This window comes from Flavobacterium enshiense DK69 (assembly GCF_000498495.1).
GTDB lineage: Bacteria > Bacteroidota > Bacteroidia > Flavobacteriales > Flavobacteriaceae > Flavobacterium > Flavobacterium enshiense.
The window spans coordinates 287,055-344,725 of the sequence record NZ_AVCS01000015.1 but is presented as its reverse complement, the minus strand read 5'-3'; the positions used below and the strand labels follow the sequence as shown (position 1 = coordinate 344,725).

The following is a 57,671-nucleotide window of genomic DNA, read 5'->3' as shown; positions in this document are numbered from 1 at the left end:
CCATAGTGCAATTTGAAATGCTGGTTTTCAATATGTGGATCTTCATAAATATGATCAATTCGTTGGGTATTAAACAAAGAACTTCTTCTTTTAATACCGTGAACCATGTATCCTTTTGACAGTAATAATTCTGCCAAATATGCTCCGTCTTGTCCTGTAACCCCTGTTATTAAGGCTGTCTTCATACTAATTTTATATAAAACAATTCATCTGTTGATTAACTCAAAAAGACGAATTTTATGTTGTTAAATGATATCTATTTCTTTTCGGGCTTTTAACCAGCAGCAAATTTATCTGAAAAATCTTATCTTCATTATAATCCCTCTGCTTTTCTGTTATTATTTTATTTATTGCAGATTCTTAAAATTTCAACAAATATCAATCCCTCAAAAAAATCCCGACTGTTTCTTTTATTTTTTCCAGAATTTAAAAGTTCGGATTATCTTCTTCCTTTTTTGCTTCTTAACATTGAATTCCCGGTTCAAAACTACTAAATCTGCAGCTTTTTCAGCCAAAATAATTCCCGGATGTGTAATTTCTCCAATAGGACCTACTTTCATATTTGCCGCTTCACTTGAAGTCGTCACTGTGTGCGTGGCATTAATCCCAAATCCTATGTTACTGATTAGATTTGTATTAGGCACGATAGTCAATCCATTGTTTAACATGACTGCAATTGTCCATTGATAATCCCACGTATCAATTTTATTTTCCTGCAGCTCTTTTATTTTTTTTGCCCAAGTTTCCGCAATAATCGTACTGTTAAAAATAGAATAAAAATAAGGCGCTGTATCAATGCCATTATATTGCGAAAGCTCTACATCATACATTTTCCAAGCTCTTTTCCAGGAAGCCCAACCCCAGACATTTGAAGTATTGGAAAAATAATAACTGGCATCTCCCCACTTCATGTCCTTATGGAAATTGGTTCCGCCTATATGCATTATACGGCTGTCAAATCTGTATTTCTCTAATAATACATCGCAAAAATAAAAAAAATCATTTTGAGGCAGGCAATCATCTTCGAGGACAATCCCTTCCTCTACCTGATCAAAAAACCAGCTTATTGCAGAAGAAACCGCATATTTACACCCTAAATTTTCTTCCCTAAAAAGCGTCTTCACTTCGCAATCCCAATCGACAAGCGATACTATCTGACGCGCTTTTTCACACAATAACGCCTCACCATCCTTGTTTTCCCTCGGACCATCTCCGGCGATAAATAATTTCTCGGGCCTTACTTTTCTGATCTGTTCGAAAACCTTATAAGTCTGTTCTGGTCTGTTAAATATCAGGAAAAGTATGGGTGATGTAACTTTATATTTTTCCATGTGTTAATGCTATGGCTTCATTATAAACTCGTATACAAGAAGCGCTTGCTTCATCCCAGCTAAATTTTTTTATTCGCTCCAATCCCTTCTCGGTGTGAATTTTTCGTAAATCGGGATCCGCGAGAACCATTTCTATTTTGTTTCTTAAATCTGCCTTATCATTCAATTTAAAAAAAATGCCGGCTTCTCCTGCCACTTCCGGGAAAGAACTGTTGTCTGTTAGTATTATTGGACACCCGCATGCCATTGCCTCTAAAACGGGTATTCCAAATCCTTCATACACGGAAGGAAATATAAAAGCTATTGCATTCTGATATATCTTCCCTAAATGTTTTTCCTTAAACGGCAACTGAAACACTTTATCTGTCAACCCTTTCCTTTTGAGGAATTCTTTTTCTTTTTCTTTAAAAACTCCGCCTCCGGCACATAATAAAACCAAATCATCCTGACTTTTCAAAGTTTCTTCTATGGCTTCAGTGAGAAAGGTAAAATTCTTATAATGCTCTCTGGATCCAACATAAAGAAGGTATTTCGAAGGTAAATCAATTGGTTCATCAGGATAAATTTCAATTGAATTTCCATGATAAATCACTTCAATTTTACTTGCATCCAAATGAGGATAGAGGCGCAGAATGTCTTTTTTGGTATTATTTGAAACTGCAATTATTTTGGTCGCTTTTTCCATCAGCAACAACTTATTCTTAACCGTTGTGGTATCATCCGGAAAATTGGAAGGAAACAATTCATGAATCATGTCATAAACTGTCAGAACAAAAGGTTTTTCTCCAATCAGATTTAAGAAATACGGATCAAAATAAGTTGGGATAAATAAATCGAAGTCATTTGAACCAATTATTTTCAGCGCAAAGGACCTGTTTCTTTTTTTTATTTTTTTTCGGACACTGATTCCGATTTTATTCAGAAAATTAATGTAACGTCCAAAAGAAGCCGACTTGGAATTATTTAAATCACTTTCGGCCAGGTAAACATTCTTGGAATATAGCGCCGGTACTATAACTTCGAAATCCTTGCTATTTCGCTTTACCCTGGAAAAAATCTCAACATAATATCTTGAAATCCCACCATATTCCTGATCGTTAAAAATTTGGGGATCCAAAACTATCTTTTTTTTATGCACCATAATAAAAATTCAATACCGGACTACTAATTCACTTCATTTAAAACTATTGTATCCGATTAACAAATAAGCAGATAGTTTCTTTTAGACTTTATATTTTTTGTCAAAAATCAATTTCCACAAAAATAAGAAATTTGATTAAGGAAATAAGCAAAACGATTACAACTAATTCAAATTGACAAAATGAAGAAGATATTATTTCCTTACCGCAATGAAACCTTTCTCAACAGGACTGTCTTTACGCTTTTTTTGCAAAAGCAGATCGCATTATTAATAAACTATAATAAAATGATTAATTTTACTACGAAAAATAACTGCAATGAATACTGAAATCCACAACGCTTACGAAGTCATTAAAAATGGCGGAATCATTCTTTATCCTACAGATACCGTTTGGGGCATTGGTTGCGATGCGACTAATCCGGAAGCGGTAAAAAAAATCTATGCCTTAAAACAACGTGAAGAAAGCAAAAGCATGATCGTTCTGATGAATGGGGAAAGAATGATGTACAATGTTTTTAAAGACATACCTGAAGTGGCTTGGCAGATTCTTGATTTATCTGAAAAACCAACTACCCTAATCCTGGACAACCCACGAAATGTAGCACAAAATATCATTGCAGAGGACAATACTTTAGGAGTGCGACTTGTAACAGAACCGTTTTGCTTTAAACTGATGGAACGCATGAAAAAACCATTAGTTTCTACCTCTGCCAACATATCTGGGCAGCCTACACCAAAATCCTTCAAAGAAATAAGCCCTGAAATTTTAAAGGGAGTTGATTATGTGGTAAATCTGAACCACGATAAAATTTGTGACAAACCTTCGACTATCATCAAATTAACTAATGACAATCAGGTAAAGATCATCAGAAAATAAACCTGGTTAATTTATAAATATCGAATCCAGCATTTTGTAAACCACATTTGTATCGTAGGTCTGCATAAAATGGTTTACAGCCTGCTCGGATACTTTTGCATACAAATCACTATCTGATAATAATTTATGAATATTTTCAGCAAACTCCGACGGGGAATTTGTTGCTAAACATCCGTTATTGTATTTTGATGACAAACCATCCAATCCTCTTTCGTTACAAACCACAGGAAGCCCATACGACATTGCCTCAACAACTTTTATTTTCAGCCCTGTTCCTGAAAGCATAGGACAAATTGCAATCTTTGATTTCCTGTAATAGTCGGTTAATTCGGGAACATTGCCTAATTTAATGATATTCGGTTTATCTTCAATATGCTCTGACACTTTGCCGATTACGCAAATTTTGACATCCTTATTCAATAATGGATGTACATTTTCAAAAAACCATTTTGCCGATTTGATATTGTGTATATTATCGCTGGCTACATAAATAAGGTCGTACTCACAATCCTTTTTGGAGACGGTTCCATTAAAAGCAATCGGATGAGGAGCCCAAACAACTTCTTTGTTTAAAAATTGTGAGAATATGTATTTCTCATCAACCGAAATTGTCAAAATCTTATCGAACTTATTCAGTAATTCAAGTTCTTTCTCCAGAAAAACTCCCGTTTTAAAACCTTTCTCTTCCTTGTACTGCGCAGTTAAAAAATCATGGGTATCAATAATCAGCTCCGCTCCTTTCAATAATCCTTTATTCTCTATCAGATACGACCAAAACGCATACGAAATAATAACCTTATCGTATTTCTTCCTGCTAAGAATATCCCTGAAACGAGCAACATTAATCAATCTTCCTTTTCTGAAGTATTTTCTTAAAGAATAAATTTTGTTTGGCAAGGAATGTTCAAGCAGGTATTTTATTTTATTTTTCTTCCTTGGAAGCGAATCTAAGACAAATCCATTCGCTATCAATCCTTCTGCTTTCAGAATTTCGACGCCATTTTGAATCAGAAAATCACCGGACGCACAAACAAAATCAACACTTACCCCCCTGTCTTTAAAATATTTCAACAATTCTAAAGCTCTGGCATTGTTTCCATGTTGTTTTAATAGTAAGTTTTCCGGGTAAAAATAAAGTATCTGACTCATTCTCGCTGTTTCAATTTATGGTACAAAGCTAAAATTAATTCCATTTTATTTATAGAGAACAAAATATATTATATAATTTTTTTTCAACAAATGTAGTATTACTTTTACACAAATAACAAAAGCAGAAGTGCTGTCAATAAAAAACCTTTTTAATTTTCGTTATCGACTATCAAAGTGGTAAATTTGCATCGCGATAAAATTTCGGCAAACCTTCCACTATTTTTAAATTAACATCTAATAGTCAGTGAAGATAATTCGCAAATAACATTTGTCGTACAGACGAAATCTATCGGACTTAAACGTGAGATTTCTCCTTCGTCGAAATGACAAAACGGAAACTTGAAATGAATTACAAAGAAGCATTACAGGATAAAATTTTCAGAATCATTGCTCAGGCAGCTAAAGAACTTAACGTAGAAAGTTATGTAATTGGCGGTTTTGTACGTGATTTGATTTTAAAAAGAGACCATAAAAAAGACATTGACGTTGTTGCTGTGGGCAGTGGCATCGAATTAGCTTTAAAAGTATCCGAACTGATTCCACACAAACCGAAAGTCCAGGTTTTTAAAAACTACGGGACTGCCATGTTGCGCTATGAGGACATGGATATTGAATTCGTTGGAGCCAGAAAAGAAAGCTACAACCGTGACAGCCGCAATCCAATTGTAGAAAACGGAACACTGGAAGATGATCAGAACCGACGCGATTTTACCATTAATGCATTGGCGCTTTCACTGAATGAGACAACATACGGCGACTTAGTCGATCCCTTTAACGGATTGGCCGACATGGAAAACAAAACCATCAAAACGCCTTTAGATCCGGATATCACTTATTCCGACGATCCGTTACGCATGATGCGCGCCATCCGTTTCGCCTCTCAATTAAATTTCGAAATTGAAGCGGAATCCCTGGCTTCTATCACAAAAAATAAAGACCGAATCAGCATCATTTCGGGAGAACGAATTGTTGACGAACTGAATAAAATTCTGATGTCGGACGTTCCTTCGGTTGGTTTCCTTTTACTATACCAAACCGGATTGCTTGACATCATCCTTCCTGAATTAACTGCTTTAAACCAAGTGGAAGAAATTGAAGGCCATACACACAAAAACAATTTCTACCATACGTTAGAGGTTGTGGATAATATTTGTCCGAATACCGATGACGTTTGGTTACGATGGTCAGCATTGCTGCACGATATCGGGAAAGCGCCCACAAAACGTTACAACAAAAAACAAGGGTGGACATTCCACGGTCATGAATTTTTAGGTGGCAAAATGGCTAAGAAAATCTTTGTTCGATTGCATATGCCATTGAACCAGAAACTGAAATTCGTTCAGAAAATGGTCATGATGAGTTCCCGTCCGATTGTTCTGGCTGAGGATATTGTGACGGATTCTGCAGTACGTCGTTTGGTTTTTGATGCAGGTGAAGATGTGGAAAGCCTGATGACTTTGTGCGAAGCTGACATTACGACCAAGAACCCTAAGAAATTCCAGAAATACCATAACAACTTCAAGATTGTTCGCGAAAAAATCGTGGAAGTAGAAGAACGTGATCGGGTTCGCGTGTTCCAACCTCCTATTACCGGGGAAGAAATTATGGAACTTTTCAATTTAAAGCCTTCAAGAGAAATAGGAATTTTGAAAGAAGCCGTTAAAGAAGCTATTCTGGAAGGTGAAATTCCGAATGAATATCAGGCAGCTTACGATTTTGTAATGATGAAAGCAGAAAAAATGGGGCTGAAAAAAGTAAAATAGAAAAGATTAACTTCTATCCGATTGCATTTTAATTGAATTAAAAATAATTTTGCTCCAAATACCGCTGAATCTGAAATGAGAAAAGAAGACAAATCCGTTATTATCTGGTTATTATCTGGTTGTGTATTATTGTTCGTTATGGTAATGGTGGGTGGCATCACCCGATTGACCAACTCCGGTTTATCTATGACCGACTGGCATTTAATCACCGACACCTTTCCTCCGTTAACGGAAGAAAAATGGCAACAAGCCTTTGAAGAATACAAAAAATTTCCCGAATATCAGCTAATTAACATTCATAACGATTTTGATTTAAGCGATTATAAATTCATTTATTTCTGGGAATGGTTCCATCGTTTTATCGGACGAATCATCGGAATGGTTTTCATTATTCCTTTTGTTTACTTTTTAATCAAAAAAAGACTTTCTCCGGAAACTATCAAAAAATGCATTGTTCTTTTGGGAATGGGTGCGTTTCAGGGATTCTTGGGGTGGTTCATGGTAAAAAGCGGTTTAATTGACAATCCGGATGTGAGTCATTTCCGTTTGTCATTGCACTTAACTTTTGCTTTCATCACTTTCGCTTACACACTTTGGGTAGCACTGGATTTGATTTACCCGAATAAAATTGAAGTTATAAAATCATTGCGCAGTATTGCCAGAATCGCCTTGGTTGTACTTATCATACAAATTATTTACGGTGGGTTTGTTGCTGGTTTGAATGCCGGATTGATACACAATCACTGGCCATTAATGAGTGACGGTCAATTTTTCCACGAAAGTATTGTGTTGGAAAAAGATTCGTGGTTATTAAGACTAACCGAAGGGAAAAGCGGCGTGCAATTCGTTCACCGAACCATGGCATATGTAGTGGTTGGCTTGATGCTGTATTTGTATTTCCGCAGTAAAAAATATGTTCTGAACACTACTCAGAAAAAAGGCTTGACAACTTTGATAGCGATTGTTTTCGTTCAGTTTGCGTTGGGGGTTTTCACGCTGTTATTCCATGTTCCGCTTTGGTTGGGACTGGCACATCAGTTGGTAGCTTTCGCATTGTTATCCACAATGGTATTTACCTTACATCGCCTTAGTAAATAATACTTTAAAATATTAAAAGTTCAAAAGACAATTAAAGTAATTCAATTGTCTTTTGAACATTTTTTTACCCCAGCCATTCTTTAAAATCACTCACGCGCTCTCTCGCCACAATTACCTCATCGTCATTGTATGTTTGCAGAATGACTTTTAAACGGGAATTGCTGTGCAGTTGAATTTCCTTTATTGCCTTCATCGGCACAATGAATTTGCGGCTGACACGGTAGAAATCCTTAGGATCGAGCTCGGTTTCTAATTGCTCTAGAGTTCCATCCAGCAGATAATTGCGATTGTCAAGCGTATGCAGATAGGTCCCTTTGTTTTCACTATAGAAACATTCCACCTCATCAACATTGATCAGTTTTAACTGTTGACCGATTTTAACCGTAAAACGCTTTTTGTAGTTTTTATCGATTGGATTGACCAGCATCTTTTTTATCATTTCAAAATCTAACGACAGGTTTTGGGGCTGGTTTCGGGCTTTGAATTTGTTTACCGCTACTTCCAAATCGTCTTCATCAATCGGTTTTAAAAGATAATCGATGCTGTTCAGTTTGAAAGCACGCAGTGCATATTCGTCATAAGCTGTAGTGAAAATCACAGCACTTTTGATGTCTATTTTCTCAAAAATCTCAAACGACAAACCGTCAGACAGTTGAATGTCCAGAAAAATCAAATCTGGATGCGGGTTATTCTGAAACCAATCCAATGCTTCTTCCACCGAATGCAGCATGGTATCCACATTCAACCCTAATTTTTCAACTTTGCGCTGCAGCAAACGGGCAGCCGGTTTTTCGTCTTCTATGATAATGATGTTCATATCTCTAAGGTACAAAGGTTCTGAGGTTTTGAGATGTCTAGGCACTAAGGTTTTTTTATCTAAAGTCATAAATAGTATTGACTTTCTGCTTTTTGACTTCTGTTGTCTGATTCCAAAAGCTACTCCCACTTTTTATGTTCCTGTTTATCTTTTTCCATGAATTCTTTGATTTTTCGTTCTTCCCATTCTTTTCCAAAGATTAAATGATGACCAAAAACACTAACACCATGCGCCAGTAATCCAATTCCCCAAAAGAAAGCCGTAAAAAAGTTTTCAAATTGAAAATAGCTCTCTCCCGGTTTCAGATTACTTATATTGATAAAAACGATCAAAATATTCACCAAAACATAGACTATCAGGTGCGAATAAAAACCTTTTAACCGTTTTACCCTTTTTTGAGCATCTTCATAGCGTTCGTCGAAATTGTTATTATAATTTTCCATGATGCTGATCCTTTAATTCATTCTTCTGAAGCTCTTCCTCCTGCATAAAGTCACGTATCTTTTTCTCTTCCCAATCTTTCCCGAAAAACGGCATATAATTAAAAACACGTAGTCCATGCATAGCCACTCCGATTCCCCAGCCTAACATCGGCCAAAAAAACCATAAATGTTTTGGTGATGCCAATAGGTTAACCGCCAAAAAGAATATGTTTACACCGACATAAGCAGCTAAATGCCCATAAAATCCTTTTATTTCCTGGACTCTTTTTTTTGCTTGTTCCAGTTGTTCTCTTTCATTATTATTTGTTTCCATTATTACTTCCAATTTTGTTTGTCATTCTGCTTATGAAGTATTTCCCTGATTTTTCGTTCTTCCCATCTGGATCCGTATCCGAAAACACCAAAACCATGCATCAAAAGTCCCAGACCCCAACCAATCATCGGGAACCAGAACCACTGGAATTTAGGTGAGAAGTACAGGTTGATAAACACCAACACCGGAATAACCACGCAATACGATATCAGGCTTCCGTAAAAACCGCGAAGGGCTTCCACACGTTTTTTGGCTCTGTAATAGGACGAATCATCGTTTGTTTTATCTGCTGTTGTCATAATTCCGATTTGTTTTGTTAATAGTGGTAATTCTACCGTAAACTCTTTTTCGGTTTGTTTAATACTGACTTTCCTTTCCGTCAGAATTGCGTATCGGTTAATTATATTCTGTAAACCAACCCCTTGCCTGTCTTTCAACACTTCTTTTTTCTGCAGATCGTTCTGAACCACAAGACAATTCTTCTGTTCAAAAATTCGGATATGCAAAGGCTTTTTCTCGCTTACCACATTATGTTTCACCGTATTTTCCAGCAACAACTGCAGTGACAAAGGCACTACTTTGGCTTCCGGATTGTTTACTTTTTCGGGCAGTTCATAGAAAATGCTGTTCTCGAAGCGCATCTTTAACAGGTTCATGTACGTTTTGGCAAAAGCAAGTTCTTCTTCAACACTCACCAGTTCTTTATCCCTCTGTTCGAGGACATATCGGTAAATTTTTGACAAAGAAGACGTGAATTTCTGTGCGCTTTCCGGGTTTTCTTCAATCAAAGAGCTCAATACATTCAAACTGTTGAACAAAAAGTGTGGATCAATCTGATTTTTTAAACTTTCAAACTTCGCCGAAGCCGTTCCTGCAATAATCTTTTGTTCTTTAACCCTGTTTTCCTGATACGAACGGTAAAAAAACAGGACATGAAAAATCAGCGTTACAATAAATGTCATGATTGTGGCCACTAAATAATCCGAAGCCTTCTCTTTTTCTATAAAGCTTTCAAAAGAATCCCCTTCTATAACAACTTCCTCGAAAATCCTCAGCAGGAAGATAGTTAAAACCGACACTACAAAAGAGCTGAAAAATCCAATCAGTATCCTTTTAAAAGTAAACCTGTTATTTGTAAAAACCTTATCTAAAAAAATAAATACCAAAGAGTTAACCATATACAGGCAAACCGAATACAACAAGGTATACTGAAAATTCATCAGCAGATTGTTGTCTAAGGCAATCTTTTTACCTGTAAGCAAACCTACAAAGATCAGCACTACAAATATGATCAGTCCTAAAACAATCGATTTTAAAAATTCTTTGAGATACTTATTCATTGGTTACTGAATTTATCAGATTTTGATTTGATACCGCTTATTTCCCACAGTTAGCCAAAAGCTCTTTAGCACGTTCTAATCCCCAGCTTGGATGAAAAGCAGTCTCTGGCTTAAATTTAGCAAAAAGTCCGATGGAGCGCTCCACCTCAGCACACATAGGTTTTGTATCAGTTCCCCAATATTTTGCACCACCTATTTCGAATTCTGCCTTAGAGAAAACAACTCTTGGATTTTCAGGCGCAAGGGCTTGTGCTTTGTAATACTGTTCCATTGCTTTGCTGGAATATTTCATCCCGTTGGTCATAGGATCCTGAACAATATAAGCAGTGTAAATCAAAGCCTGAACCACCATCAGTTCAGGGTTGTTCTGACTAACCGCTGTGGCATTGTCTAAAGCCTGTTGTGCTTTGTCTAATAATGCAGAAGCTTTCGACTTATCCTGTAATTTAAAAACCTCCACAGTATTGATGAACGCTACATAATAATTAGGCAGCCAATTCGTTTTCTCAACAGAAGCAATTCGCTCGAAAATAGCAGTTGCTTCAGCTGATTTACCTTCTTTCCATAATCCCATTGCTTTACCCATTCCCTGTTCGTATGGTGAACTTGTGGCTGAGGATTGTGAAAATGCCCAACTGCAGATGAATAGTACTAATGATGTGATAATTCGTGTCATAATTTTCTTTTTTAGTTGATTAATAGTTTTTTAATTGATGATTAAAACTTCTTCTGATTTATACTCCAAAGGTATTTCGGTTTTTACTCCTTTAAAATTCATTCTGACTGAACTGTCGAAATTCGAGGATGAATTGTTTCTTTAGTTATCTAGTTTCTTAGACTATGAATTTCTTAGTAATTTAGTCTACAATCCTAATGCAACTCTCCAACTCAGTCACTCAGTCACTCTTCTACAAATTATCCAACTGGTTCTTGCTCTTATCTTTACTGATTGTCCAAAAGAACCCTATAAAGAAGAAACGGTCGGCCGGCTGTGTGATGGCTTGTCGTTGATATACCCCATCACTGTCTGGTGAAAGCGCATAATCATATCCAAAAATATTATCCCTTCCCAACACATTGGATATGGAAAAATACAAAATTTTCTGAGGCGAAAGCAAATATGCCCAACTCATACTCAGGCTATTGTAATCTTTTGCCTTTGCATTCATAAATGCTGTTTCATTGGGATTATCGTAAGGGCGTCCGGTAGCAAAACTATTTGTAATACTCAATTGCGATTTCCAATCTTCAATCCAATACTTAGTCACAACAGATAGCGTATGATTGGCCACAAAACTTGGCGTTACACTGGTTTCATAATTCTTATAATCACGTTTGCTGTCTATGTAAGAATACGAAATCCAGTAATCGAGATGTTTCACCGTTTTATTATCCCTCCAAAAAACATCCAGTCCTTTGGCATAACCGTAACCGTTGTTATTGTAGTTGCTGTTAAAAAGCGGTGTATAGGTATCGTATTTTACCAAATCGGAGTAATCTTTATAGAAGGCTTCGGCCCGCAGAGTTCTTCCGTTTACAGCATACATGTAATTCAGGATATAATGGGATGTTTTTTCGTAATTGAAATCCGAATTGAATTTCAGGTAATTCTGAACCGGATTCTGATGAAAATCACCATAAGCCAAAGAAACCTGCCCGTTTTTACTCGTTTTATAAGCCAATGAAATCCTTGGTTCTATACTGCTTTCATTAATATAAGAACTGTTCAGGGCACGCAGACCTACTTTGGCTGCCAGTTTTTTGGAAAAGAAAATATCCGTTTCGACATAAACCGCTGTTATATTGTTGTAGTAACCATCTTTAAATTCGCCTAAAGTGATATCGTTGTAATTTTCGTCGAAATCGGTAATAAAATAATCGCCTCCAAAAGCCAGATGAACTCTGTCTGAGAACTTTTTGGTTAGCTTCAGCTTCATGTGTGATGCATTTTCCCTGTTTTTCAGATTGCTCCTGTCGATCTCATTTTTATTTTGGCTGTAACCGAAACTGATTCCGCCATGAATGCCCCATCCCGCACCGAAATTACCTTTATAGGAAGCATTCGTATAAAAATTATTGTTTTGGGTGTCCACGTTTATGGGTTCAGAAAAATTTACATTCTTCTGATTCAGGTTGAAAGTCGTATAATCGAAGGCAGCATAAAATTTAAACAATCCGTTGTTAAACCCTTGTCGGAATACCGTTTCGCCCGACATTGACTGATAAGGCTTAACCCAATCCACATTTTGTTTAACGACTTTTTGATAAGGTTCTAAATTGATATAGCTCAAATTGACGCTTAAGGAACTTTTCTTCCACTTTTGGACGTTGCTGGCTCCCAAACCGACAGTCATGAATGAAAAATTCGATTGTTCATTATCCACTTCATTGATGGTATTCAACAACAGCACACTCGACAAAGCATCTCCAAACTCAGCCGAATAACCGCCTGTTGAAAAAGTCATTCCACTAAATAAGAAAGGGGAAAAACGTCCGCGTGTAGGTATATTGTTAGCAGTGGCATTATAGGGCTGTGCAACGCGGATTCCGTCTACATATGTCTGCGTTTCATCAGATTCGCCACCGCGTACAAACAGACGCCCGCTTTCCCCAACAATCTGCGCACCCGGTAACGTTTGCAATGCACCTATAATGTCGCCCGCAGCTCCAGCCGTCGTAACAATGTCCAAAGGCTTTAAGGCAGCTGCTTTTGAATTGTCGCCTGCTTTAAAAGTACCTGCCGAAATCACAACGGCATCAAGCGTATTTACACTTTCCTTAAGTTTAATGGTTTGCGGTTTGTAGTTTTCAATCACAATCGAAACTTTCTGCGTTTCAAAACTCAAAAAAGTAATTACCAATATCTGATTGCCTTTCTCGGATGTTGTAAAAGAAAAGTCTCCATTTACATCGGATGTCGCTCCGTCATAAGCGCCTTCTATAAAAACGTTAGCTCCTTCAACAGGTTTTCCTTTGTGGTCCGACACTTTACCCGAAATCGTGGCTTGCGAAAACAGGTTCATACTGCACAAAAAAAGTAATAAGGAAAAAAGGGGTTTCATCTGTATAATTTTAACAGAGCAAATTTGCGTAAGAAAAAACGGAAAACCCAAAAAATAATTCCGAATCGTCGTTTTTTAGGGATGAATTGTTTTTTACAGAATCTTAAATAAAACCTTATTAATTAAAAATCAATTAATTACAACTTTATTTAATAACTTTACAATCATATCCCAATGGCTTCAATAAAGTATTTGACGTTGGTCTTCTGCCCTAATAAAATGGTTTGTATACGACGGACTACACGGTTTTCAAGAACGTGCTAAACATTTAGTCAAAATCTTCTTCCCTCAACATTTTAAAAGTATGAAATTAAAATTGTCAAAAATGAAAACAATTACTTTCCAGCAAGCCCCAACAAAACATCACATACGGTTTATAATACTTCTCTCGACGCTGTTGCTGAGTATTAATGGACTAGGCCAAAACGTTTATTGGGCCCTTTGGGACGAATGGGCTAATAACGATTGGCAAAAATCGGAACGAACAATTAATACCTATGACGGTTCCAATCATTTAACTCATTCAATCGCCTACCAATGGATAACACCTCCAGGAGTGTGGCAAAATGCCCTTCAGATTGATAATGCCTATAATCCTGATGGTACCCTCCAACAATCTGTTGCTCAAGGTTGGGATACAGGAACTAATACATGGGTAAATGCTTTTCGTTCCACGTACACTTATAATGCTGCAAAAAAAGTACTTACCAATACTTCCTATTTATGGCTTGGATCCTGGGTGAACAACACTATGCTAACCAACACATATGATGGCAGCGGGTATCTTACTCAAACTTTGAATCAAAGTTGGAATTTTACCGGCCCCTGGAAAAATACCAGCAAAACTGATTTTTTCAACAACCCTTCAGGCACCGTAAATTACAGTGTCACTCAAACATGGAATCCAAGCAATGTGTGGGTAAACAGTAAAAGAAACACCTATACTTATACAGGGGCTAATAAAGTCCTTACAGATACTCAAGAAAACTGGAACGGCAGTGCTTGGGTGAATGAGATTAAGCTGATCAATGATTACAATGGTGCGGGATTTGTCACTATTGCATTATGGCAAAATTGGAATGGAACTACTTGGGTAGATAATAGGCGATCCCTTTACTCTTACAACGGAAGCAACAATGTAACACAAGAGGTCAATCAAGTGTGGGAAGCTCCCAATTGGTTAAATGTCTCGAGAGTAACTTTTGGTTATACTCTGGGAACAGAAGATTTTTCACTTGGAAAACTTTTAGTGTTGTATCCTAATCCTTCTGCTGACATAATAACCATCAAAACCAATGAATCTCTTGACAATACAAATTATTGTATTACCGATCAAACCGGCAGACTGATGCAAACCGGACAGTTGAATCCCGATATAACCAACATCGATATTAGCCAATATTCTTCAGGATTGTATTTCTTCCGTATCGATAAAAACTATAAAAGCTCCATTAAAATCTTGAAGCAATAATTATTATAATTTTGACAGCAATTGAAGAAGGGAACGACAATTTAAAGTCGTTTCCTTATCTTTGATTGTAATCGACTAAATCGCCATGAAAAATATTTTCTCCTTCGCCTTTATGTTCTTTATAACAGGCCTACTCTCTGCGCAGGAAACTGAAACCGTTTACGACGAAAAACTGGCCAAGGAGTTGGGCGGAGACGACAACGGTATGAAGACCTATATTTTCTGCATCCTTAAAACAGGTTCAAACACAACTGCGACAAAAGAAGAGAAAACAAAATATTTTGAAGGCCATATGGCTAACATCAATCGTCTTGCCGATGAAGGGAAACTGATTGTAGCCGGACCATTTATGAAAAACGACCGTAATTACCGCGGGATATTCATTTTTAACTGCACTACTGTGGAAGAAGCTCAAAAATTAGTGGAAACCGATCCTGCTGTGAAGGCAAAAATCTTTGAGGTGGAATTAACTCCGTGGTATTGCAGCGCAGCTTTGATGGCAGTTCCTCCAACACATAAAAAAATAACCAAACCAAATAAGTAATAATTAATGAATATTGAAGATTTACAAGAACTTTGCAAATCATTACCGTCAGTTACCGAAGACATCAAATGGGAAAACGATTTGTGTTTCTGCATAGGCGAAAAAATGTTTTGTGTCATCGGATTGAATCAAACACCCACTTCTGCTTCTTTTAAAGTGACTCCGGAAGAATTTGATGAACTTTCCTTTAAAAAAGGATTCAAACCTGCCCCATATGTGGCGCGCTACAAATGGGTTTTGGTGGAAGACATTACTACTTTATCACCTAAAGAATGGAAACATTACGTAACACAATCGTATACACTTGTAAAAGATAAATTGCCCGCTAAAATCAAAAAGCAATTAAGCTTTGAATAATCTGCTTTTGATTAAACTTTAACGTTTTAAAAAGATTTTTTCATTAGCCGATAATTATTTTTGCGATGCAAACCGCTTTGCAAGATTCCTCACACCCATGAACAAAACCGCACAGCTTCGTAAAAGCCATAAACTGATCAAATTCCAAAAACTGGGCATTGTTTCTGTATTAATTGGTTTTCTATGTGCTTTCATGGCGGTTTCCCTAAAGCGTTTAACCGAACATTATGAGGAAATCCTCTTCCATAAGGCTTCTTCAAACTGGATTTTTTTTCTGGTTTTCCCGGTTTTTGGTTTGTCTGTAATTTATTTTCTGCGTCAGCATCTGTTCAAAAAGAAGGAAAACAAAGGGATTAAAGAGATTTTTGAAAGTACTGGCTCCCGAACCAAAAAACTTCCGGTTTATAAAATCCCTTCCCATTTTTTCAACGGATTACTCACTGTTGCTTTCGGAGGTTCTACCGGAATTGAAGTTTCCACCGTTGTTGCTTCTGCCGCCATTGGTTCTGTCGCGCAACAAAAGGAAAATGTTTTTAAAAGACATAAAACCGAACTCATTTGTGCCGGAATTGCCGCAGGGATCACAGCCTTGTTCTGCAGTCCGATTGCAGGAGTTTTGTTTGCCTTTGAAGTAATCTCCAAGAAGGTAACTAAAACCTTTGCCTTAACTACAAGTTTGTCGGTCGCTGTTGCTTACGGTTTCATTTTGCTTTTAGATGAAAAACCGCTGTTTGAAGTGTCAGTCACCAATTGGCACCTATATGCTTTCCCCTACTTTCTCTTACTTGGAGTTTTGGCGGGAATTAATTCGGTGTACCTGACCAAATCGGTGATTTACATTAAATCGAAATTCGGGCAGATTGAAAAACATTCCACTAAAATCCTGATCGGTTCAGCCATCATCAGCCTATCATTATTAGTTTTACCACAATTATACGGAGAAGGATATCACGCCATCAAAGATTTGTTCTCAAATTCTGATTCCGTTGTTTTGACTACTTCGTTTGTGCTTACGATGTCCGGAGTCTTACTTCTGAAACCCATTATCACTTCGGTAACTTTGGCTTCCGGTGGCGATGGTGGCGTATTTGCTCCCAGCATGTTCATTGGTGCTTTTTTGGGATTACTGATGGCTTCGTTGCTGAATACTTATTTTGACGCCGATGTGATTCCGCTCAACTTCATGATTATTGGGATGGCAGCCATGTTAAGTGCCAGCATTCATGCCCCTTTCACTGCTTTATTCCTGATATGCGGATTGATTAATAATTACACCTTATTTTTACCGATCTTAGCCGTGTGCCTGGTTTCCAAAACTACTGCCCAATTGCTTTATCCATATACCGTTTACAGTTATCAGCCAAAAACCGTTTCCTGATTTATGCCGACAAAACACATCAAACGCAACTACCGAAAAGCCAAATACGTATTATACAAAGAAACGCTTGTTGATTTCAAGGAGCACTTTTGGGCTTTTATCGGAGCTTTTGTCGGAATGGGAATTATAGCCTATTTGCACTACAATATTTTCCCTAGAGAAGATTTCATATTCTTAATTGGTTCCTTTGGGGCGTCATGTGTTTTAGTTTATGGCGTGATTCAAAGTCCGCTAGCCCAACCGCGTAACCTAATTGGCGGGCATGTGATTTCTGCCATTGTGGGAGTTACCGCTGCAAAACTTTTTCCTGATATGATTTGGCTGGCTTCTGCGCTTGCCGTAGCATTATCCATCGTTTTGATGCAGATTACTAAAACCCTGCATCCACCCGGAGGCGCTACTGCACTAATTGCTGTTACCGGTTCGCCCACCATCTTAAAACTGGGTTACTTGTACGTAATATCTCCAGTACTTAGTGGTGCGATGATCCTTTTAACCGTAGCCTTGATATTCAACAATATGACTTCCAACCGCCAATATCCTACAAGCAAGAAGTTTACCAAGCTGAAAAAGAAAATTTCCGGTCATATCAGAAAGAATCAAGACAATTAAAGATGCTGAAACTGAATAAAATTCACCATATTGCCATTATCTGCTCCGATTACGAAAAATCAAAGCACTTTTATACAAAAATTTTAGGTCTGGAAATCCTGCAGGAAGTGTATCGAAAAGAACGCAAGTCCTATAAACTTGATTTGGCTTTAAACGGAAACTATGTGGTAGAATTATTTTCGTTTCCAAATCCTCCACAACGCGTTTCACGTCCGGAAGCAGCCGGATTACGCCATCTTGCCTTTGAAGTGGCTGACATCGAAAAAGCCTTGTCTTTTATCCTAAACAACAATATTGAAGCCGAAAATATCCGGACAGACGAATATACCGGAAAACGTTTCTTTTTCTTTTCAGATCCTGATGATTTGCCTATCGAATTCTATGAGAGCTGATTAAAATCTTATCAACAAAACGCAAATCTGAAATCTGAAATCTAAAATTATAATTACCTTTGACCTTTCAAAAAATAATAAGGTCATGGTTTATAAATTCCGAGTAATCCTCGACGCCGAGGAAGACATTTTTAGAGATATTGCAATCCTTGAAGACGATACTTTAGAAGATTTACACAATGCTGTCGTTAATGCTTTTGGCTTTGACGGTACGGAAACAGGTTCATTTTTCACTTGTGAAAACGATTGGACATGGAATGAAGATGATGAAATCCCGATGTTTGATACCGGAGATGTTCTTGGGGAAATGAAAACGATGGCTGATTTCAAGATCAACGATTTAGTGCACAAGGACAACACCAAAATGGTGTATATCTACGATTTTTTCAGTATGTGGACGTTCTTCTTAGAGCTTGCTGCCATTGAAGAAAAAGAAGAAGGCGAAACCTATCCTGCGCTTTTATTCTCCCACGGTGAGTTACCGGCCGAAGCAGGTTCCAGCGGATTTAGAGGTGCCGATGTTACCGAGGACGACATTTATGGCGACTTTGAAGATGAATTCGACGATGACGACATGGATATGTTCGAAGGAGATGATTCTTTCGAAGATTTTGGTTACGAAGAAAACTGGAATTAAACCTTTGAAAATAGACAATAGAACATAGAAAATAGATGTTGTCTTTTTTCTATGTTCTTTTTTCTTTAATCTTAAAATAAAAAAATGATAAATCTATTCAACACCCACATAGACAATCTTTCCATCCACCGCGTTGGAAACAAAAGCCGCAATGAAGCTATTTTCCTTTCGGAACAACCTTATAACCTGAATGACGAGATTATGCCGCTTTTGAAAGAGTTTTTCTTTAAACCCTTCAGAGACAAAGAGGAAAATTACTTTCAGTTTGCTCACGATGTGGATTTAGATTATAACGAAATGTATAATTATGCGAATGAGATTTTCGCTAATCCAGGCAGTGTACATGAAGTTTCAAAAAAAATTACACGCCATTTGTTCGAGCAATCCAACCATCCGCACATTAAAAACGGAGAAGTATATGTGACATACTTAACAAATGTTTCAATTGATAACAATGTAGTCGATGCCATCGGTGTTTTCAAAAGTGAAATCAAAGCCGATTTCCTTCAGTTTGAAGAGAAAGACACTAATTTAGATATGATCCTGCAACAGGGAATCAGCCTGAACAAATTAGACAAAGGCTGTCTGATCTTCAACTATAAAAAAGAAGAAGGTTACAAAATCTTAACCGTAGACAGTAACCGTTATGATGCACGCTACTGGCTAGAGCATTTCTTATCGGTAGATGCATTCCAGGATGAGAATTTCATCACTAAAAAATACCTTAAATTCTGTCAGGACTTTGCTAAAGAAGTAGTGCTTCCAGCTGAAGACAAAAAAGAAGAAGTGATGTTCATGAACCGTGCCGTGAACCACTTCGCTAAAAACGACAATTTTGAAGAGACGAATTTCATTAACGAAGTAATTGACAATCCGGATTTGATTTCTGAATTCAAAAACTACAAAGTTGACAAAGGGGAAAAATACAGCATTGAAGATTTGACCTCCTTCCCTATTGCTAACGCTGCAGTTTCGGATGCCCGTAAGAAAATGAAAAACGTCATAGATCTGGATACCAACATTCAGATTAAATTGGATTTCATCAATCCGGAAAGTGCCGAAAAATTTGTAGAAAAAGGCTGGGATGAGGAAAAACAAATGTATTACTATCTGGTATATTTCAACAAAGAACAAAAAAGTTAATAGTAAAGAGGCTCAGGCCTCTTTTTTTATTTTTGATTATCACAACAATAAAGAGTAAATTTATTAGTTGATTTTCCTACTTTCAATATATGTGCAAAAAGTTGCTTTTATATACAATCCTGTTCTTTTGTTTCTGGCAACCGTTAGCTGCACAGGTTGTTCCTGTTAAAAAGGATTCGACAAAAGTAAAAAAGGACTCAACAGAAGTGATGTTCCGCAATATTGAAAACTATTCCAAAAAAAGAAAATTCACTAAATTCCTTCACCGTCTCCTTTTTAAACCAACCGATAGAAAAAATAAAGTTAAAAAGGGTGGAGCTCCAATTCGCACCATAAATTTCGAGTACTACCAACATAAAATTATCCGAAAAATAAACATTACTACTTTAGATCCCTTCGGGTTTGACATTAATGGTTTTGAAAAAAATCCCAAAACATGGTTCGAAAGACAAGGAAATGCAGTCCATCTTAAAACAAAACACTGGACTGTCCGAAATCAATTATTATTCAAAAAAAACGACGTTCTGGATTCACTCTTGATAAAAGAATCCGAACGTTTAATTCAGCAGCAGCGATACATTCGAAAAGTTGCCATAAGGCCAATTCCAACTAATTCCAAAGACTCTGTCGACATTGAAATTACTGTTTTGGATTCCTGGAGTTTGATTCCTTCCGGCTCTTTATCGGAAACACACGGAAACCTGGAAATAACCGAACGTAATTTTTTGGGTTTGGGCCACGAATTTCAAAACATTTTCAAACAGCGTTTTCCAGATAGTAAAAATGCGTATGAAATGCGGTATATCGTTCCCAATTTTAAAAACACCTTTATCCGTACAACACTTCTCTATGACAAAGAATTCAACAACGATTACTCAAAAGGAATCGGGTTCAGCCGTCCCTTCTTTTCTCCTTACACCAAGTGGGCAGGTGGAATTATTTTTGAAGAACGTTTTTACAAAGATTCAATAAAGGCAATAAACCAAATCCCGCTTTATAGCAATTTTAAACTTGAATCCGAAGATTATTGGGGTGGTTATGCCATCCGTATTTTCAAAAAAACAAAAAAAGAAAAGCACATCACCAATCTGGTAACGACATTTCGCTTTAACAACCTGAAATATACAGAAAGCCCAAGCGCAGTTTATGACAGCATCCGATATTTCACCAACTCCAGATTATACCTGGCGAGTATCGGGGTCACTTCACGCCAATATATAGCCGATAAATACCTTTTCAATTACGGAATTCCCGAATACGTTCAAATCGGAAAAACTTATTCCGTCACCGGTGGCGTAGAATATAAGAACAACGTTAAACGATATTATTTCGGAGGAAGGTATTCGGTTGGAGGGTATTATACTTTTGGTTTTCTTGCCGCGACTTTTGAGGCGGGCAGTTTCTTTAAAAACGATATCAACCAGCAAGCCACCTTTAATGCCGAAATGAATTATTTCACACCATTATTCGAATTTGGGAATTGGAAATTACGTCAATTTATAAAACCTCAATTAACGATTGGGAATAATCGATTGGATACAGAAAGCGATTTAATCAGTTTAGGTGGAAATTCAGGTATTGAAGGTTTTGATGAAAGGCGAAGGGGCACAAAGAAAATGCTGGTCACTTTTCAGACACAATCCTATGTTCCTGGCCAGTTATATGGGTTCAGGTTGAGCCCCTTCTACAGTATGGAATTCGGTATGCTGAGCGGTTCAACCGAAAAATTATTCCAAAGTAAATTGTATTCGAAATTTGGAGTCGGCTTCGTAATCAGTAATGATTACATGGTTTTTAACAGCTTCATACTCTCATTTGCCTATTACCCTTCCATTCCCGGTGTTGGAGATAATGTATTTAGATCGAATGCCTACAAAAACAACTATATCAGATTACCTGATTTTCAGATTGGCCGCCCTGAAATTGTGCCTTATCAGTAATTTACAACTTGTCGGTAACAAATTAAAGGATAGTTCGTCCTATTAATAACCTAAAGAAAGCTAATTTGGAAACTATACTGACAATTGACCACCTGAATAAAAAATTCGGAAAAATTCACGCCGTAAAAGATGTTTCATTTGAAATAAAAAAAGGAAATGTCTATGGGATTTTAGGTCCGAACGGAAGCGGAAAATCAACCACATTGGGAATCATCCTTAATGTTGTCAATAAAACTTCGGGAAATTATAAATGGTTTGATGGAAAAACAGACACCCATCATGCATTAAAAAAAGTGGGGGCTATCATCGAGAGACCGAATTTCTATCCTTATATGACAGCAGAGGAAAATCTGAAATTGGTCTGCGACATTAAAGGGATCCATTACGATAAAGTAGACGAAAAACTGGAGGTTGTAGGCCTATCGGATCGAAAAGACAGTCCATTTCGAACTTTTTCTTTAGGGATGAAACAGCGTTTGGCTATTGCCTCTGCCCTGTTAAATGACCCCGAAATACTCATTCTGGATGAACCTACCAACGGCTTGGATCCACAGGGAATCCGACAGATTCGAGACATTATTAAGCACATTGCATCATTAGGAACTACCATTTTATTGGCTTCCCACCTTTTAGATGAAGTTGAAAAAGTATGCACACATGTAATCGTTTTAAGGAAAGGAGAAGTTCTGTATTCGGGTTCTGTACATGAAATTATGGCCAGCGAAGGCTTCTTTGAATTGCAATCCGAAAACAATGCCGAGTTAAAAGCATTGCTTCAGCATCACAGTGCCGTGGACAAAATTGATGAAGAGGATGGAAAATTATACGTCTTTTTAAAATCACCTCTGGAAGCTACCGATTTGAACCGATACCTGTTCCAAAACAATATCAGCCTTCAGCATTTGGTAAAACGAAAACACAGCCTGGAAGAACAATTCCTGCAGCTCACCAATCATCAATAACAATTTGAGTTACACTATTAACTAATCAAATTCAAAAAAATCCGGACCCAATAAGCCTTCGGCATTAATTCCCAAAATAAAAAATGAATCGACTTTTAAATATAGAACTGCAAAAACTTTGGAAAAACAACGCCAGCCGCGTACTGATCATCACGTATTTTGTACTGATCTGCTTTATATCATTAGTTGCATCGATCAAATTCGATTTAGGCCCTTTTAAATTTAATGCGGCCGATAGCGGCATCTTTAACTTCCCTTACATTTGGCATTTCAACACTTATTTCGTGGCATGGTTAAAACTTTTCCTGGCTGTTGTTATCGTTTCGATGATCGCAAACGAATACAGTTATGGAACACTCAAACAAAATCTTATCGACGGAATGAGCAAAAAAGAATTCATTTTATCGAAATTCATTACCGTACTTTTATTTGCAGGGATTTCAACCGTGTTTGTTTTTATCGTTACCCTCATCTTAGGTTATTCATTTTCTTCCTATAATGAAATCGGCATTGTTTTTTCGGACCTGGAATACCTGATGGCTTATTTTATCAAGCTGGTTGCTTTTTTCTCTTTCTGTCTGTTTCTTGGGATATTAATCAAACGTTCTGCATTTGCGCTTGGTTTTTTAATGCTTTGGTTTTTCATAGAAAAAATTACTTATGGAATAATGGGCAAATTCATATTTGACGATTTCGACAAAGCCAATTCAATCTTTAAGTTTTTCCCTCTGGAATCAATGTCCAATCTCATCATAGAACCCATAAGCCGATTAAATTTCATTAAGACAGTCAGCACGCAAATTGGGGTGGAAAACATCAAGGATTACAGTGTTCATTTTTCCTCGATTTTCATCGTATTAATTTGGACAGTTATTTTTGTCGTTATGTCGTTTAAAATTCTGAGAGATAGAGATTTGTAGTACCTTTAAGGTACTATGCATACATTCTATATTCCATATCAGATACCGTTACTGCTACTGCTCAGTTTGTTCAGTATATCTGCTGATGCGCAATATATTACCATTGACAATACAAAAACCCCGACGCAGATGGTTAAGGAACTTTTTTCGTCTGAAAGTTGTGTGGAACCGACAAACGTCACTATTTCAGGATGGGATTTCGGCAATGGAGAAAAAAGCTATGCCTGGTTTAACTACAATTCTGGCAGATTTTCGCTAGCACAAGGAATGATCATTTCCACAGGTAAAGCGTCATCTGCAGCCGGACCCAACACGACATTGCTTAGCGAAGGGCCAACAAACTGGCCAGGTGACCCTGACTTAGAGCAAGCCATTGGAGAAAACAACACGGTTAACGCTACCGTAGTCGAATTTGATTTTGTTTCGGGGACCAATTACGTCAGTTTTAATTACATCTTTTCATCTGAACACTATTTATCGAATCCCAGTTCCAGCCAATGCAATTCGTCTGATGGCTTTGCCTTTCTGATAAAAAAGATAGGTTCTCCAGCATATCAGAACCTTGGCGTTGTTCCAGGAACCACAATTCCTGTAAAAGTAACAACAGTTAGAGGCCCCGGAACAATCTGTCCTTCAGCAAATGCCGAATATTTTGACGCTTTCAACGGAAGCGAGCATTCCACCAATTTTAACGGGCAGACGCAAATTATGAACGCTGAAGCAGATATAGAACCCGGAGCATCCTATCATGTCAAATTAGTCATCGCCGATCAGGGAAACAGTCTTTACGATTCAGCTATTTTTATTGGAGCTAATACTTTCAGCAACGATTATGCCATGGGAGACGATCGTATATTTGCTGACGGAAACCCACTTTGCCAGGGAGAAACCCTTACTGTAGCACCGGATTATACCGTTCCGGGGACATTAAATTATACCTGGCATAAAAACGGCGTACCAATTCCCGGTTATATCAATGTCAGTTCTCCTACCTATACCATTTCTTCTGCAGGAGTATATATGCTACTTGCTGATGTAGGAACTTGCTCAGTGCGAGGTTACATGAATGTTGAATACGTACATACGGCAAATGACGCTGTTTTAGTTCAGTGTGATGATGATAATGATGGCATTAGCACATTTAATTTAAACAATGCCATTCAAACTGTTACGGGAGGAGCAAGCGAAATATCCATAATTGGCTATTACCACAGTTTAACGGATGCCCAAAACCAACAAAATGAAATCACCAATCCGGAATCTTATTCAAACAGCCAGGGAAATGCTATTGTCGTCAGGGTTGAGAATGAATTTGACTGTCCCGTTGACTACGCCACTATAACACTGCGAACAGTTGACAATGCCATAAATCCGATTGCTCCAGTAATTATCTGTGATTCGGATGAGCCACAAGATGGTTTATATCCTTTTGATTTGGACGCTATTTCTCAGCGGATCATTGCCAATAATTCATTTCCTGCAAATTATCAAATTGAATATTACATAAGTTCTGAGGATGCACTTCTCCAGAATAACCCACTAAGCACACCGTTCACAAATACAATTGCAGATCAGCAAATCATTTATGTACGAATTATTAACGGACCGGATTGTTATGGGATAATCCCAGTTACTCTAAGAGTAAGTTCTTTTCCAAACTTACACGATGAAACTATTGCGCTTTGCAACGAAGAAAGTACGCTATTGGATGCCGGCAGCGGTTATGCCAGTTATTCCTGGGATACAACACCTGTCCAAAACACGCAAACCATAACGGTTTCCGAATCTGGAGATTATACAGTAACCGTTACCAATGCAGATAATTGCGTTGCTTCTAAAACATTTACGGTTATCTCTTCGGAAATGGCAACCATCATTAGCATAGAAGTAAATAGTTTTTCAGGCATGAACAATTCTGTTATTGTGCATGTAAGCGGAACCGGAAATTATGAATTCTCATTAGATGGCGTCATTTATCAGGACAGTAATGTTTTTACAAATGTTTTGCCCGGAGAATATCAGGTTTTTGTCCGTGATAAAAACGGTTGCGGCACTACTGGGCCTCAAAACATTATTGTATTGGATTACCCGAGATTTTTTACGCCTAACGGAGACGGTTACAATGATATTTGGGCAATTAAAAATCTTGACAGTGTATATCCGAATTCCAGACTCTTCATTTTTGATCGTTACGGTAAACTTGTTAAACATGTTTTCCCTTTAATCGATGGATGGAATGGCACTTTAAACAATTCTGCATTGCCATCGGATGATTATTGGTTTAACCTTACCTTGGATAATGGCAGAAATATAAAAGGACATTTCGCTTTAAAACGATAAATCTTATCAATATTCATACTATACACGGCATCGTTTTGTGAATTTATAGTGGTAACTTTGTAGCTATCAACCTATAAATCAATAAATTATGGAAATCATAGGTACATTAATCGTCGGGGCCATCGCCGGATGGTTGGGAAGCCAAATCTACAGCGGCGGCGGTCTGGGATTGTTGGGCAATATTATTGTTGGTATCCTAGGAAGTTTTGTCGGCTACTGGCTTTTGGGCAAACTCGGAGTAAGTTTAGGAACTGGTCTTCTTGGCGCTATTTTAACCGGTGCCATTGGCGCCATTGTCATCTTAGTAATCATAAACCTCATTTTCAAAGCGAAAAATTGAAATAAAAAAAAAGCCGTTCAATGAACGGCTTTTTTTATACAAATATTATGATTAATCAATTTTAAATCGTTTTCTGTCGTTTTCATTTAGGTAGATTTTACGTAAACGCAACGATTTTGGCGTTACCTCTACATACTCGTCTTTTTGGATGTACTCCAAAGCTTCCTCCAATGAGAATTTGATAGCAGGAATAATTCTCGCTTTATCATCAGCTCCTGAAGAACGTACGTTTGTCAACTTCTTGGTTTTAGTTACGTTAACAACCATATCATCTCCTCTTGAGTTCTCACCGATAACCTGACCTTCATAGATATCTTCATTCGGATCTACGAAGAATTTACCTCTTTCCTGTAATTTATCGATTGAATAAGGAATCGCTTTTCCGTTTTCCATAGAGATTAATGAACCACTTAAACGACCTGGAATTTCACCTTTGAATGGTTGGTATTCCAAGAAACGGTGTGACATAATAGCTTCACCGGCAGTAGCAGTCAATAATTGGTTTCTTAATCCGATGATACCACGGGAAGGAATGTTGAACTGGATGATCATACGCTCACCTTTTGGCTCCATGCTTAACATTTCACCTTTACGAACAGTTACAAATTCAACCGCTCTACCAGAAACGTTCTCAGGTAAGTCGATAGTCAATTCCTCAATTGGCTCACATTTTACTCCGTCAATCTCTTTGATGATAACCTGAGGCTGACCAATCTGTAATTCATAACCTTCACGACGCATTGTCTCGATAAGTACCGATAAGTGAAGTACTCCACGTCCGAAAACCATGAATTTATCAGCAGAATCTGTTTCGTTTACTCTTAAAGCAAGGTTTTTCTCTAGCTCTTTATTTAAACGGTCTTTAATATGTCGTGAAGTAACGAATTTACCTTCTTTACCGAAGAATGGTGAATCGTTGATAGTAAACAACATACTCATTGTAGGCTCGTCGATAGCAATAGTTGCCAATGCTTCCGGATTTTCGAAATCAGCAACTGTATCCCCGATTTCGAAACCTTCTAATCCAACGATAGCACAGATATCTCCAGCTTTTACGCTTTCCACTTTTTTACGTCCAAGTCCGTCAAAAGTGTGTAATTCTTTAATTTTTGATTTGATGATCTTTCCGTCACGTTTTACCAACGAAATATTCTGACCCTCTTTTAATTCACCTCTTTGTAAACGACCGATAGCGATACGTCCTGTGAAAGAAGAGAAATCCAAAGAAGTGATCAACATCTGTGGCGTTCCTTCAGAAACTTTTGGTGCCGGAATGTGCTCCAATACCATATCTAAAAGCGGCTCGATGTTCTCCGTTTGGTTTTTCCAATCGTCAGACATCCAGTTATTTTTTGCGGAACCATATACAGTAGGAAAATCCAACTGCCATTCTTGTGCTCCTAATTCGAACATTAAGTCGAAAACTTTTTCGTGTACTTCTTCCGGAGTACAGTTTTCTTTATCCACTTTGTTTACCACCACACATGGTTTCAAACCCAAATCGATTGCTTTCTGCAATACGAAACGTGTTTGCGGCATAGGTCCTTCAAATGCATCTACCAACAATAAAACACCATCGGCCATGTTTAACACACGTTCCACTTCTCCACCGAAATCGGCGTGACCGGGAGTATCGATAATATTAATTTTAGTTCCTTTATAAACAACAGAAACGTTTTTAGAAGTAATGGTAATACCTCTTTCTCTTTCCAAGTCGTTGTTATCCAGGATTAAATCTCCTGTATTCTCGTTTTCACGGAATAACTGACAGTGATACATAATTTTGTCAACCAAAGTCGTTTTACCGTGGTCAACGTGAGCAATAATCGCGATGTTTCTAATTGAAGTCATATACAAATTTTGAAGGTGCAAAGGTACAACTATTTTTTGAATTAAAAACACTAACTATGAAGTAGTTAGCTAAATTTTAACCAATTGATAACAATAAAAAAAGCTCTCAATATTGAGAGCTTTATTATTTCAACAGACACTTACTATAAAGCAGCTACGTGTCTTGTTAATTTTGATTTCAAGTTTGAAGCTTTATTAGCGTGAATGATGTTTTTCTTCGCTAATTTGTCAATCATAGAGATTACAGAAGATAATTTCGCAGATGCTTCAGTCTTATCAGTTGCTAAACGGATTGCTTTAATAGCATTACGTGTAGTTTTATGTTGGTATCTGTTTAATACTCTTTTTTTCTCGTTGCTTCTAATTCTTTTTAAAGCTGACTTATGATTTGCCATTTTTTTAATTTTTTAATTGTAATAATTATTTTAAATTATTAGTTAAAAAAGAAAAACCTCCCACAATTGCTGAACAATCACTTTGGTTTTAACTAATAAAATAATAATTCGAGACACTGAATCATTATTTTATAAAACTTAATCACAACTAATTTTGTAGCCCGTAGGGGAATCGAACCCCTCTTACCAGGATGAAAACCTGGCGTCCTAACCGATAGACGAACGGGCCGTTAAGCTCATTTCTTGGTTGCCCAATTTTTCAATAAATAGTAGCCCGTAGGGGAATCGAACCCCTCTTACCAGGATGAAAACCTGGCGTCCTAACCGATAGACGAACGGGCCAGTAAAACAATAAAGAAAAAAGTTGTAGCCCGTAGGGGAATCGAACCCCTCTTACCAGGATGAAAACCTGGCGTCCTAACCGATAGACGAACGGGCCGTCTTTTTTCTTCATTGCGGTTGCAAAAATACAACTAATTTCTATTCTTGCAACACTTATCTCAAAAAAAATATTTTTTTTTAATACGCTTTAGCGAAAAGCACTCTGCCTGAGGATGGTTTGCCTGTAAAAACACAGCTTCCCGTCTCTTCTTTTCTATCTAAAGCAATACAGCGAATGGTTGCTTTTGTAAGTTCTTTTATCTTTTCTTCCGTCTCCGGAGTACCGTCCCAATGTGCAGCCACGAAACCAGCTTTGTTTTCCAAAACATCCTTGAATTCCTCGAACGAATTCACCTCAGTAATATGTGTATCCCTGTAGCTCAATGCTTTATTAAACAAGTCGCTTTGAATTTGCTCCAACAGACTCTGAAGATAACCCACAATTCCTTCTTTGGAAACCGTTTCTTTTGTTAAAGTATCACGACGCGCCACTTCATACGTTCCGTTTTCTAAATCGTTCGGACCGATTGCCAAACGAACCGGAACTCCTTTTAATTCCCATTCCGCAAACTTAAAACCTGGCTTTTGCGTATCTCTATCGTCAAATTTAACAGAAATACCTGCTTTACGCAATTCCTTCATTAAATCATTTACCTGAGCGGAAATCGCATCCAATTGTTCGTCTGTTCTATGGATTGGCACAATTACAACTTGAATTGGCGCTAAATTTGGAGGCAACACCAATCCGTTATCATCAGAATGCGTCATCACCAAAGCACCCATCAAACGGGTTGAAACTCCCCATGAAGTCCCCCATACGTGTTCTTGTTTCCCCTCTTTATTTGCAAATTTAACATCGAAAGCCTTGGCAAAATTCTGCCCTAAGAAATGAGATGTTCCTGCCTGAAGCGCTTTTCCGTCTTGCATCAAAGCTTCAATACAGTATGTCTCTTCTGCCCCTGCAAAACGCTCGGTTTCTGTTTTCACTCCTTTCATCACCGGAATCGCCATGAAATCCTGAACAAAATCAGCATACACATTCATCATCTGCACTGACTCTGCCAATGCTTCTTCTTTAGTAGCATGCGCCGTATGTCCTTCCTGCCATAAAAATTCAGCCGTACGTAAAAACAAACGCGTACGCATCTCCCAACGCACCACATTCGCCCATTGATTAATCAACAACGGCAAATCTCTGTAGGATTGCACCCAGCCTTTATAGGTAGACCAGATAATTGCTTCACTGGTTGGACGAACAATTAATTCCTCTTCCAGTTTCGCGTTTGGATCAACAATAAGTTTACCTTTGTTTTCTTCATCGGTTTTTAATCGATAATGAGTAACAATCGCACATTCTTTAGCAAATCCTTCTGCATTTTTCTCTTCCGCCTCAAACATACTTTTGGGCACAAACAACGGAAAATACGCATTACTGTGACCTGTTTCTTTAAACATACGGTCTAATTCTCGCTGTATCTTTTCCCAAATTGCATATCCGTACGGTTTGATAACCATACAACCTCTTACACCGGAATTTTCTGCTAAATCTGCTTTTACAACCAGTTCATTATACCACTTGGAATAATCTTCTGATCGCTTTGTTAAGTTCTTACTCATTTTTAATACTTTGGCACAAATATTGTTTAACTTACTTTAATGAAAATAGTTCGACAAAACTAACTAATTTTGTTATGACCAACAATAAAAAACACCACTGATATGAAAACTATATACGTATCCGGCCGAAATATATCCATTTATATACTATTTGGACTAGTAGGACTTTTGGTTTCTTCCTGTGGCCCCTATCAGAACTCGTCGTATTACGACAATGACGGTGTATACGGTTCTCCTGAAAAGTCACAGTATCAATACCCTGAAGCCAATGCTTCACAAAACAGCAAGTACAAAGAGTACTTTGCTGCCAATAAAGACAATTACTCACCTAATGACAGCGGCGCTGTTACCGGCACTAACAATGACACCATTGTTTACAAACAGCAGGATAATTATGCCGGTTGGGGTGAAAATTCAAAAAACGTAACCGTAAATTACTATGATAGCTACTACAATCCTTGGTATGCAGGCTACGGATGGTACTACCCTTATTATGGATGGAGTTGGGGCATCAGCTGGGGTTGGGGCTGGGGTTACCCATATTACGGATGGGGCTACTACAACCCTTACTGCTACTACCCTTATTATGGATACCATTATGGTTATTGCGGCTATTATGGCAACTACGCCTATGGAACAAGAGGCGGCTACGCCTACAGCGGAGGACGAAGCAGTTATGCATATAACAATGGAAACAGAAGAGGCTACCCTACTCAATACAATTCTTCAGGTACCAGAGCTGACGGAGGAAGAAACTATAGCGCTACATCAGGTACAAGAAGCAGCGGTCAATATTACAATCCACGCTCAAGCTTAAACAATCAAAACGGAAACTTCACTAACCCAAGAAGCAGCGGACAATATTCAACTCCTAGAAACGGTCAGGGAACACAACCACGAAATTACCAATATTCTACACCAAGAGGCAACAGCGGTTCTTCATATCCTAGAAGCTCCGGAAGTTACTCAAACCCTAGAAGTTCAGGAAGCTATTCAACACCATCTTCACCTAGAAGTTCAGGAAGCTATTCCACACCTTCTTCACCTAGAAGTTCCGGAGGTTATGGAGGCGGTGGCTACGGAGGCGGAAGCGGCGGTGGTTACGGCGGTGGCGGCGGAGGTCGTTCCGGCGGTGGCGGCGGAGGCGGCGGAGGCCGACGATAAATTTTCAAATCACCTAAGCTCATTCAATTGGGCTTAGGTTTTTATTTCTATTTAAACCAGATTTGTCATGAAAAAATACTTACTTAACACAGTACTTTTCTTGTCGGCCCTAATAGCAAACGCCCAAGAACCCACTCCTTTGACCGCATTGCGTTATGCAATGGACAACACTCAGGGTAGCGCCCGATTCCGGGGGATGAGCGGTGCTTTTGGAGCTGTTGGCGGTGATTTATCATCGATTAACGTCAACCCGGCCGGATCGGCGTTATTGAACAGCAATACATCTTCATTAACGATGAGCGTTTACAACAACAGCAACAAGTCGAATTATTATGGCGGAATGGCTAAAGACAACACCACCACCTTCAATTTCAACGAAATGGGTGCCGCTTTTGTCTTTTACAACACCAAACCAAACGCTGATTGGAAGCGATTTACTTTTGCCATCAACTATGAAACCACAAATGACTTTGACAACGACATTTATACTCAGGGGGTAAATCCGAACCGTTCTATAGATGAATACTTTACTTCTTTTGCAAACGGATTTGGAGGACTTGGAGGAATAAAATTAGGTGTCTTGGATGATGGCAGCTATGAGAACTATACGTCCTTGCCTTTTGCGGACCAACAGGCATGGTTAGGATATTGGAGTTTCATGTTCGACCCTGTTACCCCAGATCCAAACAACACCGTCTACACATCAAATGTACCCAGAAATACTTCCTATTATCAGACCAACATGGTTAACTCATCGGGATATAACGGTAAATTGAGTTTTAATTTTGCCACCGATTACAAAGACATACTTTATTTAGGGCTTAATCTGAATTCTCATTTCACCAATTATTTTCAATACTCCTCTTTATATGAGTCGAACTCGGGTCCCAATAACTTAACCGGAAACACGCTTCACAGCGTCGTCTTCAACAATCACATGCACACTTACGGAAGCGGTTTTTCTTTAAGTGTTGGCGCCATAGCTAAATTAAGCAAAGAATTCAGGGTTGGGTTTGCTTATGAATCACCTACCTGGTACAATCTTACAGACGAACTTTCACAAGATATTTCATCAAGATACAGCGACCCTAACAATTTAGCATCATCAGCGTCTAAATATCCGCCGGTAATTAATATTTATCCGAGCTATAAATTAAATACTCCCCAAAAATTCAACGTTAGTGGAACTTTTTTGTTTGGCAAAAAAGGATTAATCAGTGTGGATTATACCTATAAAGATTATTCCACTACGAAATACAAACCGGAAAACGAAATATTTTACAGTTCTGTCAACTCTTTAATGAATAGCTCATTGAGAGCGGCTTCGGAAGTTAGGGCAGGATTTGAACACCGAATGAAACAAGTTAGCCTTAGAGGAGGATACCGCTTTGAACAAAGTCCGTATGACAATGGGAAAACTATTGGTGACTTACATGGGTTCTCCACAGGAATTGGTTATGATTTTGGGTTTTCCCGACTTGATTTTGCCTACGCCTACTCGCAAAGAGACATGCAGGTATATCTGCTATCAAGCTTTACGGATGCCGCTACGGTTACAACAAAAACCAACAATTTTTTCCTAACCTACACCTTTAACTTCTAAGAAAGCAGACATAATAATACGTAGGCCACTCTTTCGGGAGTGGTTTTTTATTTCCCGACCTTTGATTTTAGCCCCGACAGCAGCGGCATCCTTTTACTTTTTTCTTTAAAAAGTGAAAGATATAGCGGATGGCGGAACCAAACCCTTAAAAAATTCCCAAACGATGGTGCTCCTAAATATAAAAAGCGTAATTTTGCGCACTTTATTTAAATAAAATAAACATCATAATTACATGAGAACCAAGTCATTAAAGAAAAACAAAATCAATGTAATCACCCTTGGGTGTTCAAAAAACGTGTATGACAGCGAAGTACTGATGGGCCAGTTAAAAGCCAGCGGTAAAGATGTTGAGCACGAGGCACCTGCAGAAAAAGAAGGTAACATCATTGTTATCAATACTTGCGGGTTTATTGATAATGCGAAAGCAGAATCGGTAAACATGATTTTGGAATATGCCGACAAGAAAGAAAGAGGTTTGGTTGACAAAGTTTTCGTAACCGGATGTTTATCTGAACGTTACAGACCCGATTTAGAAAAAGAAATCCCGAATGTGGACCAATATTTCGGTACGACAGAATTACCGCAATTATTGAAAGCTTTGGGTGCCGATTATAAACACGAATTATTAGGAGAGCGTTTAACGACGACTCCGAAAAACTACGCGTATTTAAAAATTGCCGAAGGGTGTGACCGTCCGTGCAGTTTCTGTGCGATTCCGTTGATGCGTGGCGGACACGTTTCTCAGCCGATTGAAAAATTGGTTAAAGAAGCGCAAGGCCTAGCGAAAAACGGCGTGAAAGAATTAATCCTTATTGCTCAGGATTTAACGTATTACGGTTTGGATTTGTACAAAAAACGTAACCTTGCCGAATTATTGGAAAACCTTGCAAAAGTAGAAGGTATTGAGTGGATTCGTTTGCACTACGCCTTCCCTACCGGTTTCCCGATGGATGTATTGGAATTGATGAAACGCGAACCAAAAATCTGTAATTATATTGATATTCCGCTGCAGCATATTTCAGACAATATCCTGAAATCAATGCGCCGCGGTACAACTCAGGCAAAAACCACGAAATTGTTGAAAGAATTCCGTGAAGCGGTTCCTGGGATGGCAATCCGTACAACTTTAATTGTTGGATACCCTGGGGAAACTGAAGAAGATTTCAACATTCTGAAAGACTTTGTACAGGAAATGAAGTTTGACCGTTTGGGTTGTTTTGCTTATTCTCATGAGGAAAACACGCATGCTTATTTATTGGAAGACAACGTTCCGGACGAAGTGAAACAAGCCCGGGCCAATGAAATTATGGAGCTTCAATCACAGATTTCATGGGATCTGAATCAGGAGAAAGTGGGTCAGGTTTTCCGATGCATCATTGACAGAAAAGAGGGTGGTCATTTTGTGGGAAGAACAGAATTCGACAGCCCGGACGTAGATAATGAAGTATTGATTGACGCGACCAAACACTATGTAAAAACAGGTGAATTCGTAAACATCAAAATTACGGACGCTACGGAATTCGACCTTTACGGCGAACCGGTACAACAATAAATTCCTTTTAATTTATATAGTAAATCCCCATCAACTCTGTTTGTTGGGGATTTTTTTCATCTCACCCCCACCCTCCGACTCATTTTAACATTAGCTGAGGAAAAACCGCAACATCACATTTTGGTAAGTTTTTAGTATTGCATAAAACTACTAATCACTCAAATTATGATACCGGAAACCTTAACCATAGCTGAAAGACAAATTTTAGCCAACCAGTTTAAAATTCTGTCAATAATAGGAGATCACAACAATTACGAAACCAAAATTGAGATTCTGGAAAATGGATTTACCGAACAATATTTCGAAGTTTTTGATGTCGCTGCCGAAGAAATTCCTATAGAAATCTGCGAGGAAACCACTCAAATCCTACATATGTTCCGCCGAATTGCAGACGCAACCGAAAAACTCTCTGAAGAAGAAAAGTACTCACTGGATCTTGAAAAAATAAAATTTGAAGGATTTGATGCCCAGCACGACACCCATTTTCACTATATGAGGTTCATGGTACACACAATGAATCTGTGGCCGGAATATAAAGAGACCTACTTAAACTCACATAGCCGATTCCCACTATCAAAATATCGTAAAATACTGGATTATCAGTACTATCTGCTGGACTGTGACCAATATGATTTAAACATAGACGATTTAAAATGCATGATCGAACTTTTAAGTTCGTCTAAAAAAATAATTGTTCAGAACGCGTAAAAAGCTATTTTTCATACATCACTTGGTTAATTTTACGCAAAGAAAATCCCCGTCAAGTAGGGGATTTTTATTATCATCATTTAACCAACTTAAGAATAACGTTTCGTTTTTCAGTTAAAATACTATTCCCCAATTTCCTCCGATCTGATTCGTTCCGAAAAGAAATTCTCTACAGTTACATTGAAAAGTGCTGGGGCGGAGTTAGTCATCCCGCTGGTTTGTCCGTTAAAGATACACAGATTGGATTTTCTGATATTCCGATACACTGAAAAGGAACGTTCGTCTTTTGCCGTATCCCTGTCGCATGAGAGAATTAATACCGGACATTGGATTTTCTTTAAATCATCGGGCGGTATAACCCGCTGAAATTCGACAAGGCGGTAAAGTTGCCGAATTAAAAACCAGTTGTCCGAAGTATCATTTTCTGCCAGCATTTGTTCAGCGTGTTTTCGGGCGGCGGTTATGCTTTCTACATCATACAATTCATCGGTGCCGGGAGTTATATTTATCTCAAAAGCGGCGATTTTTTTCGCTTTATCGGGATAGTTGACTGCAAGCAGAAGACCGATAATAGCTCCGTCACCTCTTCCGATGATGTAAGTCGAATCGAGCTTTAAATGGTTCAGAAGGCCGTTAAGGTCTTTTGTCATCTGGATATAGGTCAGCGAATCTTTTCCCAATTCGCTTTTACCCCTTCCCCTGCAGTCCATTACGATGACCCTGTTGTTTTTGGAGAAATAGTCAATTTGTGGGGACATGGCGCTGATATTCCCGCCGTTTCCATGAAGTACAATAATCGGCTTTCCTTTCCCGTAGTCTTCATAATACAGTTTTACGCCATTCAGTTCAATAAAATGGCCTGCTTTTTTATTGTTCCCGTATTTTGATCTTGAACCTGACTGCGCACAACTGTTACCTGCAAGGAATAAAAACAAGACCAAAAACAGCTTCGTAATTGGTACACTATGTTTCATGATATCCGATTTTAGTTAGTAATCAAATTGCTACCTAAAGTTATTAAAAAATATCGTTGGAATTAGTAATTTTAATTTTCAACTTATTGAAAATCAATAATTTAAATCAAAACATTTAGAAACTCACATCGAGAATTACCACACGAAAGGATTCGTGCGGTAGCGGGGGCAAGTGTTTTTTGGATTCTGCTTTAAAACAAAAATCTACATCGTATTGGATGTAGCTTTATTTTACTTGTGGACACGAGTATGATGCTCGCGCTAGTGGTAGAAATCTGTTCTATCTTCACTGTATGCCGCAAAGTCAGGAGACTTTGCGGGGCGGGGGAAGAAAATGCAAACACTGACCTTTACCAATAAATCCTACAACCCCACTTGCATAAAACCCTTGTTAGCTGTTCGCCTTTTCTTTAAAATGGGAATTCAGAATCTAAATCGTTTTTATATTCATCAAGTTTTTCTTGGTATAATTTTTTATCAAAAAATAATTGTTGGAATATTTTTTTGAATTTGATTTCATATTCAAAATCATCTCTTGAAGCTTTAATTTTGAAACCATAAACTGAATCGTCAAGCAAAAGTAAATCATCTTTATTGCTTGACTCTTCATTGTTGAAAAAAAAGCCTAAATCAAATATATCTTCAAAAAACAAACCTAAATCTACGTGCTTAATCAGCCATTCTTTTTGAGTTGTTAAATTGTAATTATATTTATCAAAATATTCTTCAACTGCTTTTTTACATAAATTACGATGCTCTTTAACTATTTGTAAATCAGAAACATACGACGTAAAGTTGTTTTTCTTTATCTCAATAATTGAGTTTGGCAGTATATTATCTTTCATAAATCAAGTTAGGTATTATATTTAATCCCCGGTAGCGCGGATTTGCAATCCTTTATTTTTTTGACAATATTCCAAAGATTTTATTAGATTTTGCTTTTGATTTAAACGCGTAAAGACGTCAATCCATCCTACTGCAAATACAGTTATAAAGTAAACTTCTTCTGTTGTTGTGGCTTTGTATTTTGTTGACATGGCTTATAATTTATATTACAAAACTATACTTTTTACACTAAAAATGATAGCGCAGAAATGTTTTCTGTACTATCCCTTTCAACTTAATTTTTTTAGGATGTCTTATTCTCTTTGTGGTCACGGATTACAAATCCGCGCTATCGTCGTTGCTACACGAAAGGATTTGTGCGGTATCGGGTTTAATATTCAGAAATTAAATCAATCTTGTGAATTGAATATTCTATTTTGTTAGCTTTTTTTATTTTACCTTCAAATGGAAGATAATATTCTTTATAATAACCACTATCTGGATATGGATTTTGAATTTGTTTTTCTATGAATTCTAAATCAAGATCAAAATCTGTATCACAACCTATACAAATTTCTTCTGTTGGTTCAATTTTATAATCTTTGTATGTAACTTTTCCAAGGTACGTTTTCTTAATCCTAACATTGTAGACTTTATTTTCAGAAAAGTTTTTAATACTCAATGTTTTGGTTTTAGATAAGAATTCAATATTATCTTTATTTGAAATTTTCATTTGTTCTGCCAAATCATAGTATAACTCACGTTCTTTATCAATATTTGGTGAAGCAATAATCACATCCCCATCAGTAGAATTTGTTTCTCGACCAACTAAATTATTAGAATATTCATCATAGATAAAACAAGTTGCTAATCTTCTACATTCTTTGTTATCTTTATTTGTAATGATTTTAATATCATTGTTACAAGAACATATTGAAAGTCCAATGATAGTTAAAGCTAATAATTTTATCATAAGAAATGTTTTTATTGCGATGTGAAAAATTTTCTGCTAACTCAAAAATATGTACAACAAAACCATTAAAATAATATAATAAATTTGTCGTTTTGAGATTGTTTATTTTGTCATTTGAGCAAACAAAATTAATTTTAAAAATTCTGAAAATCAAATAGATAATAATTATTTTAACTTTTCCAAAAATACTTCTGAATAAAATAATAGATATCTAAAGGATAGCATGGTAACATAACCTCACTATCGGGATGCAAATCGTCAACAAAAAGCGAATTGATTCATACAAAAACTAAGAGGGTGTTTTCAAATACTTTGAAAAGGTTCTATTTTTGCGGCTCATAACCAAAATAGATATGGCAGGAGGATTTTTTGCGATTCTGGATGATATCGCAGCTTTGATGGACGACATCGCAGTAACGAGTAAAGTAGCAACACAAAAAACAGCGGGCATCCTTGGCGATGACCTGGCGGTAAATGCCGAAAAGGCAACCGGATTTTTATCATCTCGTGAATTGCCGGTGCTTTGGGCGATTACTAAAGGCTCGTTCATCAATAAGCTTATTATAATTCCGATTGCTTTGTTATTAAATTACTTTTTTCCAATTGCGATAAAATGGGCTTTGGTTTTAGGTGGATTATATCTGGCTTATGAAGGTGTGGAGAAAATCATTGAGTATTTTTTCCATCGTCCAAAAACGGGACATGAAGTGATTGAAGAGGCTAAACAGGAAGATGCTGCTGCTGAAGAAAAAGCTAAGGTTAAATCAGCAATAACTACCGACTTTATCCTTTCTGTAGAGATTGTTATCATTGCTTTGGGCAGTGTTTTAGACAAGCCTTTGCTTACACAAATTTTAACTGTGTTTGTTGTAGGGTTTCTGGCTACCGTAGGTGTATACGGAATCGTAGCGCTTATTGTACGTATGGACGATGCAGGATTCGGCTTGATCAAACGCTCGAACGACAAAGGTTTTTTAGCCGTCGTTGGTAATTTATTGGTAAAGGCATTACCCATTGTTATAAAAGCACTTGCTGTGATCGGTACTCTGGCTCTTATTTTGGTGGCGGGAGGTATTTTTGTGCATAATATTGATCAACTGCACCATTTGTTTCCGCAGCTGCCATCTATCGTAAAAGAAGCAGCTATCGGCCTTTTAGCAGGTATTGCTGCTACCGTAGTTATGACTATCGGCAAAAAAACAATATCGCTTGTAAAACCTAATTAAGGTTCGTAAATATCTACTATGAAAAATGCTCTTAAAGGGGCATTTTTTCTTTTTAAGTAAAAAATTAAACCGTTGCCCAAGCAACGTAACGCAGGCTTGTTAAGGGCTTCGAGTACCAGAACATTTCAAAATCTTCCAGGCCGGAAGTTTCATAATCGGATTTGACTTCGCTAAAAGTCATCTTTTTGTCATTGGTGACTGAAATTTTCCCAATCATTGACTGCAGCCAGTCGCCTTTATCTTTTTCGACCGTGATTTCAAAGACTTCTCGTTTATCGTGAAACGTCATTTTCATCATTTCCCACGAATTTCCTTTTTTGCTTTTTGTAAATATGTCTACTATAGGCTTCCCTCCTATCCAGACGATTTTTGAGTTCGGCTTGATATTGAAGTTGGTTTCCTTTTCCAGACAATCAGCTATAAAATCCGGTTTTATGGTTGTTCTGGGAATCTTGAAATCGAACCAATCCTGTAGCGGATAATCGAAACAGATGCCGTGCATGTAATTGAACAGCGATTTTTTCAGTCCGAAACTAAACTTGTCGTGGTCGATTCCGGTTTTATCCTGAAACTGTATGTCGTTATTGGCAAAAGTAATGTCGTTAATGTCCGGTATTACGCCGAATTCCTCCGGGAACATTCCCACGGGACTATGCGCTGTCATCGCAAACTGGTGCCAGAACCCCGACTGCAGCACGCCTACTTCAAACAACTGACGCACCATTTCAAGGCTGTCAACCGTTTCCTGAACCGTTTGCGTTGGATAACCGTACATTAAATAAGCATGAACCATGATCCCTGCTTCGGTGAAATTTCGGGTTACCTTTGCCACCTGTTCCACTGTTACGCCTTTTTTGATAAGTGCTAAAAGTCGGTCGGATGCTACTTCCAATCCACCTGAAACGGCAATGCAACCGGAAGCTTTCAACAGTACACATAAATCGGCAGTAAAGCTTTTTTCGAAACGGATGTTTGTCCACCAGGTTACTGTAAGATTTCTGCGGAGAATCTCCAGTGCCACTTCGCGCATTAAAGCCGGCGGGGCCGCTTCATCCACGAAATGAAATCCGTTGTGTTTGGTTTGAATGATGAGTTCTTCCATTCGGTCCACCAGCGTTTTGGCGGCGATGGGTTCGTATATTTTGATGTAATCGAGTGAAATATCGCAGAACGTGCACTTACCCCAATAGCATCCGTGTGCCATGGTGAGTTTGTTCCAGCGGCCGTCGCTCCAAAGACTGTGCATTGGATTGGCAATTTCGATAACGGAAATGTATTTATCTAAAAGCAGATCGGTGTAATCGGGTGTCCCAACATCCGACTGTTTGTAGTCATGACGAAGCGTGTTGCTTTTATACACCACCTGATTGTCTTCTAACAAAAACGTTCTTTTGAACTCGGGTTGACCGGAATTACAAATCGTATTATATAAAAGTTCGACAGGGAGTTCGCCATCATCCAAAGTAATAAAATCAAAGAATTCGAAAACGCGGATATCTTTCAGTTCGCGTAATTCGGTGTTGGGAAAACCGCCGCCCATGGCCACTTTAATCTCCGGAAAATTTTCTTTTATATGTTTAGCACAACGAAATCCGCTGTACAGATTTCCGGGGAAAGGGACCGAAAAACAAACCAACTTTGGATTTACCTGCCGGATTCTTTCGGTAATAATCTTTAAAGTGATTTGGTCTATATAAGTCGGCTCGGTTTGTAAATAATCGTATAATTCATCAAATGAATTGGCACTTCTCCCTAAACGCTCGGCATAACGACTGAATCCGAAGTTTTCATCGACACATTCCACGATAAAATCGGATAAATCTTCGAGGTATAATGTTGCCAGGTGTTTCGCTTTGTCCTGCATTCCCATGGTTCCGAATGCCCAGTCCATATCTTCTAACTGAGAGAAACGGGATGCTTCGGGAAGGAAACCATCCAAACAAATTTGTCTGGCTAATGTTGGATTCTGCCCCTGCAGAAAAGCAATAACCGAATTGATGGTTTTGATGTACTCGTGCTGCAGACTGAAAATACGCTGCGAATTATCGGAGAACTCTCTTTGATTGGCTTCGGCATAACCGAAAATACCCGTCAATCCTTCTTTTGAAAACAATTCAAGAATCACTTCTATACCCAAATCCATCTGAAACGACGGGATATTTTTGGTATTGAGAAAGCCTTTCAAATAAGCCGTTGCCGGATATGGCGTATTCAGCTGGGTAAAAGGGGGCGTGATTAAGAGAATGTTGTTCATTTGCTCGTATTAACCCGGCAAAATTACTCCATATTTTTAATGATGTCATGGATTTGCTGAATTTTCTCGAGGGGAAGCGCATTTATTTTGGACGTAATCTCGTTTGAAATTTCTTTTTTGGTTAATGTGTGCAAGACGTGATCGTTGGGAATCGTATCGTTTTGATAGGGACGGAAATCGAGGATATCATTGGGCGTGCAGTTAAAATCGCGGCAGAATTTCTCTAATCGTTCGAGGTTGATTTCCATTACCCTGTTTTTGGTGAGCTTTGTGGCATAATTGGCGGAATAGCCTGTGGATGTTAAATAAGAGAAAGGTCGATTGATGCCTTTAAGTTTAAAGATTCGGGCGAAATTGAAGAATAGCATGTTTGTTCCTGTATATTGATTATTTGATTAGCTGAATTATTTGTAGGTAAATTTATACAAAACTCTTTAGATGTAAAAAGAAAGTCGCTTTTAATAAAAATAAAGTCGTTAGATACCAAAACACAGTCGTTAGATGCAGAAACACAGTCATTAGATACAGAAACAAAGTCGTTAGAAATAAAAACAAAGTCGCTTCAACCAAAAATAAAGTCGTTAGATACCGAAATAAAGTCCCTCGAACTAAAAATAAAGTCGCTAGATACCAAAATAAAGTCCATCGAACTAAAAACAAAATCCCTCGAACCAAAAACAAAGTCCCTAGATACCAAAACAAACTCGCTAGATGTAGATACAAACTTTCTAGAAATGAAAATACACTACTAAAATTTCAAAATAACACGAGCAGGTACAGTCGCAGAAATAGATTTGAATTAGATTGAGGGGCATAATCGGGAATTAAATTGAAGACACGAGCGAGATTCTCATGCAAGCGGGGATTACCAGATAAAGAAAATCCTAACTTTTTACAGTTAGGATTTATTGTTTTCTCCTTTTGTGGGCACAGATTCATACTGCTGTCGCTACGCTTTAGTGCACCCGAGGCTTTAGCCGAACTGACGAAGTAAATCCGGGCTATCGGGGAAACTTTTTTCTCCGGGATTGATGGTGCTGAATTTAATTTTCTGCCAATGAATGGGTCGCAATCCACTTGCCAATGCTATTGCCTAAAGCCTCACCATCCATACAAGCTTTGCGGAAATGATACCCCACATAAATCCTCGATAAAGAATTTTCTCTTGCTGCCTGTGATAAACTGCCAAAATTTCGGGTTTTATTGGGCAGCGTAGTGCTTTGCGCTGCAAAACTAAAATTATCCTTCTCAAAAACCTGTTTCAATAATTCTGCAGCAGCGCCGCCGGCGGTTGCATGTGCCGATGGATGATCGGCAACCGGCGGTGTGGGAAACACCAGTACCTGCCAATCGGGATCACCAACTGTGTTTGGATTGCCATCATTGTTTCCAAGGTTTATAGCGGTTACCGGCCTCCAGAAAAAGTGAATCATTTTTGCTTTCAGGCAGGCGGTATACGCATCGGCTTCTGTCATTTGTAACAAAGCCAGTACTCTTGCCACTTTCCAAGCATTCATATTTTTTTGAGCAATGATTGTTCTTGCAATTTTATTCCATCCGTAAGGGGAGCTTTCCACCCAGAACCGGGCAATATCTTCCTGGTCGGATGTACGCCCGTTTATACCCGTGCAGTTTGCACAGCCCAATCTTTTTACTTCATTATAATCGGCAGTGTAATTAGCACTGTTTACAGTGTATGGTGCAGGTACAGAAAACTGTGTACTGTTCTGAATGCCAAAAGTGCTGATGTCGCCCCAGCCCGGAGAATCATAAAAACCCTGGAACGGTGGAGGAAGCTCAAATGGGGGAATGGTAAACGGGAAATAAAAACGATATTGACCCGGTTGTGTTCCTTCAGTTACAGGAAACATAACATTGGCTGAGCCATCATTGCTTCGGTTTTGAATAATAGCTTGTGCTGCTGCTGCTCCCAATGCAATGCCTTTTGTTTTTGCTTCACCGTCTGCAATGGAATTCAAAGATTGGATGAGTAGGTTATTGATATAATCCTGCACCGGCTGTGGAGTAACCATAGCAGGCGGGTTTAATTTACCAAAGAAATAGGCGATTACATCATGTGCTGCTTGGGCCACTGCCGCATTGGGGTCTGCATCTTTATCTCTTGAATTTTTCAGGGCCAATGTCTTGTATTTAGGCACAATATTGTTCAGTGCATCATGCATGGCCACATTTACCATGGCATAATAGCGGCTTTCAATAAATGGCGGAATGGGTGGGTTGGGGACTGCTACCTGGGTTTGCAACACTACATAGGTGGCAGCTTCATTCCAACGCAATACCATTTCCGGACTTGTATTTTTGTTTTGAAACTTTTCGCTGTTTACTTCTTCAGATAATGAAGTGGTGGGTATTTCCTCTTGCCGGCAGGAAAATAATGTTATTAATCCTACGAATAATAACAATTTTAAGGAAGTAAATGACTTTTTCATTTTAATAAGTTTTAAGTTGTAAATTTTTAATGAACCCTTTTTTAATTAGTAATAAATTTATTTTTCCAAAATTTGATGTCTAAAATTTAGGGGGAATACTAAATTTTTTCAGGGATGAAAGATTTCTGATTTTCGGGACAAAAAAGAATCTTTTCGCCGGAAGTCTTTTGATATTTTCTTGTTTTAAGTGTTGAAAATCAGTTATTTACAAAAAGAGATTAAAATTACGAGAATAATTAACAACATTGCTTTTTTTCCTATCAATAGCCTCAATACCCGTTGAAAGGTATCCTCTCCTCCGTTAGCTGGGAGAATAAAATTGAAGACACGAGCAAGATGCTCGCGCTAGCCGATGGCGTGAGTAACAGAATGTTATTCAAGGGATTATTTTTTCAGTGGTAAAATTTAAGTTTTAATCTGCCTTCATAATATTATCTCACTCTGTTCTTAACAGGAAAGATTTATATTTGCAAAAAATTTCACAAAAAACATGAGAGTTTTCCTAGCTTACTTTTTTGTTCTGACTTCCTTTTTATCCTTTTCACAAAAGAATTTCAAAACATTGGGCTTCATCGAGAACAAGGGGCAAATTGTTGACCAGAAAGGAAAAGCGAACAAGGCAGTTCATTATCTTTTAAATACTTCAGGGTTGAATGTTCAGTTGCGAAACAATGGGTTTTCGTATGACATTTATGAGACGAAGAAAATTCCGTTATCTAAAAAAGACAAAAGTTTCAATGCTACAAGTCTTAAAGAAGGAAAGGAAACTCCGGATTACTCATTGGAATACAATTACCACCGTATAGATATTGATTTTTTAAACTCCAATGCCACGGTAAAATTAGTTGCCGAAGAAAAATCATCCGATTACGACAACTACTATAATGTAGCCCATGCGCCGGAAGGGATTACCAATGTGCATAAATATCAGAAAGTTACATATCAGAACATTTACAATAACATTGATGCGGTTTTCTTTATTCCGAAAGACACCACTAAAGTTGTGGAGTATAATTTCATTGTAAAACCGGGAGGAAAAGTTTCGGACATTCAGCTGAAATTTAGCGGTGCAAAAACCGAATTGGCTGACAACAAAATCAGGATGAATGTTCGTTTCGGGCAGATGGAAGAAACGCTTCCGTTGAGTTGGGTTGAACAAGGCAATTCCCGAAAAGAGATTGCGATTGGCTACAAAAAGATTAAGAAGAATGTTTATGGTTTTGAGGGGGATGTGAATGCTTCGGATAAGACTGTTGTGATTGATCCGGTGCCGGTTAGACTTTGGGGGACTTATTATGGGGGTATGGGACATGAAGATTCAACAACATCTATTGATATCGATAATAACGGAAACATATACGTTTCTGGAAATACCTTAAGCCAAGATAATATTGGAACAAGTGGAGTATTTCAGAGCAGTAATTTTGCTAACGCCCCTTTTTGTGGTTTTGCAGTTAAAATCAATCCAAATGGAAACAGAATTTGGGGAACATTCATAATCCCTAATAGTAATGGAAACAGTGGAGTTAATGGCATGAAATTAAACTCTTTAAATGAAGTTCTCCTAGTTGGTTATATTTACATTACATCCTCAAATCATCTTTCAACGCCCGGTTCGCATAAGGAAACAGGAACACTGAATACATATGACAGCTATATCCTTAAATTGAATAATAATGGTCAAAGAATATGGGGAACGTATTTTGGAGGTGAAAGGGATGATAAAATAAAAACGATTAGCATTGACAGTCAGGACAATATTTTCATTGGAGGTGAAACCAACAGCACTACAGGAATAAGTTCCCCTAATACATTTCAAACAACTAACAATAACAATCAAATAGGTTTTTTTTCTAAATTTTCTTCATCGGGCAGTCAAATATACTCAAGTTATTTTCCTAGAGAAGTTAATGAAAGTGCAATTGATTTGAATAATAACGTCATTTTTTCTGGTCAATATCAAATAGGCAATAACTACCCTGATGTTTCAACTCCCGGAGCACACCAAACACAAACTATTTATGAAGATGCTTATATCGCCAAATTTGACTCAGCTGGTAATAGATTATGGTGCACTTACTATGGAGGGACAGCACCAAACACCAGTGTTAGCGGCTATAGTGATTTAATAACCGGAATAGATGTTGATTCAAGTAACAATATATACGTAACAGGATATACTGGGAGTACAAATGGCATTACTACCCCGGGAGCGTACAAAGAAACTCATGCAGATCCTATCGGAGCTTTAGACGTTGATGTATTTTTAGTAAAATTTAATCCACAAGGAGTAAGACAATGGGGTACTTTTTATGGAGACAATTATTCAATTCCCGAAAAGAGCTATGATATTAGTGTTAGCGATAATGGAGATTCTTACATTACGGGAGAAACCACGAGTTTCAGTAATATAGCGACTCCAGACGGATTTCAGCCTACCAAAAACGCATATAGAGACGGTTTCTTAACTAAGTTCGACACCAATGGTCATTTAGTGTGGGGGAGTTATTATGGAGGATCATTTATTGATTGGTGTAATAACGTTGCGGTTAAAAACAATGTTGTTTATGTTGCCGGAATAACAAATAGTTCTGATAATATTGCAACTTCAGGCACTCATAAAGTAAATGTGGAAGGCAATGATGCTTTTATTGCCAAATTTACAGATTGTGCCTCTTCAACAACAACAATTGGAAACCTGTCTTCTTGTATGGGTAGTAATATAAATTTAACAGTTCCTTTAGGGACCAGTTATTCCTGGACAGGACCAAACGGTTTTGCATCCACCCAACAAAACCCTGTAATTCCAAATGCAAACGCTACACATAATGGACTATACACCTGCACTATTACAGGTACCGCTTGTGACAGTACGGCTTCAATAAATGTACTAGTTGGTGACACCACTGCTCCAATTCCAAATGTTGCAACATTAACAACCATCAATGGCGATTGCAACACTGTAATCACAACAATCCCAACCGCAACGGATAACTGTGCAGGAAACATTACGGCTATAACAACGAGTCCTTTAAATTATTCAACTCCCGGAACGTATACAATTGTTTGGAATTATAATGACGGTAATGGAAATAACAACTCTCAAAACCAAACGGTTGTGATTTCGGCTACTGCTTTACCTACCGCAAGCACCTCGCAATTGTTCTGCATTCAACAAAATGCCACTATAAATGACATCACAATCACCGGTCAAAACATAAAATGGTATGATGCTGCAACTGGCGGAAATTTATTGGCATCTTCAACTCTTTTACAAAATGGGGTAACCTATTACGCTTCCCAAACGATTAACGGTTGTGAAAGCGCACGAGTTCCGGTGACAGTTAGCATACAAAATACCCCTGCTCCAACCGGGAATGCGACTCAGAGTTTCTGCAGTTCACAGAATGCGACTTTGAATGATATTGCTGTTTCGGGAAGTAATCTTACCTGGTATGACAGCGCATTGGGGACTACAATTTTGCCTTCCACAACTTTATTAGCAAATAACACTACCTATTATGCCACGCAAACGGTAAACGGTTGTGAAAGCCCTACCCGATTGGCAGTAACGGTAACGCTAATCAATACATTAAATGCCAACAACTACGCTGAAACACTTTGCGATGACTTAAATAACGGAACCGAAACCGTAAATTTATCCGATTACAATTCCGATTTAATTGCAACTACGAGCGGTAACACCTTTACGTACTATCATTCTCAAAATGGTGCAGAAAACCAAATCATTGCTGAGACGATTACCGATTTTGCTAATTATAATCTGTCTATCGGAAACAACTTAATTTTCGTTAGAATCGATTCCAACAATGGCTGCCATCAGGTAGTGGAATTAAATTTTACATTAGTCAGCAAGCCCGTTATCCCGATTACCGATATTATGCCGATTTGCGAAGGCAGTTCGATTACGGTAAACGCCGGAATAGGATATGATTCATATTTATGGTCAACATCCGAAATCAGTTCTTCAATAACAATAACAACGCCCGGTAGTTATTCGGTTACAGTTACTGAAAATCACGGCACTGTAACTTGTACTTCGGTTAAGAACTTTACGGTGGTTAATTCCAATGCAGCCACGATTTCCGAAATCATTACTTCCGACTGGACCTACAATCAAAATACAATCACGGTTTTACTCTCCGGAAACAGCATGGGCGATTACGTGTATTCACTTGATGGAACTCATTATCAATCAAGCAACACATTTACGGGATTGGAAAGCGGAGAGTATATTGTTTACGTTAAGGACAAAAATGGTTGTGGCATAAAATCGGAGGACTTTTATTTGCTGATGTATCCGAAATTCTTCACTCCGAACGGTGACGGCTACAACGATTACTGGAAAATCGTATTATCGGAAAAAGAACCAAAAATGAAAATCATGATTTTTGACCGATTCGGAAAACTTATAAAAGAGCTAGGAGCCGATTCTCAAGGATGGGATGGTACTTTTTCAGGAAACCCGGTTCCGTCAAGCGATTATTGGTTTGTGGTGAAGCGACAAAATGGCAAAGAATACAGAGGGCATTTCAGTTTAAAGCGTTAAGGCTATTTCCCAATGCGGTGTTAAACCGATTTCCCCTACATTTATTTTTTTTACTTTAGCAGAAATAAAAATGAGACCATGCCGACCGACCCCATCAGTTATCAGAATTCAGGATATTTTTCAAAACTTATCGTCGATTATTTGAATCAGGAACCTGAAGTACAGTCATTGTACCATCGTTTCCCTACGCTGGAAAACTTCAGACTTCAGGCGGAAGAAAAAGCAAACCACTTTTCAGAAAACAACCGAAATGTACTGGCAAACGCACTGGTAAAACAATATTCCGGTTTTGAGATTTCACAGGCTTCGAAAGCAAATATTGCATTATTAAAAGACAATAAAACGCTTACCATAACCACAGGGCATCAACTAAACCTGTTTACCGGTCCGCTTTATTTTCTTTATAAGATTATTTCGGCCATCAATTTAGCCAAACAATTAAAAGCGGCTTATCCCGAATTCAATTTCGTGCCGGTTTATTGGATGGCCACGGAAGATCACGATTTTGAGGAAATCAATTACTTTAATTTTAAAGACAAAAAAATCCAATGGAGCCGTGAAAGTGCAGGCCCTGTCGGAAGGCTTTCCACTGACGGGCTGAAAAACGTTTTTGAAGCTTTTTCAAAAGAATTGGGCATCGGAGACAATTCATCGTCTTTAAGGGAATTGTTCGAAAACGCATATCTTTCACATGCCAATCTAACAGATGCTACACGTTATCTGGCAAACGAGCTTTTCAAAGATCACGGATTGGTAATTATAGACGGAGATGATGTAGCATTAAAAAGATTATTCGTTCCTTATGCCAAACAGGAACTGCTTGAACAAACTTCTTTTACGAAAGTTTCCGAAACAATTAAAGAGTTCAAAAACTATACAGTTCAGGTAAACCCCAGAGAAATCAACCTTTTCTATATTGAGGATAATTTAAGGGAACGCATTCTTTTTGAAGAGGGCATCTACAAAATCAATAACTCCAAGCTAACTTTTTCAGAAAGCGAACTGCTTTCCGAATTGGAAAACAACCCAGAAAAATTCAGCCCTAACGTAATTTTACGTCCTTTATACCAGGAAGTGATTTTGCCAAACATCTGCTACATTGGCGGTGGCGGGGAATTAGCGTATTGGATGGAACTGAAATCCATGTTTGAAGTGAACAACATTCTGTTTCCTATACTCCTGTTACGCAATTCGGTTTTACTGGCCACGGAAAAACAGGCTGCTAAAGCCGATAAATTAAACCTGAATTGGAGCGATTTGTTCTCAAAGCAGCATGATTTGCTTAACCAAAAAACCGCTGAGTTTTCAAATTTCAATCTGGATTTTTCAGAACAGAAAGCATTTTTAAAACAACAGTTTGAAAAACTGACTGATATTGCATCCCAAACTGACAAATCGTTTTTAGGAGCGGTAAAAGCACAGGAAACAAAGCAGCTAAAAGGGTTGGACAGTTTAGAGAAAAGGTTGCTAAAGGCTGAGAAAAGAAAGCACAGCGAAGAATTAGTACGAATTTCAACCCTGCAAAACGAGCTTTTCCCAAATCAAAGTTTACAAGAGCGAAAAGCTAATTTTTCGGAATTTTATCTTGAAATTGGACCAAAACTTGTCTCAGAGCTCTTGGAAAACCTGGACCCGCTTTCAAATACATTCCAAGTAATCACCCTATAAGCACGTTTTATTTTTTTATTAAAATTTGCACTTACTATGTTTTATTTCAGATGACAACCGTACCTCGAATATTGTCCGGAAACAAGTTATTCAATATTGTAAGCTAAATTGGAATCCATTCAGTACAAACGAGTTCTTTGATTTGGGAATCATAAGAATAATTACCAAATAATTTTCTGTTAACTGAATTGTTTTTCAGTAATAAAACAGTAATTTTGCACCCAAATTAAAAAAAAACAAACAAAAATGGCAACTAACAGAACATTTACAATGATTAAGCCTGATGCGGTTGAAAAAGGACACATCGGTGGAATTTTAAATATGATTACTGAAGGTGGTTTCAGAATCGTTTCTATGAAATTAACTCAGTTGACTGTAGCTGATGCTCAGAAATTTTATGCTGTACACAGCGAAAGACCATTCTACGGAGAATTGGTTGAATTCATGAGCAGAGGTCCTATTGTTGCTGCGATCTTGGAAAAAGACAATGCTGTAGAAGATTTCAGAACTTTAATCGGAGCTACTAACCCTGCTGAAGCTGCAGAAGGTACTATCCGTAAAAAATATGCTACTTCTATCGGAGAGAATGCTGTTCACGGTTCTGACAGCGATGACAATGCTGCTATCGAATCAGATTTCCACTTTGCAGGAAGAGAGCAATTCTAATATTCGAATTACCTTTTTTAGATAAAAAAATCCCGGTTCTTATGAATCGGGATTTTTATTTGGTTCTATTCTTATGCCAAAAGCAAAAGGAACAATATTGGAAATACAATTCCCGCGAGTGCCAACTTCCATCCTCTGCGCTTAAAAGTATGCTTTCCGGCAGAAATCATTAGAGCCCCTGTAACCGCAATTGTAATTAAAGACAGTCCGAAAATATCCGAATAGTAAATCCACCAATTCGATGTGTTTTTATGCAACTTCATGGCCTGGCTTATTAGTGGTGTCTTTTTAAATGAGACGATTTCTCCTTTTCCGGATTCGATATCGATTTCCACATCAGTGTTTTCAAAAGAAATCTTCAGCATTCCTTTTTTTACGTTTGATCTTCTGAATTTATCATCGACTCCCATTTCCTTCGCCAGATTCTCGGCATATTTTTCGGTAATCTGTTCTTCCGGTAAAAGTTCGGTTTGAATCGCTTTGGTTTCAACCGTATACTTTTCAGGATGCCAACTGTCCCTATGATTCATCAGAACCCCGGATGCTGCAAATGAAATTATCAGTCCTAAATAAAAATACCCAAAATCGCGGTGGATTGCCCTGATGTTTTTTTGCTTCTTCATATTTAAAATTGATATTTTAATGTCGTCATCACCTGACGCGGCGCTATCGGATTCACACTATAGTTCTCATGAACCGTGTAATTCAGCTCGTTTGTGATATTGGATAGCCTGCAAAGGATGGAAAACTGTCTCCATTTGTAACCTGCAGAAATATCAATTGTGGTATAACCGTCAAGCGGAATGGTCCTGTCAGGAATTGTCTGTCCGTTAGTATTATTCCAACCGCCGATTCTTTCCCCTATGTAATTAGCCAAAGTTCCTACTGAAAGCCCTCTGAATTTCCCTTCAGGGAATGTATAGAAAAAGCTCATATTAGCCGTATTCGAAGGCGTTCTCACCAAACGGTCTCCTTCAATGTAACTTCCGGTCAAGCCGCTGGTTTTCGTGTAGCGCATATCATTATAACTGTAACCTGCAACAATGTCCATACCTTCGATTGGTCTTACTGTCGCCCCAACTTCAATTCCTTTGCTCGTTGTTTGTCCGGACAGCGTTTTAACGTTCGGATCGGTGTTATTTGTTCCATCCGCCTTGAATTCAGCTGTCTGCGCTAAATTATTATTCACTATCTGATATAAAGTCACGTTAGCTGTTAAAATACCTCTCCAGAAATCTTTTTTAACACCTGCTTCAAATTGGTCAATAATGGATGCCTCCAGCGGCTGATTGTAAATATCAACTCCTGTATTGGGTGTAAATGAATTGGCATAGCTGGCAAAAATTGAAGTATTCTTAACCGGCTGGTATACCAAGCCTACTTTTGGTGAAAAGGCCGCGTCAATGCGTTTTGGATCTGTTTTGGGATTTGGGTCGTCCTCAGGCGCATATTCATTTGCTTTATAATTATAAGTGGTTGCCTCCGACTGCTGCCAAGACCAGCGAATACCGGCTAATAACTTAATTTTTTCGGTAAAAGAAACCAAATCCTGCGCGTAAACCCCAACCCGATTAGCTTCTGTTTTCACTATTTTAGTATTCGTAGCTTCAGGAATTCCGTGATCAGTTTCGTAGGTTGACGGATCATAAATATTTACCGTATCGTAGTTGGCCGGACTGAAAACATATGTATAACCTTGGGTGAAGGAATAATCAGTATCAACGCCGGTCGACAATTGGTGCTTTATGGATCCCGAGTTAAAAGTTCCCTGCAGATTGAATTGCTGAGCCGCTATACTTTCTAAATTTTTATTTTTTCCCAGTGGACGGTTCAGCGTACCGTCAGCAGCCGGTTGAATACGTTCGGTTCCTTCTGATGATCTTCCGTAATCCTGAAACGAAGTGTTGGAGCTGAATTTCCAATTCTTATGAAACTTATGACTGATTTGCCCTGTGAAAGATGCCTGCGTGGTTAAACCATTGGACCACCTTGCACCCAAATAGGTATTGCGAGGTAAATCGACTACTTCTCTGCCGATGGCGCCCGTTCCAAAATCAGGAGTCCAGTTATCCCTCAGATAATCACCCTGTAATAAAAAGTACGTTCTCTTACCGGCTTTAAAAAGAAGCGACGGATTTACATAGAAACGCTCTCTTGTAACAACATCCCTGAAACTTTCGGCATTTTCATAAGAACCAATAAATCGGTAAGCAATTGTTGAATTTAAGGGGCCATAAAAATCAACCGTCGGTTTGTAATATGCGTAACTTCCCGCCTGAAACGAAACCGATCCGCCCCTTGTGAAGTTAGGTGTTTTCGTTACCATATTGAGAATCCCGCCGGGTGCAACATTTCCGAATAACAGAGCTGAGCTTCCCATCAAGGCTTCTACCTGTTCCAGAGAAGCTACTTCCGGCATCGATCCGCCATTGTAACGAAAACCGTTTTTAAACATATTATTCGCCGTCATGTCATATCCTCTGGACCACAAAGATTCCTGAGCACCTCCGCGTGCCGAACCAACATAAACACCGTTTATATTTTTGATGACATCACTTAGTCTTGTAACTTGCTGCTGTTCCAGCGTTTTACGGCCGATAACCTGAACACTTTGCGGCAGGTCGATGGTTTTGATACCTGCTTTACCGTTGGCCAGCGTTCGATTAATTACGCTTCCCGACACGATTACTTCCGATAATGTATTCGAAGCCTCGACTAAAACGATTTGAGGCACTTGTGAAATTCCTCCCGCTTTCACACTAACCTGGGCGTTTGCTGATATAAATCCAACATGAGAAAAGATCAGCGTGTATTTTCCGGGTTTTACATTTGAGATACTGAAATTACCTTCGGCATTTGTCATCACACTAAAATCACCATTTTTAGTGGTTATCGTTACCTTCTCAAGTGGTAAATTTTTAGAAGTAACGACTTCGCCTTTAATCGTTCCGTTGTTTTGAGCATTGAGTTGTAAGGTGAAAAATATAATTGCGAACAAAAATTGAATAGGGCTTTTCATTTTATTAAGCTTATTTAGATTGATTAAACTTAATGCAAAACTAAATAAGCCGGAGATGACAAAACATGATTTATATCATCAAATTAAGATAATTTTATCTTTTATTCACGATTACCTAAAAACCAACTCTTTAACTATCTCTTTTCGAAGCTCCTCATTTATCATTTTAATGATTTTTTGCTTACCATAGCTCAATTCTTCCCTCAAAACAGCTGAAGAAAGAGCCACATAAAGCGTGTTCCCTTTTAAAAGTATTTCAGTTGTGTAGTTGTTCACACCATTGCCCATAAGATTTTTCCAAGCGTCCCTTACGTCAATTTTATCCATACCGGCCTGCAATTTATTCTCCTGAATAAAAAGCTTTAAAACGTCTCCTATTGAGTTCTCTTCACTAAAACGCTTTGCCATTATTTTACCGAAAAAGGTTTTGCTTTTTTGTAATAGTATTCTATATCCTGATCGTTTTTAACAACCAGTTTATCATCTGAAATTGAAACAATGGTTTCTTTCCATTTAGCATAAGGTGTGGCATAGTTGAATATTACATCACCATCTGCAATGTCTACCACTATGGTTTCGGATAAGTCATTCATCAGATACTTCCCGTCAAGCTGGGGCATAACTTTCTTTCTGAAACCTTTCTTCCCCTTAATTTCAAAAAAATCAATTGTTGAATTAATCTTATATTCTTTCTTGCTGCCATCGGGTAATTCTGCTTTTTCAATTTCCCAATACCCGTTTATTTTAGCCAGATCTTTTTCAGTAATATCCTGTTTACAACTTACCAACAGTACTAGTGCAACAACAGCAATAAAAAAATTTCTCATCGAATTTTACTTTTTGCAAAGTTAATTTTTAAAACCATTCAGAAAAGACAAAACCATTAAACTATTTCCTGATTTTAGAGTCCGACTTAAAACCAAAAAAATGACAAAAAATATTATATCGGTATTACGAGAAGTGTGGTACTTTCAGATTTGATGATGTTATATTGCAAAAAAAAGGCGTCATATAAATAACGCCTTTACTTTTATTTTTTACTGAAGAATTTTATTATTGCATATACAACCAACATAAAGCTGATTAGCCGTAATGCCAAAAAACCATTTGGAAATGGTTTTTCAAGAAACATTGAAACAAAACCGATTAAAAAAGTAATCAAAATAATTTTAATTGGCGATGCGCTTTTAAAAAAATCAATTACTTTATTCATGCCGATTTTTATTTAAAGAATGAATCTACAAATTCGTATTTATTAAACACCTGCAAATCTTCAATTCCTTCTCCTACTCCGATATATTTTACAGGAACCTGGAACTGATCTGAGATTCCGATTACAACTCCGCCTTTAGCCGTACCGTCTAATTTTGTAACCGCCAAACAGCTTACTTCTGTTGCAGCCGTAAATTGTTTTGCCTGTTCGAATGCATTTTGCCCTGTAGATCCGTCCAAAACCAATAACACATCATGAGGAGCATCTTCTACTACTTTTTGCATTACTCGTTTTACCTTGGTAAGCTCGTTCATCAAACCTACTTTATTGTGCAAACGCCCGGCAGTATCAATGATTACCACATCAGCATTTTGTGCAACAGCAGATTGCAACGTATCGAAAGCTACAGAAGCAGGATCACTTCCCATCTGCTGACGAACGATAGGCACACCTACTCTGTCTGCCCAAATTTGCAGCTGGTCAATGGCGGCGGCACGGAAGGTATCAGCGGCACCAAGCACTACGCTGTGTCCGGCTTTTTTGAATTGGTATGCTAATTTTCCAATGGTTGTGGTTTTACCAACACCATTTACACCTACCACCATAATAACATATGGTTTTTTGTTGGCAGGGATTTCAAACTCGGAAGCTTCACCGGAATTGGTTTCTGACAATAGACCGGCAATTTCCTCACGAAGGATTCCGTTTAACTCATCGGTACCTAAATACTTATCTTTGGAAACACGTTCTTCGATGCGCTCAATGATTTTCAGGGTTGTGTTTACCCCTACATCTGAAGCGACTAGAATTTCTTCCAGGTTATCCAATACCTCATCATCTACTTTAGATTTTCCGGCAACGGCTTTGGTCAATTTGGAGAAAAAAGAAGTTTTTGACTTTTCAAGACCTTTGTCTAAGGTTTCTTTCTTTTCGGATGAAAATATTTTTTTAAAAAAATTCATTTTTTAAATTATGAATTAGAAGTTATAAAATGCGTTCAATAGAAGCCGAAAACTTTCTTTAGCCCTGATGGGAGCGGCATCCTTTTTTGATGATCATTGAGGCTCTCGAAATGATAATCTAAAAAGATACAGCGGACAGCAGGAACTACGCATAAAAAATGCCCAAGCGATTGGCTCCTAATTTTCAACAAACCGAAATAAATTCCGATTTTCCCTCAAAAATATAAATTTTTCACGAGGTTCTTTTCTTCCTTAGGTTAAATAATGCCAAGGAAATAATCTAAAATAAAAAAGCCACTTCCGGATGAAAGTAGCTTTTCTATATATTGTATAACGGAATTATTTCTTTTTTAAGAACTCATCCACTTCTTCTGGAGACATTACTGCCTCAACGAACGTATAAGCACCAGTTTTTGGTGATTTTACCATTTTGATAGCTTTAGTCAATCTCTTTGAAGCTGTCTGTAATGTTGCAACGGTTTTCTTTGCCATGACTTACTATTATTTAATTTCTTTATGAACAGTTACTCTCTTTAAGATTGGATTGAATTTTTTAATCTCTAATCTGTCCGGAGTATTCTTTTTGTTTTTAGTTGTGATGTAACGAGATGTTCCTGGTACGCCAGAAGTTTTGTGCTCAGTACACTCTAAAATAACTTGAATTCTATTACCTTTCTTTGCCATTGTGATATATATTTAAAGGTTCCGGAATTATTTAACTAATCCGTTAGCTTTAGCTTCTCTCAAAACCGCAGCGATACCATTTTTATTAATCGTTTTTAAAGCAGATGTAGATATTCTTAAAGTTACCCATCTGTCCTCCTCAGGAATGTAGAAACGTTTCTTAACTAAGTTTACACTAAACTTTCTTTTAGTTTTGTTCATAGCGTGAGAAACATTGTTTCCAACCATTGCTCTCTTACCTGTAAGTTCACAAACTCTTGACATTGTACTTATCTTTATATTTCGTTATTCAAAATCAGGGTGCAAAGAAACAAAAAAGAAACCTATTACACAAACTATTTCGACTAGTTTTTTAAAATTTGTTGATAAATTTTTTCCAAAGCCTTACTAACTGCCCTATCAATAACTTTTTCACGAGGCTGCCCAAAGTTATATTCTTCGGTCTCCACGCCTTTAGGAGTCGCTACTGAGACGATAACCGTACCTACTTCCGCATCGGCATCACCTTTGTTTGGACCGGCATTTCCGGTTGTAGCAATTGCATAG

General features: G+C 37.9%; 53 protein-coding genes, 3 tRNA genes and 1 pseudogene (2 of these 57 cut by a window edge). 24 read left to right on the top strand and 33 right to left on the bottom strand.

Annotated features, from left to right (window positions below):
* The 3 genes from gmd to FEDK69T_RS11510 form a co-directional block, all read right to left on the bottom strand.
* Nucleotides 1–185 carry the 5' end (the start) of a GDP-mannose 4,6-dehydratase gene (gmd, locus tag FEDK69T_RS11520; protein ID WP_023574340.1) on the bottom strand. The gene continues 907 nt to the left of window position 1, outside the view, so only the first 185 of its 1,092 coding nucleotides appear in the window; its start codon is at nt 183–185; its stop codon lies off the left edge, out of view.
* A gap of 225 nt (nt 186–410) precedes the next feature.
* Nucleotides 411–1,331, bottom strand: a complete 921-nt coding sequence (locus FEDK69T_RS11515; RefSeq protein WP_035629694.1) for a hypothetical protein — start codon at nt 1,329–1,331, stop codon at nt 411–413.
* A complete protein-coding gene (locus FEDK69T_RS11510) occupies nt 1,318–2,448 on the bottom strand; it encodes a glycosyltransferase family 4 protein (protein ID WP_023574339.1) in 1,131 nt (376 codons plus the stop codon). The genes FEDK69T_RS11515 and FEDK69T_RS11510 overlap by 14 nt, the downstream gene beginning before the upstream one ends.
* A gap of 340 nt (nt 2,449–2,788) precedes the next feature.
* On the opposite strand from FEDK69T_RS11510, the gene FEDK69T_RS11505 reads away from it, so the two are divergent.
* Nucleotides 2,789–3,349 carry an L-threonylcarbamoyladenylate synthase gene (locus FEDK69T_RS11505; RefSeq protein WP_023574338.1) on the top strand — a complete coding sequence of 187 codons (561 nt, stop codon included), beginning with the start codon at nt 2,789–2,791 and terminating at the stop codon, nt 3,347–3,349.
* Between the two features lie 6 nt (nt 3,350–3,355).
* Here FEDK69T_RS11505 and FEDK69T_RS11500 read toward each other — a convergent pair whose 3' ends face one another.
* Nucleotides 3,356–4,498 (bottom strand): glycosyltransferase family 4 protein, encoded by a 1,143-nt coding sequence (locus tag FEDK69T_RS11500; RefSeq protein ID WP_023574337.1) that lies wholly within the window; start codon nt 4,496–4,498, stop codon nt 3,356–3,358.
* Nucleotides 4,499–4,842: 344 nt separating this feature from the next.
* Here FEDK69T_RS11500 and FEDK69T_RS11495 point away from each other — a divergent pair, with 344 nt between their 5' ends.
* Nucleotides 4,843–6,261 carry a CCA tRNA nucleotidyltransferase gene (locus FEDK69T_RS11495; RefSeq protein WP_023574336.1) on the top strand — a complete coding sequence of 473 codons (1,419 nt, stop codon included), beginning with the start codon at nt 4,843–4,845 and terminating at the stop codon, nt 6,259–6,261.
* 75 nt (nt 6,262–6,336) lie between these two features.
* On the top strand, nt 6,337–7,359 hold the full coding sequence (locus FEDK69T_RS11490; protein WP_023574335.1) for a COX15/CtaA family protein: 1,023 nt from the start codon (nt 6,337–6,339) through the stop codon (nt 7,357–7,359).
* Between the two features lie 64 nt (nt 7,360–7,423).
* Here the strand turns inward: FEDK69T_RS11490 and FEDK69T_RS11485 are convergent, their stop codons facing one another.
* The 6 genes from FEDK69T_RS11485 to FEDK69T_RS11460 form a co-directional block, all read right to left on the bottom strand.
* Nucleotides 7,424–8,176 carry a LytR/AlgR family response regulator transcription factor gene (locus FEDK69T_RS11485; protein ID WP_035629689.1) on the bottom strand — a complete coding sequence of 251 codons (753 nt, stop codon included), beginning with the start codon at nt 8,174–8,176 and terminating at the stop codon, nt 7,424–7,426.
* A 119-nt stretch (nt 8,177–8,295) separates the two neighbouring features.
* Nucleotides 8,296–8,619 carry a 2TM domain-containing protein gene (locus tag FEDK69T_RS11480; protein WP_035629688.1) on the bottom strand — a complete coding sequence of 108 codons (324 nt, stop codon included), beginning with the start codon at nt 8,617–8,619 and terminating at the stop codon, nt 8,296–8,298.
* Nucleotides 8,606–8,932: a 2TM domain-containing protein gene (locus tag FEDK69T_RS11475; protein ID WP_023574333.1), complete on the bottom strand. Its 327-nt coding sequence runs from the start codon at nt 8,930–8,932 to the stop codon at nt 8,606–8,608. Before FEDK69T_RS11475 ends, FEDK69T_RS11480 begins: the two co-directional genes overlap by 14 nt.
* A gap of 2 nt (nt 8,933–8,934) precedes the next feature.
* Nucleotides 8,935–10,272: a histidine kinase gene (locus FEDK69T_RS11470; RefSeq protein ID WP_023574332.1), complete on the bottom strand. Its 1,338-nt coding sequence runs from the start codon at nt 10,270–10,272 to the stop codon at nt 8,935–8,937.
* A 37-nt stretch (nt 10,273–10,309) separates the two neighbouring features.
* On the bottom strand, nt 10,310–10,948 hold the full coding sequence (locus tag FEDK69T_RS11465; protein WP_035629686.1) for a tetratricopeptide repeat protein: 639 nt from the start codon (nt 10,946–10,948) through the stop codon (nt 10,310–10,312).
* Nucleotides 10,949–11,180: 232 nt separating this feature from the next.
* Nucleotides 11,181–13,334, bottom strand: a complete 2,154-nt coding sequence (locus FEDK69T_RS11460; protein WP_023574330.1) for a TonB-dependent receptor — start codon at nt 13,332–13,334, stop codon at nt 11,181–11,183.
* A 325-nt stretch (nt 13,335–13,659) separates the two neighbouring features.
* Between FEDK69T_RS11460 and FEDK69T_RS11455 the strand changes: the two genes are divergently transcribed.
* From FEDK69T_RS11455 to FEDK69T_RS11395, 13 genes are all read left to right on the top strand, one after another.
* Nucleotides 13,660–14,805 carry a T9SS type A sorting domain-containing protein gene (locus FEDK69T_RS11455; RefSeq protein WP_162147248.1) on the top strand — a complete coding sequence of 382 codons (1,146 nt, stop codon included), beginning with the start codon at nt 13,660–13,662 and terminating at the stop codon, nt 14,803–14,805.
* A gap of 85 nt (nt 14,806–14,890) precedes the next feature.
* Entirely contained in the window at nt 14,891–15,349 is a 459-nt protein-coding gene (locus FEDK69T_RS11450) for a YciI family protein (protein ID WP_023574328.1), read from the top strand.
* Nucleotides 15,350–15,355: 6 nt separating this feature from the next.
* Nucleotides 15,356–15,706 (top strand): MmcQ/YjbR family DNA-binding protein, encoded by a 351-nt coding sequence (locus tag FEDK69T_RS11445; protein ID WP_023574327.1) that lies wholly within the window; start codon nt 15,356–15,358, stop codon nt 15,704–15,706.
* A 97-nt stretch (nt 15,707–15,803) separates the two neighbouring features.
* Complete coding sequence (locus FEDK69T_RS11440; RefSeq protein WP_023574326.1) at nt 15,804–17,084, top strand: chloride channel protein; 1,281 nt, start codon at nt 15,804–15,806, stop codon at nt 17,082–17,084.
* A 3-nt stretch (nt 17,085–17,087) separates the two neighbouring features.
* Entirely contained in the window at nt 17,088–17,696 is a 609-nt protein-coding gene (locus tag FEDK69T_RS11435) for an HPP family protein (RefSeq protein ID WP_023574325.1), read from the top strand.
* Nucleotides 17,697–17,698: 2 nt separating this feature from the next.
* Nucleotides 17,699–18,088 (top strand): SMU1112c/YaeR family gloxylase I-like metalloprotein, encoded by a 390-nt coding sequence (gene gloA2 / locus FEDK69T_RS11430; RefSeq protein ID WP_023574324.1) that lies wholly within the window; start codon nt 17,699–17,701, stop codon nt 18,086–18,088.
* 85 nt (nt 18,089–18,173) lie between these two features.
* Entirely contained in the window at nt 18,174–18,725 is a 552-nt protein-coding gene (locus tag FEDK69T_RS11425; RefSeq protein ID WP_023574323.1) for an IS1096 element passenger TnpR family protein, read from the top strand.
* A gap of 84 nt (nt 18,726–18,809) precedes the next feature.
* Nucleotides 18,810–19,868, top strand: coding sequence for a nucleoid-associated protein (locus tag FEDK69T_RS11420; RefSeq protein WP_023574322.1), 1,059 nt, complete (start codon nt 18,810–18,812; stop codon nt 19,866–19,868).
* A 101-nt stretch (nt 19,869–19,969) separates the two neighbouring features.
* Nucleotides 19,970–21,808, top strand: a complete 1,839-nt coding sequence (locus FEDK69T_RS11415; RefSeq protein ID WP_023574321.1) for a BamA/TamA family outer membrane protein — start codon at nt 19,970–19,972, stop codon at nt 21,806–21,808.
* Between the two features lie 65 nt (nt 21,809–21,873).
* Complete coding sequence (locus FEDK69T_RS11410) at nt 21,874–22,770, top strand: ABC transporter ATP-binding protein (protein ID WP_023574320.1); 897 nt, start codon at nt 21,874–21,876, stop codon at nt 22,768–22,770.
* An 83-nt stretch (nt 22,771–22,853) separates the two neighbouring features.
* Nucleotides 22,854–23,690: an ABC transporter permease gene (locus FEDK69T_RS11405; protein ID WP_023574319.1), complete on the top strand. Its 837-nt coding sequence runs from the start codon at nt 22,854–22,856 to the stop codon at nt 23,688–23,690.
* A 15-nt stretch (nt 23,691–23,705) separates the two neighbouring features.
* Nucleotides 23,706–26,030 carry a choice-of-anchor L domain-containing protein gene (locus FEDK69T_RS11400; protein WP_035629683.1) on the top strand — a complete coding sequence of 775 codons (2,325 nt, stop codon included), beginning with the start codon at nt 23,706–23,708 and terminating at the stop codon, nt 26,028–26,030.
* An 88-nt stretch (nt 26,031–26,118) separates the two neighbouring features.
* Nucleotides 26,119–26,370, top strand: a complete 252-nt coding sequence (locus FEDK69T_RS11395) for a GlsB/YeaQ/YmgE family stress response membrane protein (protein WP_023574317.1) — start codon at nt 26,119–26,121, stop codon at nt 26,368–26,370.
* A 51-nt stretch (nt 26,371–26,421) separates the two neighbouring features.
* Here FEDK69T_RS11395 and typA read toward each other — a convergent pair whose 3' ends face one another.
* The 6 genes from typA to proS all read right to left on the bottom strand — a co-directional run bounded on the left by typA (nt 26,422) and on the right by proS (nt 30,614).
* Complete coding sequence (typA, locus tag FEDK69T_RS11390; protein ID WP_023574316.1) at nt 26,422–28,221, bottom strand: translational GTPase TypA; 1,800 nt, start codon at nt 28,219–28,221, stop codon at nt 26,422–26,424.
* Between the two features lie 143 nt (nt 28,222–28,364).
* Nucleotides 28,365–28,616: a 30S ribosomal protein S20 gene (gene rpsT, locus FEDK69T_RS11385; RefSeq protein WP_023574315.1), complete on the bottom strand. Its 252-nt coding sequence runs from the start codon at nt 28,614–28,616 to the stop codon at nt 28,365–28,367.
* A gap of 157 nt (nt 28,617–28,773) precedes the next feature.
* Nucleotides 28,774–28,845, bottom strand: a tRNA-Glu gene (locus tag FEDK69T_RS11380).
* 41 nt (nt 28,846–28,886) lie between these two features.
* Nucleotides 28,887–28,958, bottom strand: a tRNA-Glu gene (locus tag FEDK69T_RS11375).
* A gap of 25 nt (nt 28,959–28,983) precedes the next feature.
* Nucleotides 28,984–29,055, bottom strand: a tRNA-Glu gene (locus FEDK69T_RS11370).
* 80 nt (nt 29,056–29,135) lie between these two features.
* Nucleotides 29,136–30,614, bottom strand: coding sequence for a proline--tRNA ligase (gene proS, locus FEDK69T_RS11365; RefSeq protein ID WP_023574314.1), 1,479 nt, complete (start codon nt 30,612–30,614; stop codon nt 29,136–29,138).
* A 102-nt stretch (nt 30,615–30,716) separates the two neighbouring features.
* On the opposite strand from proS, the gene FEDK69T_RS15860 reads away from it, so the two are divergent.
* The 4 genes from FEDK69T_RS15860 to FEDK69T_RS11345 all read left to right on the top strand — a co-directional run bounded on the left by FEDK69T_RS15860 (nt 30,717) and on the right by FEDK69T_RS11345 (nt 35,641).
* Nucleotides 30,717–31,778 (top strand): hypothetical protein, encoded by a 1,062-nt coding sequence (locus tag FEDK69T_RS15860; protein ID WP_023574313.1) that lies wholly within the window; start codon nt 30,717–30,719, stop codon nt 31,776–31,778.
* Nucleotides 31,779–31,845: 67 nt separating this feature from the next.
* Nucleotides 31,846–33,381: an OmpP1/FadL family transporter gene (locus FEDK69T_RS11355; RefSeq protein WP_023574312.1), complete on the top strand. Its 1,536-nt coding sequence runs from the start codon at nt 31,846–31,848 to the stop codon at nt 33,379–33,381.
* 232 nt (nt 33,382–33,613) lie between these two features.
* Nucleotides 33,614–34,933 (top strand): 30S ribosomal protein S12 methylthiotransferase RimO, encoded by a 1,320-nt coding sequence (rimO, locus tag FEDK69T_RS11350; RefSeq protein ID WP_023574310.1) that lies wholly within the window; start codon nt 33,614–33,616, stop codon nt 34,931–34,933.
* Nucleotides 34,934–35,098: 165 nt separating this feature from the next.
* Nucleotides 35,099–35,641, top strand: coding sequence for a YfbU family protein (locus FEDK69T_RS11345; RefSeq protein WP_023574309.1), 543 nt, complete (start codon nt 35,099–35,101; stop codon nt 35,639–35,641).
* A gap of 122 nt (nt 35,642–35,763) precedes the next feature.
* Here the strand turns inward: FEDK69T_RS11345 and FEDK69T_RS15525 are convergent, their stop codons facing one another.
* The 4 genes and pseudogenes from FEDK69T_RS15525 to FEDK69T_RS11325 form a co-directional block, all read right to left on the bottom strand.
* Nucleotides 35,764–36,615: an alpha/beta fold hydrolase gene (locus FEDK69T_RS15525; RefSeq protein ID WP_051385128.1), complete on the bottom strand. Its 852-nt coding sequence runs from the start codon at nt 36,613–36,615 to the stop codon at nt 35,764–35,766.
* Between the two features lie 410 nt (nt 36,616–37,025).
* Complete coding sequence (locus FEDK69T_RS11335) at nt 37,026–37,460, bottom strand: hypothetical protein (RefSeq protein ID WP_023574307.1); 435 nt, start codon at nt 37,458–37,460, stop codon at nt 37,026–37,028.
* Between the two features lie 33 nt (nt 37,461–37,493).
* Nucleotides 37,494–37,652: pseudogene (locus tag FEDK69T_RS16040) on the bottom strand (REP-associated tyrosine transposase); the annotation flags it as partial.
* A gap of 179 nt (nt 37,653–37,831) precedes the next feature.
* Complete coding sequence (locus FEDK69T_RS11325; RefSeq protein ID WP_023574305.1) at nt 37,832–38,413, bottom strand: hypothetical protein; 582 nt, start codon at nt 38,411–38,413, stop codon at nt 37,832–37,834.
* A 353-nt stretch (nt 38,414–38,766) separates the two neighbouring features.
* Between FEDK69T_RS11325 and FEDK69T_RS11320 the strand changes: the two genes are divergently transcribed.
* The gene (locus FEDK69T_RS11320) at nt 38,767–39,639 is read left to right on the top strand and encodes a DUF808 family protein (RefSeq protein ID WP_023574304.1); all 873 of its coding nucleotides are present in this window, start codon (nt 38,767–38,769) and stop codon (nt 39,637–39,639) included.
* Nucleotides 39,640–39,703: 64 nt separating this feature from the next.
* Here FEDK69T_RS11320 and FEDK69T_RS11315 read toward each other — a convergent pair whose 3' ends face one another.
* From FEDK69T_RS11315 to FEDK69T_RS11305, 3 genes are all read right to left on the bottom strand, one after another.
* On the bottom strand, nt 39,704–41,893 hold the full coding sequence (locus FEDK69T_RS11315) for a B12-binding domain-containing radical SAM protein (RefSeq protein WP_023574303.1): 2,190 nt from the start codon (nt 41,891–41,893) through the stop codon (nt 39,704–39,706).
* A gap of 23 nt (nt 41,894–41,916) precedes the next feature.
* Nucleotides 41,917–42,261 (bottom strand): helix-turn-helix domain-containing protein, encoded by a 345-nt coding sequence (locus tag FEDK69T_RS11310; RefSeq protein ID WP_035629682.1) that lies wholly within the window; start codon nt 42,259–42,261, stop codon nt 41,917–41,919.
* A gap of 675 nt (nt 42,262–42,936) precedes the next feature.
* Nucleotides 42,937–44,343, bottom strand: coding sequence for a vanadium-dependent haloperoxidase (locus FEDK69T_RS11305; RefSeq protein WP_023574301.1), 1,407 nt, complete (start codon nt 44,341–44,343; stop codon nt 42,937–42,939).
* A gap of 490 nt (nt 44,344–44,833) precedes the next feature.
* Here FEDK69T_RS11305 and FEDK69T_RS11300 point away from each other — a divergent pair, with 490 nt between their 5' ends.
* The 3 genes from FEDK69T_RS11300 to FEDK69T_RS11290 all read left to right on the top strand — a co-directional run bounded on the left by FEDK69T_RS11300 (nt 44,834) and on the right by FEDK69T_RS11290 (nt 51,247).
* Complete coding sequence (locus FEDK69T_RS11300) at nt 44,834–48,913, top strand: DUF7948 domain-containing protein (protein ID WP_023574300.1); 4,080 nt, start codon at nt 44,834–44,836, stop codon at nt 48,911–48,913.
* 78 nt (nt 48,914–48,991) lie between these two features.
* Entirely contained in the window at nt 48,992–50,581 is a 1,590-nt protein-coding gene (gene bshC / locus FEDK69T_RS11295) for a bacillithiol biosynthesis cysteine-adding enzyme BshC (protein ID WP_023574299.1), read from the top strand.
* Between the two features lie 246 nt (nt 50,582–50,827).
* Nucleotides 50,828–51,247, top strand: a complete 420-nt coding sequence (locus FEDK69T_RS11290; RefSeq protein ID WP_035629680.1) for a nucleoside-diphosphate kinase — start codon at nt 50,828–50,830, stop codon at nt 51,245–51,247.
* Between the two features lie 71 nt (nt 51,248–51,318).
* Here FEDK69T_RS11290 and FEDK69T_RS11285 read toward each other — a convergent pair whose 3' ends face one another.
* The 10 genes from FEDK69T_RS11285 to FEDK69T_RS11245 all read right to left on the bottom strand — a co-directional run.
* Nucleotides 51,319–51,870 carry a PepSY-associated TM helix domain-containing protein gene (locus tag FEDK69T_RS11285; RefSeq protein ID WP_023574297.1) on the bottom strand — a complete coding sequence of 184 codons (552 nt, stop codon included), beginning with the start codon at nt 51,868–51,870 and terminating at the stop codon, nt 51,319–51,321.
* Nucleotides 51,871–51,872: 2 nt separating this feature from the next.
* Nucleotides 51,873–54,266 (bottom strand): TonB-dependent receptor, encoded by a 2,394-nt coding sequence (locus tag FEDK69T_RS11280; RefSeq protein WP_023574296.1) that lies wholly within the window; start codon nt 54,264–54,266, stop codon nt 51,873–51,875.
* A 111-nt stretch (nt 54,267–54,377) separates the two neighbouring features.
* Nucleotides 54,378–54,674, bottom strand: a complete 297-nt coding sequence (locus FEDK69T_RS11275) for a DUF721 domain-containing protein (RefSeq protein WP_035629678.1) — start codon at nt 54,672–54,674, stop codon at nt 54,378–54,380.
* A complete protein-coding gene (locus tag FEDK69T_RS11270) occupies nt 54,674–55,093 on the bottom strand; it encodes a lipocalin-like domain-containing protein (protein WP_023574295.1) in 420 nt (139 codons plus the stop codon). The genes FEDK69T_RS11275 and FEDK69T_RS11270 overlap by 1 nt, the downstream gene beginning before the upstream one ends.
* 203 nt (nt 55,094–55,296) lie before the next feature.
* Nucleotides 55,297–55,479 (bottom strand): hypothetical protein, encoded by a 183-nt coding sequence (locus tag FEDK69T_RS11265; RefSeq protein ID WP_035629676.1) that lies wholly within the window; start codon nt 55,477–55,479, stop codon nt 55,297–55,299.
* A gap of 8 nt (nt 55,480–55,487) precedes the next feature.
* Nucleotides 55,488–56,441 carry a signal recognition particle-docking protein FtsY gene (ftsY, locus tag FEDK69T_RS11260; protein ID WP_023574294.1) on the bottom strand — a complete coding sequence of 318 codons (954 nt, stop codon included), beginning with the start codon at nt 56,439–56,441 and terminating at the stop codon, nt 55,488–55,490.
* 339 nt (nt 56,442–56,780) lie between these two features.
* On the bottom strand, nt 56,781–56,933 hold the full coding sequence (locus tag FEDK69T_RS15725) for a DUF4295 domain-containing protein (protein ID WP_023574293.1): 153 nt from the start codon (nt 56,931–56,933) through the stop codon (nt 56,781–56,783).
* Nucleotides 56,934–56,942: 9 nt separating this feature from the next.
* Complete coding sequence (gene rpmG / locus FEDK69T_RS11255) at nt 56,943–57,125, bottom strand: 50S ribosomal protein L33 (RefSeq protein ID WP_008253902.1); 183 nt, start codon at nt 57,123–57,125, stop codon at nt 56,943–56,945.
* 27 nt (nt 57,126–57,152) lie between these two features.
* Nucleotides 57,153–57,389 carry a 50S ribosomal protein L28 gene (gene rpmB / locus FEDK69T_RS11250; protein ID WP_023574292.1) on the bottom strand — a complete coding sequence of 79 codons (237 nt, stop codon included), beginning with the start codon at nt 57,387–57,389 and terminating at the stop codon, nt 57,153–57,155.
* A gap of 80 nt (nt 57,390–57,469) precedes the next feature.
* Nucleotides 57,470–57,671: the end of a competence/damage-inducible protein A gene (locus FEDK69T_RS11245; protein ID WP_023574291.1), read on the bottom strand. 1,046 nt of this gene lie beyond the right edge of the window; the window shows 202 of its 1,248 coding nt (coding positions 1,047–1,248); its start codon lies off the right edge, out of view; the stop codon is at nt 57,470–57,472.

What these genes read in the sequence shown, in the direction of transcription:
- FEDK69T_RS11475 (WP_023574333.1), bottom strand. Translation starts at nt 8,932, where the DNA reads ATGGAAACAAATAATAATGAAAGAGAACAACTGGAACAAGCAAAAAAA.
- FEDK69T_RS11265 (WP_035629676.1), bottom strand. Translation starts at nt 55,479, where the DNA reads ATGAATAAAGTAATTGATTTTTTTAAAAGCGCATCGCCAATTAAAATT.
- FEDK69T_RS11305 (WP_023574301.1), bottom strand. Translation starts at nt 44,343, where the DNA reads ATGAAAAAGTCATTTACTTCCTTAAAATTGTTATTATTCGTAGGATTA.
- FEDK69T_RS11270 (WP_023574295.1), bottom strand. Translation starts at nt 55,093, where the DNA reads ATGAGAAATTTTTTTATTGCTGTTGTTGCACTAGTACTGTTGGTAAGT.
- FEDK69T_RS11285 (WP_023574297.1), bottom strand. Translation starts at nt 51,870, where the DNA reads ATGAAGAAGCAAAAAAACATCAGGGCAATCCACCGCGATTTTGGGTAT.
- FEDK69T_RS15725 (WP_023574293.1), bottom strand. Translation starts at nt 56,933, where the DNA reads ATGGCAAAGAAAACCGTTGCAACATTACAGACAGCTTCAAAGAGATTG.
- FEDK69T_RS11440 (WP_023574326.1), top strand. Translation starts at nt 15,804, where the DNA reads ATGAACAAAACCGCACAGCTTCGTAAAAGCCATAAACTGATCAAATTC.
- bshC (WP_023574299.1), top strand. Translation starts at nt 48,992, where the DNA reads ATGCCGACCGACCCCATCAGTTATCAGAATTCAGGATATTTTTCAAAA.
- FEDK69T_RS11300 (WP_023574300.1), top strand. Translation starts at nt 44,834, where the DNA reads ATGAGAGTTTTCCTAGCTTACTTTTTTGTTCTGACTTCCTTTTTATCC.
- FEDK69T_RS11450 (WP_023574328.1), top strand. Translation starts at nt 14,891, where the DNA reads ATGAAAAATATTTTCTCCTTCGCCTTTATGTTCTTTATAACAGGCCTA.
- FEDK69T_RS11445 (WP_023574327.1), top strand. Translation starts at nt 15,356, where the DNA reads ATGAATATTGAAGATTTACAAGAACTTTGCAAATCATTACCGTCAGTT.
- FEDK69T_RS11335 (WP_023574307.1), bottom strand. Translation starts at nt 37,460, where the DNA reads ATGAAAGATAATATACTGCCAAACTCAATTATTGAGATAAAGAAAAAC.
- rpsT (WP_023574315.1), bottom strand. Translation starts at nt 28,616, where the DNA reads ATGGCAAATCATAAGTCAGCTTTAAAAAGAATTAGAAGCAACGAGAAA.
- FEDK69T_RS11460 (WP_023574330.1), bottom strand. Translation starts at nt 13,334, where the DNA reads ATGAAACCCCTTTTTTCCTTATTACTTTTTTTGTGCAGTATGAACCTG.
- gloA2 (WP_023574324.1), top strand. Translation starts at nt 17,699, where the DNA reads ATGCTGAAACTGAATAAAATTCACCATATTGCCATTATCTGCTCCGAT.
- FEDK69T_RS11280 (WP_023574296.1), bottom strand. Translation starts at nt 54,266, where the DNA reads ATGAAAAGCCCTATTCAATTTTTGTTCGCAATTATATTTTTCACCTTA.
- FEDK69T_RS11480 (WP_035629688.1), bottom strand. Translation starts at nt 8,619, where the DNA reads ATGGAAAATTATAATAACAATTTCGACGAACGCTATGAAGATGCTCAA.
- FEDK69T_RS11275 (WP_035629678.1), bottom strand. Translation starts at nt 54,674, where the DNA reads ATGGCAAAGCGTTTTAGTGAAGAGAACTCAATAGGAGACGTTTTAAAG.
- FEDK69T_RS11400 (WP_035629683.1), top strand. Translation starts at nt 23,706, where the DNA reads ATGCATACATTCTATATTCCATATCAGATACCGTTACTGCTACTGCTC.
- FEDK69T_RS11490 (WP_023574335.1), top strand. Translation starts at nt 6,337, where the DNA reads ATGAGAAAAGAAGACAAATCCGTTATTATCTGGTTATTATCTGGTTGT.
- FEDK69T_RS11355 (WP_023574312.1), top strand. Translation starts at nt 31,846, where the DNA reads ATGAAAAAATACTTACTTAACACAGTACTTTTCTTGTCGGCCCTAATA.
- rpmB (WP_023574292.1), bottom strand. Translation starts at nt 57,389, where the DNA reads ATGTCAAGAGTTTGTGAACTTACAGGTAAGAGAGCAATGGTTGGAAAC.
- FEDK69T_RS11465 (WP_035629686.1), bottom strand. Translation starts at nt 10,948, where the DNA reads ATGACACGAATTATCACATCATTAGTACTATTCATCTGCAGTTGGGCA.
- FEDK69T_RS11405 (WP_023574319.1), top strand. Translation starts at nt 22,854, where the DNA reads ATGAATCGACTTTTAAATATAGAACTGCAAAAACTTTGGAAAAACAAC.
- FEDK69T_RS15525 (WP_051385128.1), bottom strand. Translation starts at nt 36,615, where the DNA reads ATGAAACATAGTGTACCAATTACGAAGCTGTTTTTGGTCTTGTTTTTA.
- FEDK69T_RS15860 (WP_023574313.1), top strand. Translation starts at nt 30,717, where the DNA reads ATGAAAACTATATACGTATCCGGCCGAAATATATCCATTTATATACTA.
- ftsY (WP_023574294.1), bottom strand. Translation starts at nt 56,441, where the DNA reads ATGAATTTTTTTAAAAAAATATTTTCATCCGAAAAGAAAGAAACCTTA.
- FEDK69T_RS11505 (WP_023574338.1), top strand. Translation starts at nt 2,789, where the DNA reads ATGAATACTGAAATCCACAACGCTTACGAAGTCATTAAAAATGGCGGA.
- proS (WP_023574314.1), bottom strand. Translation starts at nt 30,614, where the DNA reads ATGAGTAAGAACTTAACAAAGCGATCAGAAGATTATTCCAAGTGGTAT.
- FEDK69T_RS11315 (WP_023574303.1), bottom strand. Translation starts at nt 41,893, where the DNA reads ATGAACAACATTCTCTTAATCACGCCCCCTTTTACCCAGCTGAATACG.
- FEDK69T_RS11515 (WP_035629694.1), bottom strand. Translation starts at nt 1,331, where the DNA reads ATGGAAAAATATAAAGTTACATCACCCATACTTTTCCTGATATTTAAC.
- FEDK69T_RS11325 (WP_023574305.1), bottom strand. Translation starts at nt 38,413, where the DNA reads ATGATAAAATTATTAGCTTTAACTATCATTGGACTTTCAATATGTTCT.
- FEDK69T_RS11485 (WP_035629689.1), bottom strand. Translation starts at nt 8,176, where the DNA reads ATGAACATCATTATCATAGAAGACGAAAAACCGGCTGCCCGTTTGCTG.
- FEDK69T_RS11495 (WP_023574336.1), top strand. Translation starts at nt 4,843, where the DNA reads ATGAATTACAAAGAAGCATTACAGGATAAAATTTTCAGAATCATTGCT.
- rimO (WP_023574310.1), top strand. Translation starts at nt 33,614, where the DNA reads ATGAGAACCAAGTCATTAAAGAAAAACAAAATCAATGTAATCACCCTT.
- FEDK69T_RS11500 (WP_023574337.1), bottom strand. Translation starts at nt 4,498, where the DNA reads ATGAGTCAGATACTTTATTTTTACCCGGAAAACTTACTATTAAAACAA.
- FEDK69T_RS11455 (WP_162147248.1), top strand. Translation starts at nt 13,660, where the DNA reads ATGAAAACAATTACTTTCCAGCAAGCCCCAACAAAACATCACATACGG.
- FEDK69T_RS11420 (WP_023574322.1), top strand. Translation starts at nt 18,810, where the DNA reads ATGATAAATCTATTCAACACCCACATAGACAATCTTTCCATCCACCGC.
- FEDK69T_RS11290 (WP_035629680.1), top strand. Translation starts at nt 50,828, where the DNA reads ATGGCAACTAACAGAACATTTACAATGATTAAGCCTGATGCGGTTGAA.
- typA (WP_023574316.1), bottom strand. Translation starts at nt 28,221, where the DNA reads ATGACTTCAATTAGAAACATCGCGATTATTGCTCACGTTGACCACGGT.
- FEDK69T_RS11395 (WP_023574317.1), top strand. Translation starts at nt 26,119, where the DNA reads ATGGAAATCATAGGTACATTAATCGTCGGGGCCATCGCCGGATGGTTG.
- FEDK69T_RS11320 (WP_023574304.1), top strand. Translation starts at nt 38,767, where the DNA reads ATGGCAGGAGGATTTTTTGCGATTCTGGATGATATCGCAGCTTTGATG.
- FEDK69T_RS11435 (WP_023574325.1), top strand. Translation starts at nt 17,088, where the DNA reads ATGCCGACAAAACACATCAAACGCAACTACCGAAAAGCCAAATACGTA.
- rpmG (WP_008253902.1), bottom strand. Translation starts at nt 57,125, where the DNA reads ATGGCAAAGAAAGGTAATAGAATTCAAGTTATTTTAGAGTGTACTGAG.
- FEDK69T_RS11470 (WP_023574332.1), bottom strand. Translation starts at nt 10,272, where the DNA reads ATGAATAAGTATCTCAAAGAATTTTTAAAATCGATTGTTTTAGGACTG.
- FEDK69T_RS11345 (WP_023574309.1), top strand. Translation starts at nt 35,099, where the DNA reads ATGATACCGGAAACCTTAACCATAGCTGAAAGACAAATTTTAGCCAAC.
- FEDK69T_RS11425 (WP_023574323.1), top strand. Translation starts at nt 18,174, where the DNA reads ATGGTTTATAAATTCCGAGTAATCCTCGACGCCGAGGAAGACATTTTT.
- FEDK69T_RS11310 (WP_035629682.1), bottom strand. Translation starts at nt 42,261, where the DNA reads ATGCTATTCTTCAATTTCGCCCGAATCTTTAAACTTAAAGGCATCAAT.